Annotated in this window: 49 protein-coding genes, 1 pseudogene and 1 CRISPR repeat array (1 of these 51 cut by a window edge); of the genes and pseudogenes, 19 read left to right on the top strand and 31 right to left on the bottom strand. The window is 69.6% G+C overall.

From position 1 onward, the window contains the following. From cas7e to cas2e, 5 genes are all read left to right on the top strand, one after another. Nucleotides 1-1054, top strand: partial view of a type I-E CRISPR-associated protein Cas7/Cse4/CasC gene (gene cas7e, locus ACV7NM_RS33040; protein ID WP_463413744.1) — the 3' portion only. It extends 89 nt beyond the left edge of the window; the window shows 1054 of its 1143 coding nt (coding positions 90-1143); its start codon lies off the left edge, out of view; the stop codon is at nt 1052-1054. Next, the gene (gene cas5e / locus ACV7NM_RS33045) at nt 1051-1875 is read left to right on the top strand and encodes a type I-E CRISPR-associated protein Cas5/CasD (protein WP_463413745.1); all 825 of its coding nucleotides are present in this window, start codon (nt 1051-1053) and stop codon (nt 1873-1875) included. The genes cas7e and cas5e overlap by 4 nt, the downstream gene beginning before the upstream one ends. Beyond that, nucleotides 1872-2528, top strand: a complete 657-nt coding sequence (gene cas6e / locus ACV7NM_RS33050) for a type I-E CRISPR-associated protein Cas6/Cse3/CasE (protein WP_463413746.1) — start codon at nt 1872-1874, stop codon at nt 2526-2528. The genes cas5e and cas6e overlap by 4 nt, the downstream gene beginning before the upstream one ends. Before the next feature lie 62 nt (nt 2529-2590). Beyond that, nucleotides 2591-3517, top strand: coding sequence for a type I-E CRISPR-associated endonuclease Cas1e (gene cas1e, locus ACV7NM_RS33055; RefSeq protein ID WP_463414149.1), 927 nt, complete (start codon nt 2591-2593; stop codon nt 3515-3517). Between the two features lies 1 nt (nt 3518). After that, a complete protein-coding gene (gene cas2e / locus ACV7NM_RS33060) occupies nt 3519-3842 on the top strand; it encodes a type I-E CRISPR-associated endoribonuclease Cas2e (protein WP_463413747.1) in 324 nt (107 codons plus the stop codon). Between the two features lie 20 nt (nt 3843-3862). Then, a CRISPR array of direct repeats spans nt 3863-5174; the repeat unit is 29 nt; unit sequence GTGCTCCCCGCCGACGCGGGGGTGGTCCG. Nucleotides 5175-5648: 474 nt separating this feature from the next. Here cas2e and ACV7NM_RS33065 read toward each other — a convergent pair. The 4 genes from ACV7NM_RS33065 to ACV7NM_RS33080 all read right to left on the bottom strand — a co-directional run bounded on the left by ACV7NM_RS33065 (nt 5649) and on the right by ACV7NM_RS33080 (nt 9477). Next, entirely contained in the window at nt 5649-6866 is a 1218-nt protein-coding gene (locus ACV7NM_RS33065; protein ID WP_463414150.1) for an IS110 family RNA-guided transposase, read from the bottom strand. A 515-nt stretch (nt 6867-7381) separates the two neighbouring features. After that, on the bottom strand, nt 7382-7825 hold the full coding sequence (locus ACV7NM_RS33070) for a hypothetical protein (protein ID WP_463413748.1): 444 nt from the start codon (nt 7823-7825) through the stop codon (nt 7382-7384). Nucleotides 7826-7878: 53 nt separating this feature from the next. After that, nucleotides 7879-8313, bottom strand: a complete 435-nt coding sequence (locus ACV7NM_RS33075) for a hypothetical protein (protein WP_463413749.1) — start codon at nt 8311-8313, stop codon at nt 7879-7881. Nucleotides 8314-9000: 687 nt separating this feature from the next. Continuing rightward, nucleotides 9001-9477: an ATP-binding protein gene (locus ACV7NM_RS33080; RefSeq protein ID WP_463413750.1), complete on the bottom strand. Its 477-nt coding sequence runs from the start codon at nt 9475-9477 to the stop codon at nt 9001-9003. Between the two features lie 209 nt (nt 9478-9686). On the opposite strand from ACV7NM_RS33080, the gene ACV7NM_RS33085 reads away from it, so the two are divergent. Both ACV7NM_RS33085 and ACV7NM_RS33090 read left to right on the top strand, forming a co-directional pair. Continuing rightward, the gene (locus tag ACV7NM_RS33085; RefSeq protein WP_463413751.1) at nt 9687-11084 is read left to right on the top strand and encodes a Tat pathway signal protein; all 1398 of its coding nucleotides are present in this window, start codon (nt 9687-9689) and stop codon (nt 11082-11084) included. A gap of 74 nt (nt 11085-11158) precedes the next feature. Then, nucleotides 11159-11650, top strand: coding sequence for an SAM-dependent methyltransferase (locus tag ACV7NM_RS33090; protein WP_463413752.1), 492 nt, complete (start codon nt 11159-11161; stop codon nt 11648-11650). Nucleotides 11651-12065: 415 nt separating this feature from the next. Here ACV7NM_RS33090 and ACV7NM_RS33095 read toward each other — a convergent pair whose 3' ends face one another. The 22 genes from ACV7NM_RS33095 to ACV7NM_RS33200 form a co-directional block, all read right to left on the bottom strand. Beyond that, nucleotides 12066-12401 carry a hypothetical protein gene (locus ACV7NM_RS33095; protein ID WP_463413753.1) on the bottom strand — a complete coding sequence of 112 codons (336 nt, stop codon included), beginning with the start codon at nt 12399-12401 and terminating at the stop codon, nt 12066-12068. Nucleotides 12402-14410: 2009 nt separating this feature from the next. Continuing rightward, nucleotides 14411-17740, bottom strand: coding sequence for a LysM peptidoglycan-binding domain-containing protein (locus ACV7NM_RS33100; RefSeq protein ID WP_463413754.1), 3330 nt, complete (start codon nt 17738-17740; stop codon nt 14411-14413). A 27-nt stretch (nt 17741-17767) separates the two neighbouring features. Continuing rightward, a complete protein-coding gene (locus tag ACV7NM_RS33105) occupies nt 17768-18265 on the bottom strand; it encodes a pilus assembly protein TadG-related protein (RefSeq protein WP_463413755.1) in 498 nt (165 codons plus the stop codon). Between the two features lie 4 nt (nt 18266-18269). Then, entirely contained in the window at nt 18270-18734 is a 465-nt protein-coding gene (locus ACV7NM_RS33110; protein WP_463413756.1) for a TadE/TadG family type IV pilus assembly protein, read from the bottom strand. Continuing rightward, entirely contained in the window at nt 18731-19120 is a 390-nt protein-coding gene (locus tag ACV7NM_RS33115; protein WP_463414151.1) for a TadE/TadG family type IV pilus assembly protein, read from the bottom strand. Before ACV7NM_RS33115 ends, ACV7NM_RS33110 begins: the two co-directional genes overlap by 4 nt. Nucleotides 19121-19230: 110 nt before the next feature. Continuing rightward, nucleotides 19231-19431 (bottom strand): hypothetical protein, encoded by a 201-nt coding sequence (locus ACV7NM_RS33120; RefSeq protein ID WP_463413757.1) that lies wholly within the window; start codon nt 19429-19431, stop codon nt 19231-19233. A 24-nt stretch (nt 19432-19455) separates the two neighbouring features. Next, on the bottom strand, nt 19456-20349 hold the full coding sequence (locus tag ACV7NM_RS33125) for a type II secretion system F family protein (protein ID WP_463413758.1): 894 nt from the start codon (nt 20347-20349) through the stop codon (nt 19456-19458). Further along, entirely contained in the window at nt 20346-21275 is a 930-nt protein-coding gene (locus ACV7NM_RS33130; RefSeq protein ID WP_463414152.1) for a type II secretion system F family protein, read from the bottom strand. The genes ACV7NM_RS33125 and ACV7NM_RS33130 overlap by 4 nt, the downstream gene beginning before the upstream one ends. 11 nt (nt 21276-21286) lie before the next feature. Next, complete coding sequence (locus tag ACV7NM_RS33135) at nt 21287-22843, bottom strand: CpaF family protein (protein ID WP_463413759.1); 1557 nt, start codon at nt 22841-22843, stop codon at nt 21287-21289. Further along, nucleotides 22833-23654: a hypothetical protein gene (locus ACV7NM_RS33140; protein ID WP_463413760.1), complete on the bottom strand. Its 822-nt coding sequence runs from the start codon at nt 23652-23654 to the stop codon at nt 22833-22835. Before ACV7NM_RS33140 ends, ACV7NM_RS33135 begins: the two co-directional genes overlap by 11 nt. Continuing rightward, a complete protein-coding gene (locus tag ACV7NM_RS33145) occupies nt 23654-24373 on the bottom strand; it encodes an SAF domain-containing protein (protein WP_463413761.1) in 720 nt (239 codons plus the stop codon). Before ACV7NM_RS33145 ends, ACV7NM_RS33140 begins: the two co-directional genes overlap by 1 nt. 940 nt (nt 24374-25313) lie before the next feature. Further along, entirely contained in the window at nt 25314-25634 is a 321-nt protein-coding gene (locus ACV7NM_RS33150; RefSeq protein ID WP_463413762.1) for a hypothetical protein, read from the bottom strand. Between the two features lie 828 nt (nt 25635-26462). After that, nucleotides 26463-27368 carry a replication-relaxation family protein gene (locus ACV7NM_RS33155; protein ID WP_463413763.1) on the bottom strand — a complete coding sequence of 302 codons (906 nt, stop codon included), beginning with the start codon at nt 27366-27368 and terminating at the stop codon, nt 26463-26465. Then, the gene (locus tag ACV7NM_RS33160; protein ID WP_463413764.1) at nt 27365-29959 is read right to left on the bottom strand and encodes an ATP/GTP-binding protein; all 2595 of its coding nucleotides are present in this window, start codon (nt 29957-29959) and stop codon (nt 27365-27367) included. Before ACV7NM_RS33160 ends, ACV7NM_RS33155 begins: the two co-directional genes overlap by 4 nt. Next, on the bottom strand, nt 29956-30618 hold the full coding sequence (locus ACV7NM_RS33165; RefSeq protein ID WP_463413765.1) for a hypothetical protein: 663 nt from the start codon (nt 30616-30618) through the stop codon (nt 29956-29958). The genes ACV7NM_RS33160 and ACV7NM_RS33165 overlap by 4 nt, the downstream gene beginning before the upstream one ends. After that, nucleotides 30615-31727: a C40 family peptidase gene (locus ACV7NM_RS33170; protein WP_463413766.1), complete on the bottom strand. Its 1113-nt coding sequence runs from the start codon at nt 31725-31727 to the stop codon at nt 30615-30617. The genes ACV7NM_RS33165 and ACV7NM_RS33170 overlap by 4 nt, the downstream gene beginning before the upstream one ends. Continuing rightward, nucleotides 31724-34375, bottom strand: coding sequence for a hypothetical protein (locus ACV7NM_RS33175; RefSeq protein ID WP_463413767.1), 2652 nt, complete (start codon nt 34373-34375; stop codon nt 31724-31726). The genes ACV7NM_RS33170 and ACV7NM_RS33175 overlap by 4 nt, the downstream gene beginning before the upstream one ends. Beyond that, nucleotides 34375-34719, bottom strand: a complete 345-nt coding sequence (locus ACV7NM_RS33180; RefSeq protein WP_463413768.1) for a hypothetical protein — start codon at nt 34717-34719, stop codon at nt 34375-34377. The genes ACV7NM_RS33175 and ACV7NM_RS33180 overlap by 1 nt, the downstream gene beginning before the upstream one ends. Next, nucleotides 34716-37289 (bottom strand): ATP-binding protein, encoded by a 2574-nt coding sequence (locus tag ACV7NM_RS33185; protein WP_463413769.1) that lies wholly within the window; start codon nt 37287-37289, stop codon nt 34716-34718. The genes ACV7NM_RS33180 and ACV7NM_RS33185 overlap by 4 nt, the downstream gene beginning before the upstream one ends. Beyond that, nucleotides 37289-37831 carry a hypothetical protein gene (locus ACV7NM_RS33190; protein WP_463413770.1) on the bottom strand — a complete coding sequence of 181 codons (543 nt, stop codon included), beginning with the start codon at nt 37829-37831 and terminating at the stop codon, nt 37289-37291. The genes ACV7NM_RS33185 and ACV7NM_RS33190 overlap by 1 nt, the downstream gene beginning before the upstream one ends. Then, a complete protein-coding gene (locus ACV7NM_RS33195) occupies nt 37828-38136 on the bottom strand; it encodes a hypothetical protein (protein ID WP_463413771.1) in 309 nt (102 codons plus the stop codon). Before ACV7NM_RS33195 ends, ACV7NM_RS33190 begins: the two co-directional genes overlap by 4 nt. After that, entirely contained in the window at nt 38133-39233 is a 1101-nt protein-coding gene (locus ACV7NM_RS33200; protein WP_463413772.1) for a conjugal transfer protein, read from the bottom strand. The genes ACV7NM_RS33195 and ACV7NM_RS33200 overlap by 4 nt, the downstream gene beginning before the upstream one ends. 367 nt (nt 39234-39600) lie before the next feature. Between ACV7NM_RS33200 and ACV7NM_RS33205 the strand changes: the two genes are divergently transcribed. Then, nucleotides 39601-40137 (top strand): hypothetical protein, encoded by a 537-nt coding sequence (locus ACV7NM_RS33205; RefSeq protein WP_463413773.1) that lies wholly within the window; start codon nt 39601-39603, stop codon nt 40135-40137. A 138-nt stretch (nt 40138-40275) separates the two neighbouring features. Here the strand turns inward: ACV7NM_RS33205 and ACV7NM_RS33210 are convergent, their stop codons facing one another. Together ACV7NM_RS33210 and ACV7NM_RS33215 are read right to left on the bottom strand one after the other, a co-directional pair. Then, nucleotides 40276-40437, bottom strand: coding sequence for an NAD(P)H-dependent glycerol-3-phosphate dehydrogenase (locus ACV7NM_RS33210; protein WP_463413774.1), 162 nt, complete (start codon nt 40435-40437; stop codon nt 40276-40278). Between the two features lie 54 nt (nt 40438-40491). After that, nucleotides 40492-41877, bottom strand: coding sequence for a sporulation protein (locus tag ACV7NM_RS33215; RefSeq protein WP_463413775.1), 1386 nt, complete (start codon nt 41875-41877; stop codon nt 40492-40494). 204 nt (nt 41878-42081) lie between these two features. Between ACV7NM_RS33215 and ACV7NM_RS33220 the strand changes: the two genes are divergently transcribed. The 6 genes from ACV7NM_RS33220 to ACV7NM_RS33245 all read left to right on the top strand — a co-directional run bounded on the left by ACV7NM_RS33220 (nt 42082) and on the right by ACV7NM_RS33245 (nt 49889). Then, nucleotides 42082-43614 (top strand): glycoside hydrolase family 3 N-terminal domain-containing protein, encoded by a 1533-nt coding sequence (locus tag ACV7NM_RS33220; protein WP_463413776.1) that lies wholly within the window; start codon nt 42082-42084, stop codon nt 43612-43614. Further along, nucleotides 43611-44663, top strand: a complete 1053-nt coding sequence (locus ACV7NM_RS33225; RefSeq protein ID WP_463413777.1) for an Ldh family oxidoreductase — start codon at nt 43611-43613, stop codon at nt 44661-44663. Before ACV7NM_RS33220 ends, ACV7NM_RS33225 begins: the two co-directional genes overlap by 4 nt. Further along, entirely contained in the window at nt 44660-46243 is a 1584-nt protein-coding gene (locus ACV7NM_RS33230; protein WP_463413778.1) for a radical SAM family protein, read from the top strand. Before ACV7NM_RS33225 ends, ACV7NM_RS33230 begins: the two co-directional genes overlap by 4 nt. After that, on the top strand, nt 46240-48351 hold the full coding sequence (locus ACV7NM_RS33235) for a hypothetical protein (RefSeq protein ID WP_463413779.1): 2112 nt from the start codon (nt 46240-46242) through the stop codon (nt 48349-48351). Before ACV7NM_RS33230 ends, ACV7NM_RS33235 begins: the two co-directional genes overlap by 4 nt. A 168-nt stretch (nt 48352-48519) precedes the next feature. Continuing rightward, the gene (locus ACV7NM_RS33240; RefSeq protein ID WP_463413780.1) at nt 48520-49365 is read left to right on the top strand and encodes a sugar phosphate nucleotidyltransferase; all 846 of its coding nucleotides are present in this window, start codon (nt 48520-48522) and stop codon (nt 49363-49365) included. Continuing rightward, entirely contained in the window at nt 49362-49889 is a 528-nt protein-coding gene (locus ACV7NM_RS33245; RefSeq protein WP_463413781.1) for an NUDIX domain-containing protein, read from the top strand. Before ACV7NM_RS33240 ends, ACV7NM_RS33245 begins: the two co-directional genes overlap by 4 nt. A 223-nt stretch (nt 49890-50112) precedes the next feature. Here ACV7NM_RS33245 and ACV7NM_RS33250 read toward each other — a convergent pair whose 3' ends face one another. Continuing rightward, nucleotides 50113-50256, bottom strand: a complete 144-nt coding sequence (locus ACV7NM_RS33250; protein WP_463413782.1) for a hypothetical protein — start codon at nt 50254-50256, stop codon at nt 50113-50115. Nucleotides 50257-50342: 86 nt separating this feature from the next. Between ACV7NM_RS33250 and ACV7NM_RS33255 the strand changes: the two genes are divergently transcribed. From ACV7NM_RS33255 to ACV7NM_RS33265, 3 genes and pseudogenes are all read left to right on the top strand, one after another. Continuing rightward, the gene (locus ACV7NM_RS33255; RefSeq protein ID WP_463413783.1) at nt 50343-50891 is read left to right on the top strand and encodes a GNAT family N-acetyltransferase; all 549 of its coding nucleotides are present in this window, start codon (nt 50343-50345) and stop codon (nt 50889-50891) included. Nucleotides 50892-51043: 152 nt separating this feature from the next. Further along, entirely contained in the window at nt 51044-51946 is a 903-nt protein-coding gene (locus ACV7NM_RS33260) for a transposase (RefSeq protein WP_463413784.1), read from the top strand. Nucleotides 51947-52169: 223 nt separating this feature from the next. Further along, nucleotides 52170-53047: pseudogene (locus tag ACV7NM_RS33265) on the top strand (glycosyltransferase family 2 protein). Nucleotides 53048-53313: 266 nt separating this feature from the next. Here ACV7NM_RS33265 and ACV7NM_RS33270 read toward each other — a convergent pair. Continuing rightward, entirely contained in the window at nt 53314-54300 is a 987-nt protein-coding gene (locus tag ACV7NM_RS33270) for a phosphotransferase family protein (RefSeq protein WP_463413785.1), read from the bottom strand. A 72-nt stretch (nt 54301-54372) separates the two neighbouring features. Further along, a complete protein-coding gene (locus ACV7NM_RS33275) occupies nt 54373-54525 on the bottom strand; it encodes a hypothetical protein (protein ID WP_463413786.1) in 153 nt (50 codons plus the stop codon). Nucleotides 54526-55334: 809 nt separating this feature from the next. On the opposite strand from ACV7NM_RS33275, the gene ACV7NM_RS33280 reads away from it, so the two are divergent. Both ACV7NM_RS33280 and ACV7NM_RS33285 read left to right on the top strand, forming a co-directional pair. After that, on the top strand, nt 55335-56006 hold the full coding sequence (locus ACV7NM_RS33280) for a hypothetical protein (protein WP_463413787.1): 672 nt from the start codon (nt 55335-55337) through the stop codon (nt 56004-56006). A gap of 560 nt (nt 56007-56566) precedes the next feature. After that, complete coding sequence (locus ACV7NM_RS33285; RefSeq protein ID WP_463413788.1) at nt 56567-57022, top strand: hypothetical protein; 456 nt, start codon at nt 56567-56569, stop codon at nt 57020-57022. Nucleotides 57023-57671 lie beyond the last annotated feature (649 nt).

Raw genomic sequence — 57671 nt, forward strand, 5'->3', positions numbered from 1 at the left:
CCGGTACGGCAACGTGAACAGGATCCGCGTCTCCAGCCAGTCCTGGAAGCGCACAATGCGCCACGGAGTGGAGCAAGACCTCGGCGAGAAGGCCGCCAGGACCCGCATGGTCCCGATCAAGGTGAAGGAAGCCCTCACACGATCGGGCTGGCCTGAGGACTTGGCCGCGTTCGCCGGCGCGCAAGTCGCCGCGAGCGCGGGCAAGAAGGGCCTGGGCACCGAGAAAGCCGGACACACCTCAGTGCTGCTGTTCCTGCCCGAGGCCGGCATCGCCGACCTCACCGCCGTCTGCACCGAGTACCGCGCCGAACTCGAAGCAGGCCTGGGTAAAGCCAAGCCCGGGGCGCTGCTGCCGGCAGACCGAATCGAGGCCATCCTCAAAACCCGCACGGCCTCGATCAGTCTCCTGGGACGGATGCTGGCAGAGCTCCCCGGCGCCAACGTCGACGGAGCGGCACAGGTCGCGCACGCCTTCACCACCCATGCCAGTGAGCCGCAGCGCGACTACTTCACGGCCGTCGACGACTGGCTGGGAGAGTCGGAGACGGGCAGCGGCCACCTGGACACCGCCGAGTTCAGCGCCGGCGTCTTCTACCGGTTCGCCTCGGTGAACATCACCGATCTCGTGACCAACCTCGAAGACGATGCCAAGGCCGCACGCACCGTCCTCGCCTCCTTCGCGGACCACTTCCTGATGTCTCTCCCGCAGGCGAAAAGGAACAGCACAGCCCCCCACACCATCCCCGACCTCGCCTACCTCGCGGTGCGTTCCCACCGGCCCCTTTCGCTGGCTGCGGCCTTCGAAACCCCGGTCACCGCAGACCGCGCCGGCGGGTTCTCCGGCCCGTCCCGCGACGCCCTGGCACAATACGCGGGCCAAGTGCACAGGCTCACCGGCGGACGGCACCTCACCTTCCACGGGCACGCCGGTATCAGCACACAGCCATACGAGCAGTTGGGCAACGCCCACAACTCCTTCGCCGAACTCATCGACGCGGCCGTGGAAGCGGCCCTGCCCGAGGCCACTTCCGACGATCAGGGCGATTCCCAGTGACCGGTCTGCTGCTCCGGCTCGCCGGTCCCCTGCAGTCCTGGGGAGAACGCTCGGCCTTCACCGCCGTCCGTGACACAGCCGGCTTCCCCACACGATCGGGCCTGATCGGAATCCTCGCTGCAGCCCAGGGACTTGCCCGCGGCGCATCCCTCACCCGCTACGAGGCCTTGGAGATCACCGTCCGTATCGATCGGCCCGGCGTAGTGCTGACCGACTACCACACCGTCGGAGGAGGGATGCCCCCTCACCTGACCGCCGCGACCAGCGGTGGAAAAAACAAAGGCGCAGCCGTCATCACCCGGCGCCAATACCTGGCCGATGCAGTGTTCGTCGCTGCGGTCGCAGGCCCTGGCGGACAGATCGGGGAACTCGCCGAAGCACTGCGCCACCCCCACTGGGCTCCCTACCTCGGCCGGCGCTCTTGCCCCCCCGACGAGCCGTTCCTCCTGCGTTCCGACGTCGACGATCCGGTGGCCGAACTTCTTACATCCGTTCCGCTGAGCCGCCCCCACACCGACGAGCGCCGCGGCCCGACGCCCACCCCACACCCAGACCACATCAGCGTCGACGTTCTGTGGGAGCACCCGCCCTCCGGCACCTCCACACCCGCGATCCCCCTCACCATCCAAGACCGCCCCCTCACCTTCGCCCAGCACGGCCGAAGCCACGGCAAACGCCGGCTGTACCGAACCACCGAGCAGCTGCCCGCCAGCCTGCTCCACCACGAGGAACGCACCTTGCACCAACGCCTGGTCGACTATGCCGCCCGGGACGCCACAGCAGACACACGGCAGGTGCAGAGCACGGAGCACACAGCATGACCCCGAACCCGACCGCGGTCCTCGCCCGAATCCGCCTGAACCCGCGCAACCGCGCCGTCGCACGCGACCTCCGCGACGCCACCCAAATGCACCGCACCCTGATGAGACTCGTCCCCGACCACCTTGGTGACAGCCCCCGACTCCGCACCGGCCTCCTCTACCGGATCGACACCGCTCACGACACCACAACCGTCCTCCTCCAAACCACGGCCCCCCTGAATGACAATGCCCTGCCCCCCGAATACGGCCACATCGACATCAAAGACCTCTCAACGATGTTCGCCGCACTGCGCCCCGGCCTGGCCGTCCGCTACCGCATCACCGTCAACCCATCCCGGCGCGAACGCCTGCCCCTGGAACAGAAAAACCACCGGGGCAAAATCATCCCCCTCTCGGGCGCCGATGCGGACCAGTGGTGGACACGCCGGGCCGAGGAAGCCGGACTCCGACTCAAAACCCTCCTCCCCACGCCCGTCGAAGCCGCCCGCCGACGCGGCAACCCCTCAGCCCCCCTACGCCACAACCTCATCCGGTACGACGGCACCGCCAGCGTGACCGATCCAGCAACCCTCACCAACGCCCTGCTGACCGGCATCGGTCGCGGAAAGCCCTACGGCGCAGGTCTCTTGACCCTGGCCCCGGCCGGCACATGACCGGTCAAAACCAGCACCGGGGCGGCCAGGCACGACGCCGACTGTCCGCCCCCACCCTCGCCATGCTTCCCCGCATCGCCGATTCACTGTCCTTCCTCTACCTGGACATGGTCCGCGTCGTACAGGACGACACCGGCGTATGCGCGCAGATCCGCGTCGACGACCAGCGCACCGACACCGTCTACATCCCCACAGCAGCCCTGTCCTGCCTCCTCTTGGGCCCCGGAGTCTCCATCACCACCCGAGCCATGACCACGCTTGCCCGCCACGGCACCAGCGTGGTCATCACAGGATCGGGCGGAGTACGCGCATACGCCGCCGTCCTGCCCGACTCCCTCACCACCGCCTGGCTCGAACACCAAGTCCGCGCCTACTCCGACCCCGAACGACGACTCGCGAACGCCGTACGCATGTACCAGATGCGCTTCGGACAAGAAGTCCCCCCGAATGCGACCCTCGACACGCTCAGAGGCATGGAAGGCCAACGCATGAAAGCCTTCTACCAGTTACTCGCCAAACAACACGGCATCGGGCGCTTCCGCCGCAACTACGACCCCAAGCAATGGCACGAACAAGACCCCGTCAACCTCGCCCTGTCCGCGGCCAACACCTGCCTGTACGGCATCGTGCACGCGGCACTCCTAGCCCTGGGCTGCTCGCCTGCCCTCGGCTTCGTTCACACAGGGAAGCAACACTCGTTCGTCTACGACGTCGCTGACCTGTACAAAACCGAGACCACCCTTCCGATCGCATTCTCCCTCCACGACTCCACCGACCCGGAACGAGAAGCACGGCGCAAATTCAGAGACGGCCTACGACTCCTCAAACTGCTGCCGCGCATCGTCAAGGACGTCCAAGCACTACTCGACCCTGAAACCGATTGCGTCCAGGACGGCTCTGACCGGCAGGCCGTGAACCTGGTTCACCTATGGGACCCCCACGCAGGCATCCTGCCCGCCGGACGCAACTACGGTAGTAAGGAGACCTGACGTGGCCTCCATGGCCGTCATCGCTACCACCGCAGTCCCTGACCACCTCCGAGGTGCGCTCAGCCGGTGGACGACAGAAGTAGTCCCCGGAATCTTCGTCGGAACGCTCTCCACCCGGGTCCGTGACGAACTATGGAAGGCCGTCTCCGACACCGTTGCAGACGGCCAAGCCGTCCTTATCCACCCAGCCCCCAACGAACAGGGATACGCCTTGCGCACAGCAGGCACACGACGCCGCCTGCCCATGGACTTCGACGGCCTCACCCTCATCCGAATGACAGGCATCGCTCCACCGCAGACGGTAATGAAAGTGCAAAGCCCCTAGAAAGAGTCAGTTCAGAAAGTGTGCTCCCCGCCGACGCGGGGGTGGTCCGGGTGATCACCGGATGGTCCCGCCGCTCACGCGGTGCTCCCCGCCGACGCGGGGGTGGTCCGCAGGCTCGGGCGTCGTTCACCTCGTCGTCGGTGTGCTCCCCGCCGACGCGGGGGTGGTCCGGTCAGGGCGGGGGCCGCCGCCCGGATGGGGGCGTGCTCCCCGCCGACGCGGGGGTGGTCCGCAGGCCCAGTTCTCCATCGGCTACCGGGTCCCGTGCTCCCCGCCGACGCGGGGGTGGTCCGTGACGGAAGGCGCGCACGGCGAGCCACGCGAAGTGCTCCCCGCCGACGCGGGGGTGGTCCGGACATCGACGCGGAACTCGCCGACTCGATCCGGTGCTCCCCGCCGACGCGGGGGTGGTCCGCTGGTCCTCGTCCAGGTCCCCGACGCGGATTCGTGCTCCCCGCCGACGCGGGGGTGGTCCGCCCGCGTTCGTTTTTTGCTTGGGAGGGTTCTGGTGCTCCCCGCCGACGCGGGGGTGGTCCGTAGCCATCGACGCAAACATGCGAGAGCGCGTTGTGCTCCCCGCCGACGCGGGGGTGGTCCGGTCTCTGGCAGCGCCCCCGCGGCCTCCGGGATGTGCTCCCCGCCGACGCGGGGGTGGTCCGTTGGGAGCTGTCATGCCTGATGAGCGGCTTGAGTGCTCCCCGCCGACGCGGGGGTGGTCCGGGGAACCCGGGCGGGTTCCCCTTACGGAATGAGTGCTCCCCGCCGACGCGGGGGTGGTCCGGACGAGCTGTACCTGGAGCGCTGGCCCGGCGAGTGCTCCCCGCCGACGCGGGGGTGGTCCGTCGGCGTCGGCGAGCGCGTCCTGGACCAGGTCGTGCTCCCCGCCGACGCGGGGGTGGTCCGTTGGGGTCCTGGTAGGCCAGCACCTGAGCAGTGTGCTCCCCGCCGACGCGGGGGTGGTCCGGAGACCACCTTCGGCACCGCGGTGGCCGCGACGTGCTCCCCGCCGACGCGGGGGTGGTCCGGACTGGTCCGCTACGGCCCTCCTCGCCGAGGCGTGCTCCCCGCCGACGCGGGGGTGGTCCGGTCATCAGTGAGGAGCGGTACGCCTCGGTCGTGTGCTCCCCGCCGACGCGGGGGTGGTCCGGACTACCAGAACAAGGTGCCTGCGGCCTAGCGGTGCTCCCCGCCGACGCGGGGGTGGTCCGGGCACAGCGGTCTCACCGCTCGCGTTGGCCAGGTGCTCCCCGCGCCGACGCGGGGGTGGTCCGCTGCCGGAGGTCGGGGCGGGCTGCGAGGGCGGGTGCTCCCCGCCGACGCGGGGGTGGTCTGGCGGAGGCGTTGACCCACTTGGCGCGGCGCTGGTGCTCCCCAACGGCATCCATGTGGCGTGACGTCCCCTTCGGCCGCACACGTCCGCCGCGGGTCAGAAGGAGGCGGCGCGTCCCGCATGCCGTCGACCTCGGTGCAGCTCAGCGCCCCGGCGGGGAGGGCCGTCGGGGCCGACCAGCAGACGGCGATGATCGACTCATCTGGAGCTAACCGGCAGTACGGCGCGACGTGCATTACTGCGTCGGCCTTGGTGCGAACAAGCCCGCTGAGGCGTCGGTGATACGGAGGGGCCCTGGTGGCTGCCTGCGCCCCAGAGCCCGTCCTCAGGGGCCGCTCCGCTTTTACGCCGTCCATCCGGTGTGCGTGGTCGTGGCTGTGGCCCGAGCGTGCGGGCTGCGCTTCGACGGGGGGGTGCCTCTATGTCTTTTGTCAACCCGGTCGTGCCGGGTTTGAGGTGATTGGCTGGAGTGGGGTTCATGCAGCGAGGGCGGGGGTCTTGGGCTCGCGGGGTTCGTAGAAGGTGCCGTCGCGGAGCATGGCGAACAGGACGCTGATGCGTTGGCGGGCGAGGCGGAGCAGTGCCTGGGTGTGGGTTTTGCCACGGGCGCGTTGCTTGTCGTAGTAGGTGCGGGAGGCGGGATCGGCGTTCATGCAGGCGAAGGCGGAGAGGAACATGGCGCGTTTGAGCTGCCGGTTTCCGCCGCGTGGTGCGTGTTCTCCGTGGATCGAGGTCCCGGATTGCCTGGTGGTGGGGGCGAGGCCGGCGTAGGAGGCGAGGTGGGCGGCGGTGGGGAAGCTGGTGCCGTCGCCGACGGTGGTCAGCAGGACTGCGGCGGTCCTGACGCCGGCGCCTGGCATCGAGGTCAGGACCGGGGAAAGAGGGTGGGCCTCCAGCAGGGTGTTGATCTGCGCTTCCAGGGCTCGGCGCTGTTCGTGGACGGCGGCGAGCGAGCGGGCCAGGGACGGGATCACGATGTCGAGGGTTGCGGTCCCGGGAACGACCACGGTCTGTTCGTCGAGGGCGTCGAAGACGTCGTCGATCAGGCGGGCGGCCATGCGCGGGGCCTTGGGCCGGATGAGCTCGGCGAGTCTGCGGCGTCCGGCTTTGCGCAGTGCGGCCGGGGATCCGTGGCGTTCCAGCAGCCAGGTGACGGCCTGGTGGTCCAGGCGGGGTCCCAGAACGCGCTCCAGCGAGGGGTGGAACTGTGTGAGCAGGCCGCGTATCCGGTTGCTGGTGCGGGTGGCCTCGGCGGCGAGGTCCTGGTCGAAGCCAGTGAGCACGGTCAGCTCGGCGGTGATCTCGTCGGTCAGTTCCAGGGTGCGCAGGGTGTGGGGCATGGTGCGGGCGGCGTCCGCGATGACCGCGGCGTCCTTGGCGTCGGTCTTGGCCTCGCCCGGGTAGAGGTCGGCGATCCGGCGCATGGCGAGTCCTGGCAGGTAGGCGACCTTGCAGCCCGCGTCGCGGGCGACGGTCAGGGGGAGGGCGCCGATGGAAGCGGGCTGGTCCACGATCACCAGGACGGTGCCGAACTTGGCGGACAGCTTGTCGAACACCGCCCGCAGTTTCGGCTCGCTGTTGGGCAGGGGCTTGTCGAAGACCTTCTTTCCGGCAGGGGTGAGGCCGTGACCGTGGTGGGCGGTCTTGCCGACGTCCAGGCCGAGGAAGACGCCCACGTCATCGGTGTCGAACATCGCACCCTTCCCAGGGGAGTTGACGGTGCCGGCCTCGGCGTCGGTGTCGTACGCGCGCATCCACGTTATGCAGACCTGCCGCCCGCGAGCTGTCCGGCATTGCGCCGGACCGGACGGTGGTCGGACCTCTCATCAGCGTCTCCGACGGCACCTCCCGGGCCCGGTGACACCACCCCCCAGGTCATGTCTTCGACAGGGGGCAACAGTCATACCGTGCCCGGAGGCCAGCGGCCCTCTTGCAGGACCGCGAAAAAGATAACGGGGGGAGATGGGTGGGCGGCAGGAGTGAGCCGTGCCCGAGACGGGGGTGGCGTCGGTTCTGTGGCTGGACGCCCGCATTGATACCAGCGCCAGACTGAGCAGGTCGGCAGAGGACAGCGCCTGTCCCGCGATGCCACGGCCTGGGTTGGGTAGCGAGGGGCCATCTTTTACGGTTTGTACTGCGTCAGGACTTTTCGATTTCGGGTGCGAACGCAAGCGTCCTCTCGTTCAGGGCGAGGCATAAATGGATGGCGTTACCGCTCTCGGAGGCCGATCTGCAGGGCGTTCAGCACTTCTGGGCCGAAGGTCGGGTCTTCCCAGTTTTCGAGGCAGAGTTCGGCGGACCGGTTGCTGAGGAGGGGGCGTATCCGGTGGGCGTCGCCGTGGCCGCGGTCGGCGGCTCCTTCGATGAGGTAGTGGAGGTAGGCGTTGGCGCCGTCGCCGCCGAACAGTCGGTATCCGCGACGGCATACGAGAGCGGCACACCGGAACCACGCGCCGGGATGGTGGGCTTTCATCGCCACGGTCAGCCAGCCTTCGGCGGTCCTCAGGTCTCCTTGTGCCAGGGCCAGGGATCCGATGCGGTAGCAGAAGTTCGCATTGCGACGCTGCTGGAGAGTCTCTGGGGTGCCGAGCGGTCCCTCATCCCAGTCACCGTCGGGCCGGTCCCAGAAATCGGCGAGTCCCTGCAGCCTCATCAGGTGTTCCTCCACTGTGCTCTCTCCTCTCCACAACTGGTGGGGGTTGCCTTTCATCGTGCTTGCTGCCACTGGTGGGGAGTGCGCTGTCTCAGGGCGAGGCGGCCGGTCAGGATGCGTCCCTGGTGGGCAGGGCGCGGCTGGTGTTCGAGGCTGACCGCGATGAGGGCACCGCGGCCGGCTCGTACCGCGTGTGGCCACAGGGGGCCTGGCGTGAAGTGGAGGACGTCGCGGGGGTGGCCGTAGTCCAAGGCCCAGATGCCGTGGATGTCGTACACGTACTGACCGGTCAGCGGGAAGCGGTGCCCGTAGTCGAGTCGGAGCTGCGTCGCAATGGCCAGCATCGCGGTCGCGGCTGCGTCATCTGGCGGGTGTGCGTGGGGATGGAAGAGGGTCACGATCGGCCGACCGGAGGTGGTGAAGCCGGTGTCGACGCGGATGCCGGGGAGGAAGGCGGGGTCCGGCGGGCACAACGTGGAAGGACTCATCGCATGCCCGCCGGCCCGAACGCGGAGGACAAGGCGGTGAAGGGGGCAGTAACCGCAGGATGCAGTGTGACCACCTGGCCGCCCGCCGGCAGCCTGCAGGTGTCCTCCTGTTCCGGATGACGGCCAAGAGAGCAAGAGGCTGTCCGATCGACGGTGTTCGCCGAGGGGAATGGGGTCTGATGCCGGCACATGGTGGCGTTCCTTCGTGGATCTTTGGCCGGTCGCCGGGGGAGGGGATGCCGGACGGCCGGTGGAAGAGGGCTGCCCCTCGCGCGGCCGCCTATGGCGTCCGCCGGCGGCAAGGCGCGGGCAGTGGAAGAGAGGCTTGGCGGGGTGAAGTCCTCTGGGATGTCTTCAGCGGCATCGGGACGGTTGTACGGCCCGATGGCCCGAGACTCATGAGGATTTGAGGTGAGGCCGGAGGACATGAGAGGTGGTGGCGGCGGACTCGGGCGCGACGCTGGGACTGGCGGTCACAGTGGCTCCACGCCGACGCACAGCCGATTCGTGAGCAGGTGCGCCTCGGTGTTCGTCGGGCACCGGCTCAGATCGAAGACCTGATGGGGTCCTCGCAGATGGGTCCGGCATGTTCGGTTGAACCGGCGGCTGCAATGTGCCCTAATCCCTTCCCGCGGCAGGAGCTGAGGAGGACGTCGCAGCCGCGGAGGGCCAGGAGGATGTCAGTTGTCATCGCGGGTTCCCCGGCCGAGTGATGGGGAGGGTGCACCACATACCGGTGCCGTCCGCGCTGACGGCCCAGGCGTCCGCGATCCGGGAAACCAGGAACAGGCCACGACCGCTCTCGTCGCGGTCCGTAGCGACTTTGATCTGTGCGGCACCTGTGTTTCCGCTTCGGACCTCGATGCACAGGTGATCCTGCGTCAGGTAGAGACGGATGCTGACCGTCCCGCCGGTGCCGTGGTGGAAGGCGTTGGTGACCAGCTCGGACACCAGGAGGGTGGCGTCGTCCACGAAGTCACATAGGTGCCATGCCCGCATGGTGGCGGTGACGAGGCGGCGTGCTTGCCTCGGGTGACGCGCGTCTGCATCGAGTCGCCCGGTCCGCTCGAAGACGGTCTCCGCTCGATGGGTGACTCGTAACGGGTTGGGCAGTCCGATGAGGCGAAGCACGTCGGAGTCGAGCGGTGGTGCGGCGATGGACATGGCTCAGTCCTCCGTATGGACGGGGAGCGGGCAGGGTTGCAGCGCGGCAGTCCATTCGGGTCAATGCCATGGATTGACCTTCGTGCGGCGGCCGTTGACGTTTAGCTTTCTGATGAGGAAACCGCCTTTTGTCGGCGGCGGGTATCCCCGTTCCGCCGGCGAAGCCGCTAACGCTGCTAAAGATCATTTTTCTGGGATGGGAGCGGACAATGCCGCGGATCCGCAACAGCGCCTTGGCCGAGGTCATCAGGGAAGCAGGATGGTCCCAGGAGCAGACGGCCGCACATGTCCGCATGGTGGCAGCGGAAGCCGGTCAGGCCGACTTGATCCGGATTGCGCGCACGAACGTCTCGCAGTGGGTTCTCGGGTCGCGCCCCGATGCCAAGGTGGCGTCTATCTTGTGTGAGGCGCTCTCGCGGCGGCTCGGGCGGGTCGTGACCGCGGCTCAGATCGGGATGCCCGGTCCGTCGGAGAGCGCACACGTCCCGCTTTCGGGTTGGGAGATGGCGACAACGACGGCTCTGGCCGATCTGGCACAAGACGGGGGACGCGGTGTGGACATGACTCGCCGACAGATTCTTGCCGACTCGGCGTACTCTGCGGCCGGCACCGCACTCCCTCCCGACAGTTGGTGGAGCAGGGCTTTCGAAGAAGCCCAGACCCGGCCTCCCCTGACTCGTCTGACGGTGACTGCGGCACATGTGGAGGCACTGCGCGATGCCATGGTGTACTTCTCGCGCCAGGACCAACGCCTCGGCGGCCGCACAGGCCGCACCGCGCTTACGTCGTTCCTCACCACTGACGTGGCGGCTTTCGTCTCCGCCCGCATCCCCACCGAGCACCTGCGTACCGATCTTCTGTCGGCCGCCGCCGAGCTGGTCTACCTCGCGGGCTGGATGGCCTTCGACTCCGGCGACCACGCCATCGCCCAACGCCACTTCGATATTGCGCTGCGCCTTGCCGCCGAAGCGGCCAATGGCCCGCTTGCCGGTCACATCTTGCGCGCCGCCGCCCACCAGGCCGTCGATCTTCACCATCCGGTTCGCGCCCTGGAACTCGCCGAAGGCTCCCTCGCGCAGCGTCGCTACGCTCAGGCCGCCCCCCGCGAGCGCGCACTCCTCGGCGTCGTCCACGCCCGCGCCCTCGCCGTCGCAGGGCAGACGAAGGAAGCACGAGCTGCCCTCCACCGGGCCGAACACGACCTCGAACAGGCCGACGGCGCTGAAGCCCCGGCACGAGTCGGCTTCTTCTCCGAGGCGGCCCTCGCCCACGAAACCGCGGCGGCATTGCGCGACATGGGTGACCTGCCCGCAGCAGAGGCGGAATTCCGCCATAGTGTCCGCACCCGCGCCCTCCCCTACGCCCGTACTCACGCCGTGACTCTCGGTTACCTGGGCGCGGTCCAGGTGCGGAGAGGTCACGTCGACGCAGCCTGCGCAACCTGGAGCCAGGCGCTGGACGTTGTCGCCTCCGGCATCCAGTCCGGACGCGTCTACGAAACCGTCGTCCAAATGCGTCGGTCACTGTCCCCGGTCCTCGGCCGCGGTGGTCAAACAGCCTCCGAGGTGGACTCCCGGGCACGCGAACTCCTGAGCGCCGTAGGCTGAGGAAACGTATACCGATGACACGTGGCCGTCGCATGGTGAACCGTGCGTCGTCAAAGTGGAGGTTCGACGCGATCATGACCAAGACGTTGCAGATTGAGCGTATCGCTACGGTGGTTGGGGGCCACACGAGCGTCGTCGACGATTACCAGGCAGGCGTCGAATCCGTCATCCGCCTCGACGATCGGTTTCCGCTGGAGACGCTCCAGGGCCTCGACGAGTTCTCCCACCTGACCGTCCTTTGGCACTTCCACAAGGCGTCACCAGCGGACGTGCAGCTCCACGCCCGTAGCCCGCGTGGTGACACCCGCTGGCCGGCTACCGGGACGTTCGTGCACCGCAACCATCGACGTCCCAATCAGCTGGCGACGTCCTACCCGCGTCTGCTGAAAGTGGTCGGCCGCGACCTTCTCGTCACCGACCTGGATGCAGTGGATGGAACGCCGGTATACGACATTGCTCCGTTCTTCGAGCAAATGGGGCCTCGCGGGCAGGTATGCCAGCCGGCATGGCCGCGGGAGATGCTTGAGCCCAACTACTGGGCGGTGGCGGCAGATCGCACCGCGTGAAATGTGCGGGGGTGGAATGGTGCGGCGGCCTCCCTGTCATGAGAGCCGCTCGCTCACAACAAGGCTCGTGGGGAGTCGGCTGGCGCGCCTCGAAACGACGGTTTGGCGCGGTCCGCAGCAAGATGCGTCGCTCGCCGGTTCCCTCGACCTACTTCAAGCGGGTAGCGCTATACGCTGCGCCCAACGCTGTGTCGCCGCGGCCACGATGCTGCCGTGGGAATCCAACGGACTGTTCTATTCAGCGTTGCAACGCGACGTCCTCCGTAGGGTCTTCTTCCGGCCCTGCCGTCCCCAGGCTGTGTAGGTGCAACCTCGCCAAGGCCAAACTTATCCGGAAGGCGGTTCGGCGCGGCGTCGGTTGCCTGTCATTTTGTCGTGGCGCTCTGTGCTCGGGCGCCGTGTTGGTGGGGGTAGTTCAGGTTTGGGTGGGGTCTTCGAGGGGGTCTTTGATTTTGGTCTGGACTTGTTGGGGGTTGATGTTGTTGAGCCAGTCGCCTAGGCCGGCGGCCATGGTGAGGGGGTCGATGTCGAAGAGTCTGCCGATGTAGTACATGTCGCGTACGGCGTACTTGATTTGGCCGTCTTGGCGCTTGCTCACTTGGCTTTTTGATAGGCCGAGGTACCGGCCGAGCTGTTCGTAGGTGATCTCGGCGCGAACTCGTCCGTGTTCGACGGCCTCGATGAACCGTAGTTCCAGGTCGGTCACCGCTTCGCGCCCCGACTGCTTTGACACCCTCTCCATGTCGGTCATGGTAGCGGCTGCAGGGCGCCTGATGGCTCCGTGGTGGAAGGCGCCCCTCCTCTGTTGCGTTGAAGTCGACTGAGTTGCTCTGAGGGAAACGAGAGCGATATGGTGGCGCTATGAGTGACGGAGACTTCGGCGGTTCGTCCCAAGCCACCAAGCGCGGTTGTGCACCCGCCCACTCCTGGCGTTGGTTTTTGATCCGGGCTGCCAAGCATGTGCCGAAGGGCGGCAGGAGCACACCTCAGTGGAAGACGCTCGGTGCCTCCTTTTTCGCGATCCTCCAAGCCGTTGGACAGGCCGCCAACGAGGACGGCACCAACGCCTTCCTCGGTGTTGAGACGCTCATGGCCGTGGGCCGATGTAGTAAGGACACCGTTCAGAAGGTGCTGGTGGCGGCAGAGGCCATGGGTCTGCTTCGGAAGACGGCAAATGCTTGTGGCGGACGCCACCCCAAACCCGCGACTTACGCCTGCACTTTCCCTCTCGGGGCGGACGCCGCCACGGGGAAGGGTCTTGACTGGGAACTCGCACTTTCCGTGTTGTCGAGCTCCGAGTACGACCGTCGGCTCCGGCACAAGCGCGCCAAGGCCGCAGAGCATCACGTGACGCCCCCTGTACAAGCGGAAAATGACGGCCAGCAGGAGTCACGTGACGCTGCCTGGGAGGATTCGGCCCGCTTTCAGACGGAGTCACGTGACGAAACCAAAGGGCATCACGTGACGACTCAGACGGCGTCACGTGACGCCCCTACCAGGTTTCACCAGGGTCTTCACCATGAGAGGGCTGATGTTGTTCAACAACCTCAGGTAGATGACCGAGCTCCAGCCGAAGAGTCGGGCAGCCAGAGGCGCCGGGGTGGTGATACTCGCTCTTCCGCCGGCCTGTATGAGCGTCACCTTGCGAGTTGCGACCGCTGTTGTCGAGAGATCTGGTGCCCGGAAGGATCTCGCCTACGGCGGTATCTCACGCAAGAACAGACGCGTAAGCGGGCTCGTCACCTTTATGGCAGGGAGACGCCGTGATCCCTTCAGTGACGAAGTTGGCATCAGGAGGTCGGGTAGACCGGTCGCCTCTGCCGTCGGGCTGGTGCATCGGAGATTTTTTTGGGGGCACTGCACTGTGCGGCGTTGGGCGCGGTGAACGTCGTACCTCAAGCCGGTCCACGGCAGCATCAAGCCTTATGATGCGCGTCTCGTGGCCTGCGGTGGCGCGGCCTCGGTGACTGGTCACGGCTGCCTACCGAGGCGGTGAAACGCTTTCTGTCTCGCGAGCCGTCTCGTGACTGGTGACCGGTGAGGCTCGTTGCCTTGAGAGGGACCCGCTTGAGTGGTGCCTGACGGTGAGTCCGTGTTCGTTGTGGAACGGCCATCGTTCTGCCTGGTTGGTGACTGGCTCATCGCCACCGGCCTATCGGTCGTCCGATGGCTGTCGGCGGACAGTGACAGGCATTGCCACTTTCGGCGCTGGCCGCCACGGACTGGAGCGGGTTTCGATGGTTGGGAGATGTGGTGGCATTGGCGCTTCGGATTGAGACCGATGGTGCGACGGCTGTCTTGCCGTGGCCGGACGAACGTGACGGGCGACGCATGGTCGTCCGAGATGCGGTCGGTGGGGTGACGGATCGTGCGGTCTACCATCGTCGGGCGCACTTGCACGTTCACGGGAGCGGTCAGCCTGACGGACTGCTTCTGAACGTGACGGGGTGGGTGTTGGCCTCTCACTGGCGAGGAGTGGAGATCCCCTACGGTCTGTTCGGGCCGGTAGTGGTGACCGGGCCGGACCTTGCTGCTCTTGATGACGATATGGCCGTCGGGGTACTTGCGGTGTGTGCCGCGGTGGAAGGCGTCCGTCAGGAGTGGGTGACGCGGCCGCCGGTGGGGGAGACCCAGGCACGCGCGGAGCTGCTGGCCGCTGCGCGGCACTCGGTCACAGCCCCGGCTTGACGATGCGCGTGGCGCCTGCACGCAACGTGGGGCCTGCCGTCGGCAGGCCCCACGCGTTCTTTCGGGCGAAGTTCAGCCGCAGGTGACGTGCTGTGTGACGGGAGGGTTCTCGGAGAGCACTCGGTTGATGGTGTCCTCGGTGCGGTCGTCCAGCGAAATGTCGTAGGTGCGTGCCATCTGCTGGAGGCGGCCCACGGTCTTGCGGACCGCGCTCGTGTTGCCCGCGGTCCACTCGATGTGCAGCAGGTCCCGGTAGAGGACTTCTGAGGTTTCCTCGATGTCCAGGGCGTGCAGGACGGTTCGGCGGGCGGCGTCCAGGTCTGGGGAGTCGCCGTCGGCGTGCCAGCGGGCAAGGGTGTGGGCGGTGTCGGTGATCCTGGACAGCATTTCCTGGATCACGGGGTCGGCCCAGGGTACGGTTCGGCCGTCGAAGGGCTTGCCCCGCACCATGGCCAAGGCTGCTTCCAGGTCTGCGATACCGGTCGTCGGTCCCGCCGCCAGTCCGCGCGAGGCCAGAACCTTGAACTGTTCCCAGTCGGAGGTGACGCACCGGTGGAAGGCGTAGCCGGCTCCGGTCTTGGGGCGGGGCAGCAGTGGGTGGCCGTCCTTCGTGTGTCCCAGGACGCCGCGCAGCTCCGCGATCCGCGAGTGCAATGAGCGGGTACTCCATGGGGTGACGGGGTCCATGGCCTGGCACAGGTATTCGGCGCTGCGTCCGGGACGTAGGTGGATGAGTGCGGCGATGGCGGTGGTGCGTGGGCCGTGGGAGGCGCGTACTCCGCCGCTGATCCGCAGCGGCCCGAGCATTTCGATACGCACCTCGGCTTCGCCGTTCACCTCGCTGAGCGTTCGCTGCTCGGCCGGCGGGCTGTCGGAGCTCTGCGACGGCACGCTCGCGCGGTCTTCCACGGGTGCGCCCTGACCGCCCGCGATGCCGGCGTCGGCTGCCGGTGCGGAGTCCGGGGCGGGTGGTAGGGGCACTGCAGGAGCGAGGCCAGCGAGGAGCGCGGGAAACGGGTTACCGGGGTCCTGGGCGTCCTCACTGGTGACTCTGACCGTGAGGGGCTGTGCGCTCGCGGCGGGTTGTTCGTGGCTCTCCGCGAACCCCCACGCACCCGTGGCCGGGGCGGGCTCCTGCGCTGAGACCTGCAAGGCGTGAACGTACTGCCGATACTGCTCGTCGGTGACCCGCTGCAGCCTCACGGGAAGGTCGAGCAGTTCCAGGCGCGCTTCTTGGTCGCGGGTGGTGTCGAGGACCTCGGCGTAGGGGAAGGCGTGCCGGGTCGCTTCCGTGGCGGGGAGGACGACGGCGGTGGTCAGGTTTCGTGCGGCCGCGAGGGCGTCGGCGAGTTGGGCGACGTGTTCGGTGTCGTACTCACCGGCCCCGATCAGCAGCCAGGGGAGAACCTGCTCGCCGCTTTGGTGTGCTTCCAAGAGGAGCTCTCCGAGGTCGGCGGCGACCGCCGGGAGGTGGGGCATGCTGCGGATCCGGCCTTGAGGCAGGAGCTTGGCCAGGCGGGTGCCCAGCCCGGTGGTCAGGATTTCGCTGTAGTCGGTCCAGCCGCAGGTGCCCAGCTCCAGCGCGAGGGCGCGGGCGACTTCGAGGACTTCGTCCGGGGCGCCGTCCAAGAGGAGGACGCGGCAGGTTGTCAGATCGGCCAGGAGGAGACCTTCGTCGGTGGCGCCGAGGGTGACCAGCCCGGGGTACGGGGTCTGGACGTCTTTGAGATCCTGGACTGCCGGAAGCACTGCGAGGGGATCAAGGGCCCATGTTCGCGGGTGCGCGCTGGCAGAGAAAGGGATGATCGGGTCGGCAGGCTCGTCCAACAGGAGCGTGATCCCGCCCGCGTCGAGCTGGGCGCCGCGCAAGGCGGGCAGGTCGCGGCCGTCGGCTGTGGCGTGGTGGGCCAGAGTGCGCAGGACCTGGTCGAGGAGCTCGATGCCCTGCGGCTCGGCCACCGCCGCGAGGATCTGTTCCAGGTTGGTGGGGTCGTTGTCCTGGGCGATGGTTTCACCGGCGCGCCGCTGACGCTGCTGGAGGATCCGCCTGATCCCCAGCGCTCCGGCAAGGGACGCGGCCAGCAGGGTTCCCATACCGGCGACCAGCGCCCAGTTGATGCTGCTCTGGGCCTTGGGGGTGGCCGTTATCGGCGCGGCGGAGGCGCTCGGGGCCGCGGGCGCCGGAGTCGCCTGCTTCGGGAGGTGGCCAGGTGGTGTCGTGGTGGTTGCCTTGGACGGCGCAGATTGCGGAGTGTTGTTCCCGGTCCCGGTCCCGGACCCGGCTGCGGGGGTGGGGGTGGGGGTGGGGGAGGGCTGGGGGGCGGGTGCCGAGGTTGTAGGGGGCGCGGCAGGAGGGGTCGCCGGCTGGGGGAGGGTACCCAGGTCGGGTCGGGAGACGTCCGGCGTCGGCGTGAGGGATCCGGGTGTCTGGCCGGCGTTGTCTGCTGGGGGCAGCGTGAGGTGCTGCCCGGGGTAGATGAGATCAGGATCGGTGAACGAGTCCCCGTCGGGAAGCGGTTCGCCCTGATTCAGGGCGAAGATCTCTTGGTAGGCGTCAAGGTGCCCGAGTTGCTCGGCGGCGACCGATGAGAGGTTGTCACCCTCCCGCACCGTGTACGTCGCCGGCTGACCGATCCCGGCTGTGTGACCACCCTCGGCGCGGTTCCCTCCCGCCTCGGCGGGCGGCGTGGCGCCGGCGGGGAGATGAAGGACCCATCCGGGCCGGATCGGCTGCTCCGGGTCGAAAAGGGTTCCATCGGCCACGGCCCGGCCCTCGTTGGCGGCGGCGATATCCATCCACCGCTCACCGTCACCCAAAGTCCGTTCAGCGATCGACCACAGACTTTCGGCCGGCCGTACATCGCGCACGGTGTAGGTGACAGCGTCGGCACTGTGGTCGGTGGCTGGCACATGGACGGTTGTGCTGGTGCCCGGGGCGGCCGCTGCGCCGACGCTCACCGGTGACACGGGCGCCGGTGAGGCGGAAGCGGGGACGGCGAGGGCGGTCCCGGCGGGCAGCGCCAGGAGCACGGCACCGACCAGGGCGGCGGCGGCCCGCTGCCCCACCAGCCCCCTGAGGTGCGGGGCCGCCCGGCCGCGAAGCTGGGCCGGAATCTCCACCAGAACCGCGCACGCGAACAGCGCCCACCCCGCCCACCCGGCGACGGCCAAAGCCAGCAGGAACACCTGGCCCGAGTCGTCGGTGGACAACAGGTGTGAGAGCGCGGCAACACCTGGGGGTCCGACTTGGGCGGTCGCCCACCACAGCAGGATGGGAAGGCCGGCCAAGAGGGCGGCGAGGACGGTCAGGGAAAGCAGGCCGCGCACCAGGGCGGCCGCCGTGTGGGCGCCCCCGCGCCGTGGGCGGGGCCGCGGGGTGCGGTCGGGGGTGGGCTGGCTCATGGGCGGGTCCTTCGTGCGTGTGAAGGGCTATTGGGGTTGGGTGACGCCGTGGAGGAGGCGGGCGGTGCCATGGCCGGAGACGTTCATCGACCCGATTCCGACGATCGCGAGGAACTTGGTGTTGTACGTGTCGCGGACGGTCACGGTGAGGCGGGTTCCGTCCCCGGACAGTGCGGTGGTGCCCTGGGTGCCGGCGCGGGCGAGGTATGCCTGCGTGGCGGCTTGGGCGGCCGCGGGGTCGGCGCGGACCTGGCCGCCGGTGATGGCGGTGGCCGGGTCGATGGCCTGTCCGGCGGCGCGGGCGGCCTCCATCGCGACGGCGTCGGCGCGTTCGGTGGCGCGGAGCTTCCCGCTGCCGTCGATGGCCAGGCCGATGATGCCGAGCAGGGCCACGGTGACGATCGCGGTGTAGATCGCGATTCCGCCCTTGTCACCGCGCCCGCGGCTGCGATCTGATCCCGATTCCGACCGCGGCTCGGGATCGGTTTCCGGTGTCGTTTCCGGTGCTTGTGCTGGTGGGGGCATGTCCTTATCCCTCCCGGGAGCGGTAGGCGTCGACGACGGAAGTGAAGCGGCTGGTCAGCTTCTTGGATCCGGGGATGCCGGGGAGCAGAAGGTCGGCCATGGTCACGGTGCAGGAGATCGTCACGGTGACGGTGCCGACTTCTCCGAGGGGCACGGCCAGGCCTGTCGTGTCGACGCTGGTACTGGACGACCCGCACCGGATTCCCTGGTCGTCAAGGGAGCGGGCGGCCGCGGCGGCGGCTTCGGCCTGGGCGCCGGATCGGGTGCGGGAGATCGATGCGGCGCGAGCCGCGTCCTCGGCCGCCGCGTCGATCTTCGCGCCGGAGGTGACGATCCGCCCGCCGGCAATGGCCATGCACAGCAACATCAGCAGCAGGGGGATGACGATCGCGGCTGCGATGGTCTCGCTGCCCCGGTCCTCCCGCCAACGGTCTGTCCAACGACTGCTCAGGGGCTTGTTCTTGGTCATGGCGCCGTGGTCCACCGTTCGCGTGGGGCTCCGGCGGACTGGGAGATGCTAAGCCCTGAGAGGCCGGGGATCAGTGAGGGGGCGGTGCCGGTGACGGTCACCCGGACCTCGGTGGCGCTGCTGCCGGAGGTGCTCACCGTGCTCTGGTTGAGGCTGTCGCCGGCGATGCGGCCCAGGGTCTCGCGGGCGCGTGCCGCGCCTGCGTCCTCGGGGGCCTGGTAGACGCGGGCGGCGGCCACGCCTTCACGGGCGGCGGTGAGCGCGATGTTGCGGGCGAAGTACCACATGGCGGCCTGTACGACCGCGACGGTCACCAGGATGACGAACGGGAAGACGATCGCCATCTGAATGGACGCCTCCCCGCGGTCCCCGCGGCGTCGGCCGATCTCGGTCGACGCCCTCGTGGCTCCGGCATCGGCTGCAGGCTCGGGGCCTGCCGTGTCCGGCACCGCGTCTCCCTTCTGTTGTCTGCGTGCTGTCGTGCTGCTCGGGCAAGTCAGATGCCGGAGAGCTTGCCGTTGTACTTCGTGATGACGATGCCGATGGTTCCCGCGATGGCGAGGGCGCCGGCGACGGCGGCCACCCAGATGATGATGGTGGTGATCGAGATGTCTCCCCGGTCCTGGGAGCTGCGCTCCTTGATGGCCTCCCAGTGGGACTTCACGGCAAGCGACAGGCGCAGTGCGAGCTTGTTCATCAGGTTTCTCCCTTGCTGCGTGGGTCAGGTGTTGATCATGCGGAGGACGCCGGGGAACGCGATGAGGAGCATGACCAGCACGGCCATGAGCGCGCCTGGGGCGGTCATCTTCTCCGAGTTGGCGTTGGCGTCGGCGGCCTGTGCGGCGAGGAGTTCGGTGCGCAGGTTCCGTGCGCGGGAGCGGAGGGTGGAGTAGACGGAGGCGCCGTCGTCGGCGGACTGCCGCATGATCGCGGCGAGGTCGTCCAGGACGGGCAGGTCCAGTTCGGCGGTGAGGCGGGCCAGGGACTGCCAGTGGGCGACCTTGTCCACCCGGGACTGGGCCAGTGCGCCCCGGATCCGGTGGAAGGCCCAGCCTTCGCCGACTTGGGCGGCTTGTTCCATGGCCTGTTCGGCGGAGACGTTCCCGGCCCGGCGTAGGGCGACGAGGTCGAGGTAGGCGGCCATGGCGTGCGCGAACTCCGCCCGCGCCCGCTTCGCCTTGTCCCTGAGCGCCAGGTCGGGGGCGAACCACAGGACGACGGCGGCCAGCATTCCGACGATCGCCGGGAGGTACAGCGGCAGGCCCAGTAGCAGGAGCGGGATCGTGGAAAGGGGCGGCAGCAGCAGCCCCGCACCTGCCAACGCGACCTTCGTCAGCAGGAACCGGCCCGGGGTGGTACCGGTGAGGGCGAGATCCTTGTGGGGGATCCGCACGAAGGGCACGTCTGCGAGGCGTTCGACCAGCCATTGCCCCCACCGCTCATCGCGGTCGGCGCCCGCATCACCGGCAGCGGCGGCTGCGGGTGGGGGTGCGGGCTGGTTCAGGCGGCGCAACGCCGGCCCCAGCGCGGGCGCGGGCCGCAGGACCTCGCGGATCAGCAGGGCGGCGCCGCCTCCGATGGCGGCCCCGGACAAGATCGCGGCAACGGGAGTCATGCCGTCACCTCCACGATGTCGGCGCCGGCCCCGGTCTCTGTCACATCTGCGGGCGGGGTCGGCGTGATGGCGCTGCGCGGGTCCGCGACGAGGAAGCGGGGGACCGGCTTGCTGTCGGCGATCTGCCGCATCAGCGCGAGAACCGCGACGAAACCCGCCAACAGAACGGCCAGGACGAGTTGCCCGAGCGTGGTGCCGTAGGGGGCGGTGTAGGAGGGGACGAGGAACCCGGCGCCGATGACACCGAGGGTGATGATGGTCATCCACCGCATCGTCGTACGGGGCTTGGCCCGGTCTGCTTCGATGGCGCGCCTGCGGGCGACTTCCTCGTGCACCGACTCGGCGAGATCATCCAATGCCTGGGCGAGACCGGGGCCGCGGTCGGCTGCCGACAGTACGAGCGCGGCCACGACCTTGTCGGCCGTCACGTCATCGAGGGCGTCCCCGAACAGCCGCAGTGCGTCGGTGGGCCGCCATCCGACCTGGAGTCGGTCGACGAGGTCGGCGACCTCGCCGGCGATGTTCTCGGGGCAGCCCTTGCGGGAAATCTGCAATGCCTCGTCCAGCCCTCGCCCGAGCCGGAGCACGTTGGCCAGGCGCTGCGTCCAGTCGCCGAGCGCCTCGAGTTTCCCGATTCGTGCGGTGGCCGACTTCGTCGGCGCCAGTAGCCACGGCACCCCGATCACCGCCAGGAACACCATGGCACCGGCCACGAACATGCCCGTGACCAGCCACAACAGGACCCCGGCCACGGCGCCGAAGGCCAATCGGGTGCGGCGGGCCATCTGCTCGTCCCGGCCGGCCAGGGCCCGTCCAGCCCGCACCCGTGCCGCGATACCCGGCCCCTTGGGGGCGTTCGTGCCCGCGATCCCGGCGACCAGTCCCACCAGGCCGCCCGTGAGGGCAAGGCCGGCCAAGACCCACATCAGCAGTACGGTCACAGTGCGCCCTCCTTGACGAGCAGCGGCAGCGCGGCGCCCCAGGCGCCGCTCGGCTGTGAGAGCAGCGAGGCGTCGAATCCGGTCCGGCGCAGGTCGTTGATGCAGCGCGGCAGCATGAGCGGCACCGCCCGGTGCTCGTCCCACTCCGGTCGCGGCCCGAAAATCTGATTCGTTTCCGGGCGGCCGCCCTCGCCGATCCCGGTGATCTCCAGGACGTGGGAGACGAACCGGTGCCGGTGCCCGCCGATCTTCGTCTCGTCGATCTGGGCGACGAAGACGATGAAGTCAAGGCCGTTGGCGGCTTGTCGGTAGGCGAGGGCCTCGCTCATGTTGGCCTGCGCCAGCAGGTATAGCTCGGCGATCCGGTCGAAGACGACGGAGGGATGGATGGCGTGCAGGGTGCACAGGTTGCCGCCCGCGCCGTTCGTCATCGCCTGGAGCATCGCCACGATCTCCGGGCCGCGGACCTCGCCGACCACGATCCGCGTCAGCGTCATGCGCAACGCCCGATACATGAGGTCCATGAGGGTGATCTCGCCGGCGGCTTGGCCTGCGACCATCTCGCCGTTGGACTCGCGGGCTTCCATCGGGACGACTTGGCGGTGGTAGCCGTTCTCGTGGGCGAACAGCTCGTACTCGGTTTCGAGGGTGGCGAACCGCTCGTCGGGGTCGATTTCCCGCAGCAGCGCGCGCAGCAGCGTGGTCTTGCCCGCGGCCTGACCGCCGACGACCATGATGTTTTTCTCCGCCCGGACGCACGCGCGCAGGAACTGCTCCAGGGTGGTGTCGAGCATGCCGCGGCTCACGAGTTCGGGCAGGTCCGCGTGGCGCATGCTGTGCCGGCGGATCGTGACGTACGTGCCCGGGGTGACGTCGATGACCGCCTGGAGGCGTGAGCCGTCGGCCAGCCGCAGCGCGAGGAACGGGTCGGCTGTCGAGAGGCTCCGCTCCGCCTGGCCGGTGGTACGCCGCGCCAGATCACGCAAAAGCTCGCGCAGCTCCTCGTCGGAGTCGGCGACCGGCGCCACCTTCATGCGGCGCCCGTCGGTGAAGTCCAGCCACACGTCGGCGTACCCGTTGATGAAGATGTTCTCCACCAGGACGTTGTCCAGGTGCTGTTGGAGACGGCCAGCCCGGAACTGCAGGTCGAACACGGCCTGGGCGATCGCGGCGTCCTCCGACGCGCTCGTGGCCCGACCACGCTTGACGGCCTCGGCGTCCGACCACACCGCGACCTGCTCGTTGATCAGATGACGGCCCTGCTGCTCTTGAGCTGCCGAAGTCAGGCCCGGGCGGGCCCGCAACAGGTCGGTCAGCCGCTCCCCGACCTCCTTCTTGATCAGGCGCACCGCCGCGTAGTCCACGACGGGCACAGGCGCCGCCGCAGCGGCGGCTACCGGCAGGCCGGGAATCGCGGCGCGGGGGTCCATCGGACCCGTCCCGCCAGGCGTGCCCGGCGCGGGGACGGAAGGCATGGCACGCGGGCCGGCCAGACGGGCCTGCAACGAGGTGGCGGTGACCTGGGGATCGCTGTGCAGGGGGTTAGCGCGCACCGCTCACCACCCGTGCTTGCCCGCCACCGGACGGGGGCGGGGCGAGACGGGAGCGGCGGATCGCCACCAGCTCCTGCACCCGCACCGCGGCCGACCGCGCCGACCGCATCAGCTCCGCGGACTCGAACCGGCGGGGCTGTTCCGCCCCATCCGACAACACGGCCGCTTCTTTCGGCCGCCACGGCAAGACGGCCGTGACCGTGATGCCGAGATGCTTGCGAACCTCCTCCTTGGAAAACGGGCCCTCGTCCACCAGCAGCATGCCCAGCTCCGCGCTGCCATCGAGCTGCTCTCGTAGACCGGCCAGGCGCACCTGGGCACTCTGCAATCCACGCAGTGTGTTCCGCGCGACCAGCAATACCGCATCGGCCCGCTGGGCCAGCACCGCGGAAGCCCCGAACGCACCACGCCGGCCCAAGTCCACCAGGACGTCGTGGCCGTGCTCCTCGATCCCCGCGAACAGGACCGACAGCGGCCGCCACACCGGCTCCATCGCGGACGCGTGCACGGGGTCGTAGAGACCAGGAAGAATCAGGCGGTCCCGCGTCCCCGCGTCGGTCACGTCCACCAGCTGACGCCAAAACGCCTCACCCAACTGGCCCTGACGGGCCGCGACTGCCAGGTTCCGCAAGCCCCGGGAGTTGTCCAGCGTGCCCTGCAAGGCGCCCGGCAGGATCGCACCACCGTCGGGGTCGGCCTCGGCCAGCACCACCCGATGCCCTTCCACCATGGGCCAGGTCATCAGCAGCGCCATCGCGGTCGTGGTCACCCCCGGTGCGCCGAGTCCGCCCGCCAGCGCGATGACGGCCATCAGCTTCCCTCCTGCGGCGCCAGGATCAGCGCGACGGCGCCGGTCGCAACCCGGGCGGCCAGCGTCGGCCCATTCGCCGCGGGCACCGCCACATCCACCACCACAACCCCCGTCGCCGGCGCCGCCACACCCACCGCGACCACAGTCGCCGCCAGCGTCTTCGGCGCACCAGCCGGCTCACCCGGCTTCCCCGCGCTCGCTCCCGCCTGAGCAGGGTCCGGCGTCGAGACGATCAGCACCTTCTGACCAGGTGCCAGACGGCTCGCCGGTAGCTGCGACGGCTTGAGCGCCACACCCACCAGCTGCTCACCCGCCTTGACCAGTGACACGGACGTGACCTGTCCCGGCGACAGCAGCGAACCCGCCTTCAACGCCACCGCGGCCCGCTGCCCGACCATGCCCGGCTTCTTCGCCACCGGCACGGCCTTGACCGCCGGATCCAGCGCCAGCGACACGGGGGCCAGATCGGCCTCGGTGATCGCCGCGCCCACGGGCACATCCCGAGCCACTACCAGCACAGCCGAACGCTGACCGGACGCAGTGAACAACAGCGCCCCAGACAGGCCTCCTGCCGCGATCAGCGCGACGGACAAGGCGATCAATCCCGGGCGGCGGCGCCGCTGGCGCACGACCCGGGGCGTAGCCGCCGGACTATCGCCCGGGCCGCCGGGCCCGGGAACGGTGATGCGGCCCGGCGCGGGCGGGGTGGTGGTGCTCACGTGCTGTGCCTCCAGAACGAACAGAAAGGAACGAGCGGGGGAAGATGATGCGGGCTGCGAACGGGGCCCTACTGGCCGACGACCTGGAGCTCTCCGACCGACACCGTGAACGGTGTCTGGCGGACCTCGGTCAGCCGGCCGCTCTGTCCGCCGCCGGTCACCGCCCAGTTCACCGTCCACGTGGCGGTCGCTGTCCCCTGATACCGGGCGCCGGACTGGCCGGCCGACGTCGCGCTGTAGCGATGACCACAGTCCGGTGAAGGCGCCATCCCGCGGGCTGGTGTGTACGGAGTCCCCGGACCGGAGCAGGTCACGGTCGTTCCGTCACCCATATTCCAGGCAACCGAAGAGACTGTGGCCGTGGCTGTCACGGTGATGCCACCTGCGGACGCCGATGCCGTGTTCGGCCCCCACGTCGTCGGGCTCTGACTCACCCACATCCACATCGGCACCCCGACCGTGTACCGGCCCGCAGCCGTCGGACTGGCGATCGCCGGCCCCGCCAAAAGCATGCTGTCGACGGCTCGCCGCGCGAGGATGGCAGGGTCGACCGCAGCGGTTGGAGGGGTAGCCGACCACTGTGTGGTGGTGATGATGTAGCCGTCCGCGGACTGCGTTGACACGCACTCTTTGCGGTAGACCGCACCGTCTCCCGGCTGATGCCCCTCCCACGCCGCGTTCCCTGCAGGAGGCTGAGGGTCCAGGGGACTCAGGCTGCAGATGAACAGCGGCGGGCGACCGTCGCCGTTACTAGTGCTGTCGCCGCCCTTGCTTCCCTCGCCATGGCTCGTGGGACCGTAGCCATCGTGGCCTGACGCTTCCGCACAGACGCTCACCCAGCCGGACGCGCCTTCACACACACCCCCGTCGGCGTGGACCGAAGCAGCAGAAGCCAAGGCGATTGCAGCCGGCACCAGGGAAAGTGGTAGCAGGAGTCGTCTCAGCATTTTTGATCGCCACGCCGTACGAACTTGGTCAGCACCCACTGCCCGCCTTGGAGTTCGGCGTCGAATTCGGTGATGTAGCGCATGGGCTGTTGAGTGGGGAACGGCTTCACCTGATCGGTCGCACGATCGATGAGTTTCCACGTCGACAGATCGAAACAGTCAGAGATCTTGGCCGTCGGGGGCTGGCCAGTCAGGTTCAGTGATGTCACCTCGGCGCGGTGCCCGGGAGTGCCCTTCATCGCGGTACCGGCGCGCTGCATGTTCGCGATGTCCGTCAGCGTTTGGTTCAACGCATCCTTCGATGCGTAGTTCACGAGCTTTGTATTCTTCTCAGACCCTGCCTCATATGCCTTGACGGACTCGGACCAGAAGGAGTCGAAGGTGGCGAGGATCTTGGCCCTCTCGGCTGCTTGTGGGTCGGCGGATGAGGACCGGGAGGCCGGGGGGCTAGGTCGGGGCGCCTGCTCGGGGACCTTGTGATCCTTGGTGCAGCCAGCCGTGAGGACCGCGGCGGCGGCGGTGACGGCGGCCGCCCCGACTAGCCGGCGGTGCGCGGTGCGGGTGTGGTGCAGTCGTGCCGTTGTCACGAGAAACCCCCGGTGGTCACTGGTCGGGCGGGTGCGGTACCGCTTCCCCTGAGCCGCGTAATCGCTGATGCAACGGCACTGGGCGCTGTCGCCCTGCGTTATGCGGGGCACCATACGATGTCAACGTCCGGAGTTTCATGCGGTTCTTGGGGTGTAGGAGATCGAACGTTTTTGCCTCGTGTGTCAGCCAGTTGAGGGCCGGCAGGGCGTTGAAGTGCGGTTCTTCATATCGCAGGTCTTCCATGCCGGGGGCGGAGGTGAAGCGCCTGGGCGTTTTGGCTGGAACTTTTCCTAGTGGCTTGTTCTTTGCTAGTGGCAATGCTTTCGTCCATTCCTTGATCGGTTCTCTCACTGGCAGGGGACGAGTCACGATCGGCGCACCAACCGACTCGCCGGCCTTCTCTCCGTGCGAAGTCTCGTGTTCCTAGGCCGCCCACCCGGGGCGGTCGATGGCGGCGGCCCGTACGAACTGCACGACACGCCCCACTGTTTGATCCTGCTTGGAGTCAGAATCTGGGCGATGGTCGCAGTGGCGGCCGGTCGAAGGCCGACGGATCACAGCTGTGTCCAGCCGCGGGGTTCGGCGTTGCCGGTGAGGGGTGTCCAGACAGGGCCTTGAGGGCCGTGGGCTTCCAGGTCGTCGAGGATGGCGGCGCCGAGGGGGACGTGGGCGGCGAGCTGACGGACCAGGTCGTGGCTGGCGGCCATGTGCCGCAGGTCGGTGATTCGGTGGGCGAGGGTGGGGCGTGGGGCTCCGGTGAGGATGAACAGGATGCGTGGGAAGCGGGGGTAGGTGCGTTGCCAGGCCAGCATGGCGGCTTGGTCGGCGAGGGTTCCGCGCCGGCCGATCGGTTGTGGGGTGTAGTCGTGGAAGCGGGCGTAGGTGATGAGTTTGCGGGCGAGGCGTTCGCTGCTCATGGTGGCTCGGTCGATTTCCACGAAGGCCCGGTATTGCAGGCGGCGGGGCCGCGTGGCGGTGTAGTGGAGTACGGCGTCGGCGATGAGGCGGTCTTCGCCTCCGGTGTCGGGGAGGCGGTGGGTGACTTCGGGCACCCAGTCCAGGGGGTGGTACTCGTCTCCCCGGGCGCGGGCTTCGGTGAGGAAGGCGAGGTGGGCGCGGATCCCGGTGAGTGTGTGGGCTGCGCGCAGTGAGGCGGCGGCCGGTGACTGGATCGGGGCGGGGGCTCGTCCGCGCAGTTCGGGCCAGTCACTGACCGTCTGGTGACCGGCGGGGGTGAGGAAGTGGGCCTGTAGGCCGCTCTTGCCCAGGGCCGTCTGGTCTGTGAGTCCTTGCTCGCGCAGCGGCACCAGCACTTTGTGGATCTTGCGTGGTGGGGTGTCGGGGGTGAGCATGTGGTGGATCTGGGTGGTGGTCAGCAGCCGGTGCTGGGCGATCAGGGCGAGGGCCTGGTGGGCGTGGGTGTCCTCGGTGGGGGGCTGGAGCATCGAAGCGGTGGTCATGCGTACTGCTCTCCTTCGGGGGCGGCAGCGTGGGCGGACGTCGTTGCTTGGGTGCTGCTGGTGGTCAGGAACCGGCGGACCTGTTCCTCTTGGGCCAGGGCCACGGTGGTCCGCTCTGCAAGGGGCAGGGCGCCGGCGTTGGCATGGGCCGTCTTGCGCAGCGCACCGATTTTCTTGGGCTCGGCGCGATGCCCGAAGACCTCGCTGAGTTCGGGGCCCCGGATCGGCAGGGGGCCGATGCGCTTGCCGTCGACGGTGAAGGAGGCGTAGTGCCGCCAGCGCTCCAGACCTGCGATGTCGCGTGGGGTGATGGTGTCGGGCCACTGGCTGGTGATCTGGGCGATGGCTTCGACCGATCCGGCCGTGGTGGACAGGCAGGAGGCGTTTTGTATGAGGGCGGCACGGGTCGCGGGACTGAGGCGGTGCAGGAGCTGGGTCATGCCGTGCAGGCGGCATCCGAACTTGCGTAGCTGTTCGGTGATTTCCGCGAGCACGGTGGAGGACTGTTGGTCCAGGGAGATCAGCTCGTCGAGGTAGAAGCGGAAGGAGCGCCGCTGCGGTTCGGGGAGGTCGCGCCGGGAGAGGCCGGCGCGCAGGAAGTCGTGGACGATCATGGAGGTGAGCAGCCGGTCGGTGGGTCCCGTGCCGGATGGGCAGATCCACACCACGTGGCCTTTGTCCATGGCGCGGCGGATGTTGTAGCCGCTGACGGGGCAGCCCAGGAAGGCGCGCAGGACCGGTGAGGAGCCGAGGCGTTCCAGCGGGTTGAGGACGGTGGGCAGTGCGTCGCGGGGCAGGTCGGGGAAGCTGCCCTTCCACCACTGTTGTGCTTCGGTGTCCAGGGTGGCGACGGCGAGGTGGCGGAAGACGGTGTCGGTGAGCAGGGCCCGCACCTGGAAGATCGTGGCCTGCTGCTCGGGTACCTGCGCTGCGATGGCTTGGGTGTTGACGGCCACGAGGGCCTCGACGGCTTTGGTGAAGATGGTCAGCGCACGCGGTGCGGTGATGTCATTCCATCCCAGGGCGCCGGCGAAGGCCTCGACGACCGCGGCGGTCACCTCGTGCCGGGGCTGGCCGTCGCTCATGTCCAGCACGTTCCAGCAGCCGAGCATGTCCTGGTCGTCGCGGACGGTGAGGTCGAACAGAGCGACGCGGTCGATGATGCCCGAGTGGGCGAGGTAGCGGGCGACGTCGTCGAAGGAGTCACCGTGCGGGTCCACGAATGCCAGCCCCCGCCCGTTGTGGGCGCTGGCGACGGCGTGGACCTGGGCGCGCATGGTCTTGCCCCACCCGGCTTTCCCGGACTGCACTTCGAACAGGGTGTCGTCCTCGCGGGTTGCCAGCAGTCGTTCCCGGCCGTCCGCTTCCCGATACCAGCCCTGCGGCAGCAGATCCTTGCCCAGCGCGTAGGTGGGCATGTCGGCCTCCTGCACCGGCACACGGGCCGCGGCGGTGGGCGGCTTGAGCAGTCCGGCCAGCTCCTCGATGTGCGCCCACCCTCCCCGGGCCGGGCGCATCACACCACTCGACCACTGCTCATCGAACCGGGCCCGCCACGGCCGCCAGTCAGGCCCGAAACGGACAGGCCCCACAGCGAAGCCGAGTGACGACAGACGGGAAGCGCCCGCGTAGACGTCCAGGGCCGCGCCCATCCGCGTCAGCCGGCTCTCCGCCCGTCCTTCCTTATCGGAGGCGCAGCGCACCAGGACCTGAACCCGCACCAGCCCCGGCGTGTGCGCGAGCTTGCCCAGCACCGCATCCCGCTCCACGCGGCGCGGCTGTGGGGACATCACCATCTGACCGCGGGGACTGCTGCTCCATTCGGCCGGATCCAGCAACCGGCCCAGGGCGACCGGAACGCTGTCGGCTGATTCTCGGGTCAGCCATCGGGCCTCCTGCCGCGCTTCACGCCGGGCCTGCTCCCGGGCCCGCTGCATCGCCTGGAACCGGCGCATGGCCAGGTGCCAGCGGGAGGCGGGGGAGAGGTCCACGCACACCTCGGCGAGATCCCCCAGTTCGGAGCGCAGATCGGCGACGGCGTCGATCAGCGGCTGCAAGGGGTCTGGATCCAGGGGCACCTCGCGCAGCTTCGAGCCGGGCTTGCCGTGCAGGGTGAACACGGCGCGCACCACGTGCTTCCGGCGTTTGTCGGCCACCGCAGGGACAGGCGTGGCCTGCACACGGTGACCGTAGGGCGTCTGCTTGAGCAGGTCGTACGCCGTCTGCGGCGCCTCGATCCGGTAGGTCAGCGGTCGGATCCCGTCCGCGCGAAGCCGCACCCGCACAGAGCGGGCACGGCGCGGGGTCCACCACGGGCCCGAGCCGGCCGCCCGGACCAGCTGCATGCCCTGCCGCCAGATCTGTTCCGGGCTTGCCTCGAACTCGGGCGTGGGAACCAGCTCCAGGTAGGTGCGCCGCGACAGGGCTTCAGCGGCCAGCCGACGCTGCACCACCTCGCACCCGGCGAACAGCGCGCCGCCGATCAGGGCCAGCCACCACGCGTTGACCCAGGCCCATCCCGCGCATGCGGTGACCGCCTGAACGAAATCGGCGGCGAGGGAGAACGTCTGCTCCGCGTCCGACGCGCTCATGTGCGATTCCATGTTCCGTCTCCGTTCTGGATGAAGTGGACAGCTGCGGGGCGACCGTCGAGGAAGCTCCCGGCCCGATCGGCCCCGGCCCACACGAGCCGCACCACAGCCCGAAGGGGCTGCTGCGCGTGAGAGTCCGTGCCGGAGCCGGCAGCCGGGGTGGGGTCGCGGCGGGCGGTGGCGGCCTGGATACGGACCTGGCTGTAACCGGCGATCTCGCCGAGCCAGGCCGTACGTCCCAGGTCCAGCAACCGCCGTTCCTCGTCGGCCGGTAGGTCCCGGGGGCTGGCCTGGTCGAGGGCCTGCTGGATGAGCGGGTCGGCGGCGGGCCCGGATCCCGGCGGAGGCAGTTCCTGCCGCTCCGGCTCGCCGGCGGACGGAGCCTGTGGGGGAGCCGACTGGGGCGGGATTGCGGTCATCCTCGCGGGCGGCGTGGACTCGGGCCCGTCGTTCTCGGGATGCGAGGTGGCCGCGGCCGGGGAGGTTGGCATCGGGGTGCCGCTCGGCTTCGCGGTCCGCGCTGGTGCCGTTGCGGCCGAGGTCAGACCGGCGGACGCTGGCGTGTCGACCTGGTGGAGTCCCGCGTATGTCAGGAAGACACCGGTGGCGCCCAGCAGGGCGGCGGCACCGATGACGCGGCTACCTGTCCATCCGTTCACAGGAGCCTCGTTCCGCCCGCGTAGTCCGGCATGGCGGTGACAGGGTCAATCTGAACCGCTTTGCCGGGGCGTGGCGCGTTGATCATTTTTCCGTCGCCGAGGTAGATACCGACGTGGTGGATGGTCGAATCGGATGTGGGGTCGTAGCCGTAGAAGATGAGGTCACCGGGGGCCAGGGCCGCAAATCCGGCGGACGCGGGGATCCGCCGCCCCACACCGGCCTGCGCGGATGCGGTGCGCGGCAGGGTGATCCCGGCGGTGGCGTAGGCGTACTGGGTCAGGCCCGAGCAGTCGAAGCCGACCACGGTGCGGCCGTCCTGCCCGCCGGGGGAGCAGCAGATCCCGCTGCTGGGGCCCTGGGGTCCGCCGCCGCCCCAGGAGTAGGGGACGCCTTGCTGGGCGAGCGCGGCTTGGACGACGGCGCCGACGTTGCCGGAGGGGAGGGCGGGAAGCCGGCCGAGGGCGTCGTACCGGTCGATGCCCGACATCACGTCGTCCACGTACGCCCACGACAGGTTGTAGGTGTGGATGGCGGCGCGCAGCTGCTCGCGGTCGGCGAGGTTACGGCCGCTGCCGCATAGGTAGACGGCCGCCGCCGTAGCGGCGTCGTCCGCGTTGTGCGGACTGATCACCCCGTCCTTGTTGCCGTCCTTGCCGTAGGCGCGGAAGGTGTCGGGCAGGAACTGAAAAGGACCCACCGCCCGCTCGTATGCGGTGTCACCGTCCCACTGGCCGCCGTCGGTGTCCGTGATGGCGGTGGTGTTGCCGCCCGCGCCTGATCCGTCGAGGCGCGGCCCGACGATGGGTGGGGTGATGTCCCCGCCCGTTGAGATCGTGTGGCCGGAGGCGTGGTCGGATTCCACGCGGGCGATCCCGGCGAGGATCTGCCAGCGCATCCCCTTGCAACCGCTCACGTACGAGGTCGCCTGCGCGGCGCCGGTCAGGTAGGCGCTGAGCATCCGCTGAGGGATTCCGGCCGCCGCCGCGTTGACCGCACCACCGCCCTTGTGGTCACCGGCAGCGGCGGACAGCAGCACCGGCCCGGTGCAGCACGCGGCCGCCACGAGCAGCAGCACACCCAGGCATCCCAGCTTCTTCCACCGTTTCACTGCTCACCGCCTTCGCGCCGGCGGCGCTCGGCGGCGCGGGAGTCGAACTTCGCGCGCAGCCGTGCCGCGTTCGCCTCCGCCTGGGCGTCGCTCGGAGTCCGGGACCCCGGCCCGGATTCCGATCCCGATCCGGGTGCTGTTTCGGAGCGGCGCGGGCGGGCGGGTGCCGGTGAGGTCGGCGCCGTTGAGGCGGGAGGTGACGGCGGGCGCGGCCGGGTGGAGCGGCCGGATTCGACCCGAGGGGCCGAAATGCCGGTGCGGGTTGTGGACGTACGGGCGCCGGATGCGAGGGGGGCGGTGGCGATGGCGGCGGCCAGGGCGGTGTCGCGCACGGACCGCATGGGGTCGTGGACCTGCCAGGCGGTCGCGAGGGCCTGCCCGGTGCGATCGACGCCGTTGCGCAGGGCACGGCCGCCGTCGGCCCAGCGTCCGGCGTCCTCGCGTACCCCGTTGGCCGCGACGCGCAGTTGGGCGTGGGCGTCGTCGGTGAACTGGGAGCCCGCCTCTCGGGCACGTCCCAGATTGCGGGGCAGGCCCAGGGTCGCGCCGTAGGCGGTGCGGGCGGTACCGGCGGCGACGCGGTAGCCGCGCAGTCGCGATGCCCGCGCGTGCAGCCGTGATCCCAGCAGCGGCCGGTCGGTTTCAGGATCGTGCAGGACCTCACCGGTCCACTGGTCCACCACCATCTCCCCGGATCCGCGCCGCCCCATGGCCGTCCCGCCGTTGGCGGCCGCGTGGAACCGGGCGGCCGCGGGGTGCTGCTGAGGCTTGGGGCCAATCAGTGCGGCGTGCGCGCCACGCAGGGCCACGGCCAGTGGTGCGATACCGCGCCGCCCTTCGGCCAGCGCGTCACCGAGCAGCCGGCCGGGGGACATCGGCATCCCGCTGCCGTCACTCAGCGCGGCAAAACTCCCCAACGACCGGAGCCGGGCGCCGAACGCACCGTGCGCAGCGGACATTCCCCCGCCCATGCCGCCGAACCCGAGACGGCCGGCCCCTGAGGGGCCGTGCATGGCAAGGGCCGCGCCCAGTTCGGAGTTGTCACCGGTCAGGTGGCTGCCGCCGATCTTCTTGAACCGCATGCGGGTGGCCATGCGCTGCCCGAACCCGGCCGTCGCGGCCAGGATGCGGCGGTGCATGATCAGGAACGCGACGGCGAGGGCGTCGACCAGCAGCAGCCGTTCCACCATCACGTCGGGGCCGCTGTCCGACAGCAGTGCGGCCACGGCGATGCCGAAGAGTGGCAGGGCCATCGCGGCCATGAACGAGACCAGGGCGGAGACGATGAAGACGCCCAGCCACCGCCACAACAACATCCGGGACGGACCGGGCAGCATCGCCCACACCCAGGCGATCGGGCCGCCCGCCGCGGCGGCGGCGTCCGCGCCCTGGGCGCCGAACATCACCACCGCCATCGAAACGATCATCAGAGCCACGACGATCACCGCGATCAGCAGGGCGACGACCGACCAGACCCGGTCCCAGGTCGGCTGCTTCGCGTAGGCGGCGCAGGCCTTACCGACCGGACCGGCCTTGTCCAGCTCGTCGAGGAGTTTCGCGAAACCGGCGTCCTTGGACCGCGCGGGTACGTCCCGGTTGCAGTACTCCTTCGCCGGACCGAACAGAAGCCGACAAGGATCTTCCGCCTTCTTGCCAACCCGGCGCTCGCAGGACTCCTTCAGCGGCCCGACGACTCCCTTGCACTGGTTGGGGTCGACCGGCTTCGCAGTGTCGGGCCGGCTGCTGTTGATCCACTTCACATGGGCCTTGTAGGCGGCGGCGTCGTCGGGGTTCTTGGGGTCGAGGATGCGGCCGTACTGGAGCAGCATGTAGGGCTTGACCACCAGGGCGTCGGTGAGCGCCTTCTGGATGGGTTCGACCACCGTTTCCGCGCTCGCCTGCTCGTGGACGCAGTTCGGGGCCGAGGGCCCGGCCGCGCTGGCGCAGTCGCGGCTGGTGCGGCCGGGGGTGCTGAAGTAGGAGCTGGTGGTGATCGATGCGACTTCCAGGGCGGCCTGGTGCGTCTGGTCGAGCGGTCCGTCCTTGCCCAGCAGGTAATCGGGACGGATGAAGGCGCTGGCCGCGAGGGCGGCGATGACCAAGGTCAGCGTGATCTCGCCCAGGCCCGTGCCGACTTTCCCGCGGACGAAAAGGATCAGCCCGAACACGAACGCCCAGGAAAGCAGCAGCCCTTCCAGCCCCAAGGCGCCGACGACGTTGTGCTTGTAGGCGTCGGCGAGGTGCTGCGCGGGCCCGGTCAGCAACGTGAGGAGCGGGAACTTGAAGACGAATCCGATCAGCCAGCAGCACAGTCCCACCAGCAGCCGCACCAGGGTGAACAGGCCGCTCATCACAAGGCGCTGGGTGTGCCCGACGATATCGATGGGAGGTGCGCCGGTCGTGAGTGTGTCGACGGCGCTCATGGCGGGGATGGTGTCCGGTGCGGCGACCACTGCCTCCAGCTGGTAGCCGCTGAGTGGCGTGTCCTCGCCGGTCATGACGTCCAGGGGGCCGAGCAGGCCACCGCCGTCGGCGCTGCCGTCAGCGGCGGCCGCGACCGCCGTGTTCGTCACCAGGAACACGACGGTGAGCAGGGTGACGAATCCGGCGGAGCGCAGCGTGCCCCGGTCTATGTCGAAGCGGGCCATCACAGACGCCGCTCTGCCGTGGTCACCAGGGCGATGGCGGCCGCGATGGCGACGGTGGAGAACAACAGCAGCATGGTCCTGCCGTCCGGCGGCGGGGATGAGAGAGCTGCCGCTGCCGAGGGGCCAGGCGTTGCGACGGGATCGCCGGGCGCGGACCGGCACAGATCACGAGCGGGACCGGCGACCATGTCACAGCCGTCCCCGACGACCGCAACCGCGGCCGCCTGCTCAGTGGAGACCGCCGGCCGGGTGTGGGGCATGGCCCATGCGGCGACGGTGCAGGTGAGCAACATGAGAGTGACTGCGGCGGTGAGTAGCAGCCGCGCATTGGTGATGCGGGTCATGAGGTCCCCCCGGCGGCCGCGCGGGTGGCGCGGCCGGGTGTGGTGAAGATCTTTTCTCTGATGCGGGGCACGGGCGGCACGACGATCTTGATTCGGCCGACCTGCATGCGCGGGTCGCGCAGGAACATCTCGCCTTCCCGGCCGCTTTGGCCGACGGGGGAGAGGCCGGTGGTGACCATCCGTACGAGGTCTTCGTTGTCGCCGTCCAGGCCGATGAAGCGCAGGCCCTTGGCGGCGCGGACGCTGTCGGTGGTGCGGGCCAGGAAGCGGTAGGCGATCAGAGCGGCGTCGTTGCCGAGTTCGGCTTCGTCGTGGGCGCCGAGGAAGCATCCGGCGCCGTGTTTGCGGCCGTCGTGGAGGATCTCGTGGACCAGCGCGGATCCCTCCGCCGAGGAGGTCAGCCAGTACACCTCGTCCATCGAGACCAGACAGAACCGGGCCGGGTCGGTGAACGCGGCCTGCCGGGCGATTGCCGCGATCAGATACAGGACGGCCCGCCCGATCAGCGCCTCCAAGGGTTGCTGGCGCAGCACTTCGGCGTCGGCGAAGGCCTCCTTCGGCGGCAGGGTGAGTCCGGTGGTGGTGACCACCACCAGGTCGGCGCCCAAGTCCCCGTCCAGGGTGACCGGCGGCAGATCCGGGTCGAACACCATCGCCGCGAGGGGGTTGCCGCGCACGATCCGCAGCAGGTCCGCCATGGTGGCGGCCGCATCCGCACGCGTGGTCGCGCTGCCCACCTTGGCCAGGTCGTCGAGGACGTCCAAGACCTTGCCCATGGACGGGCTGGGGCCTGCGCACACCTCCTGGACCGCGTGGTGGAGCACCGCTCCGGCGGCGGTCATCGCACCCACACCCAGCTGCAAGGTGAGGTAGGACAGCGCGTAGTGGGCGCCGACCGGGCCGCCGAACACGCGCAGCGGGTCGATGGACACCTCGGCGCGGGCGGCGTCGATGACCTCGCACCGGTCGCCCATCGCGGCCCGCCCGAAGGTGGCCCATTCCCGGATCGGGGTCCGGTCGATGACGATCGCCCGCCCGCCTTGGTCCACCACCGCCGCCGTGACGAGCTTCTCCAGCACGCTCTTGCCGGCGCCGAGGTCGCCGACCACGGCCAACGACGCGGAGGCGTTGACCTGCGGGGCGTCGGCCGGATTCAGCAGCACGGGGCGGATGGTGCCGGAGTCCAGGTCGTGACCGACCATCATTCCGGCCGGGTCCCCGACCCTCGACAGGGTGAACGCGCCTGCCGCGGCCCAGTCCTCCGACAGCTGGTGCTGCGTGAACTGGCCCAGTTTCGGAGCCCGCACCGTACCCGGCAGGCCCAGAGCGAACAGCTCCTGCTGCATGCCGTAGGGGCGCTCTACCCGGTAGTCGCCCCCCGAAAGGGCCGCGGACAACTCCCGCGCCCGCGCGTCACAGGTGTCGGCATCCGGCCCCCACACCGTCAACACGGTCACCGACTGGACCTCGACCTCCACCGACGTCCGCGCCATCCGGGCGTCCTGCTCGGCGAGATCCCCGGCCGCCTCGGGAAGCGAATGCGGCATCCCGGTCGGCTGCGCCCCGTACTGGCCGGCCTGGTCGAGGAGTTCGCGCTTCTTGCGCTGGACCTGGGCGCGGGCCTTCTTCGCGGGCACGATCCGCAGGTCCACCGCCACGTCGATCGGGAACGGCAGGTGCTCCAGCTGCGCGAGGACGTCGGCGTGGTCCACGGCCATCGCGGGCGGGAGTTCGGCGAGCACCAGGTGGGACTGGTAGCCGGTCCCGGCCTCGGATTCGACCTGCAGCCACCGCCGGCCCAGCGGCGAGAGGGTTCCGGCCTTGCGCCACCACGGCCGCTCGGCAGCCTTCGCCTTGCCCCGGACGTCCGTGTCCTGGCCGCCTTCGGACAGACGGATCTGCCCCAGGTCCGCATAGGAGGGGGAAGTGAGCCGGCCGTCGTGGACACGACTGCCGTACAGCGGGCTGTGCTCGGCGTCCGACAACAGCGGCTCCCGGTCAAGACCGCGGTGCACGGCGTGCTGCACCATCCACACGATCTCCGCCGCAGACGCCGGGCGCAGCCCCAGCCCACCACCGAGGGCGCTCTGGATACGCTCGGCCTCCGCGAACGCCGACCTCACCTCCGCCTCCGGCACCGGCACCGCAGGAAGGTCCAGCGCTGCGGACAACTCCCCATACAGCGCGCCCAGAGACGCGGTCGTGGCCCCGACCCGGCTACCCGAGAGAGGCACGGCCAGCCACAGCGTCCGCTCGTGCATCTCCTCGCCGGTCAGCAACTCCACGGCGGCCGCGCAGGTCTGCGACCACGCGGGCAAGCGCTCCCAGTCCAGACCGGCCACCATCCGCTCGGCGATCTCACCCGGATCGGTACGCGCCGCCAAAACGAACAAACGGGGTTCCATGGCGGGCATCGACCGCACCAGGGCAGTGACCCGGTCGAGAAGGTCCTGACGAACCTGCGCCGGCAGATATCCCCCGGGCAGCGGCGTCACCCGCCACACCGCCCACACCCGGGCGGAAGCCGACCACAGCAAATGACCGGCAATGTGCCGAAACGGGGTACGCATCACGCCGCCCTCCTCTCGGAATCCGCGAGCAAGGAGGCCAGGCCCGACCCGGCAGCCACCCGCCCCGACACGGCAGGCAGCCGCACCACGGCCCCGTCCCCTCCACGGGCGGAGTCCCCACCTGCCGAGAGGGCAGCGGGCAGCGCGGAGTCGGGCAGGGGGGCGCCCTGGATGACGAACCGGCCGCACAGGTGGGAGGGACGGCGGTCGCGGGCGATCCGGCCGCCGATCCGACCCGCCGGATGCCGCAACAACAGCGAGACCACCCCGGCCGCGGCAGTGAACGGGTTCTGACCGGCGATCTGCGCCCCGCGCGCCGCCCACACCGCCACCAGCCACGACACGACCGGCACCGGACCGGCCCACGACCACCAGGCGTAGCCCTTGATCAACGCGAACGCCCCACCACCGAGGATCACCAACTGCGCCGGGGTGTACGGGCCGAACCAGATGACCCAGTCCCCGAGCTTGCCCAGCACCCACGGATGACGGCGCGCACCGGTGTAGACGCGCGCGATGCGGGGCCGCGCCGTCGCGCTCACAGGATCTTCCCGTCCGCACGGCGCTGCGGGGCCTGCGGATCCAGCGGTGCGGAACCGGTCGACGGGTTCTTGATCTTGTCGGAGAAGAAGCCGGCCAGGGTGTCGCGTGAGCTGTAGATGCCGAGCGCGATGGCCATCGCGAGCAACGCGCCGATACCGGCCTTGAGGGAGAACTGGCGGCAGATGGTGACCAGGACGATCACCACGAGAGCGACCTTGAGACCCCGGTCGGCCCACTTGCCCAACATGTCGAAGAGGCCGTCGCCGAGGGTGTCCAGCTGGCTCGCGAGGAGCATCGTGTTCATCGGGCACCTCCGTCGGTGGCGGTGGGCGTGGTGGAGGGGGACGCGAGACCGGCAGGCGTCTGGGTGGGGGATCCGGTGTCCAGGGCGCTGATCTCCCAGCGTCCGGCGCGGGCGGTCACGGTCAGGTGGTACTCCAGCGGCCAGCGGGTACCGGCCCGGTCCTCACCCTCGACACGGACCCGGACCCGCGCCTTCGTCCCGTCGGCCGGAACGTCCTTCCCGGCTGCGGCCTCGACGTCGGCGGCGACGTCCTTGACGTCGACCCGCGCGTAGGACGCGGCCGCCGGCGCCGTCAGGCGCACCCCCGGCGACAGGTACCGCTCCAAGCCCGCACCCTGCCCACCCGCCCCGGCGAGGTAGGTCCGCAGGAACTCCCCGAGGGAGACGGCCAGGGGGCCCGTGGAGGGAACGGGGTGGCCGAACGCCGAGGTGCCGGCTTGGGCCGCCTCGGGGGCGGCGACCTCCGCGGGCGACCCGGTGATCACCAGCGGCCCGCCCTCCTTGCCGCCGGTGCCGCTGACGGCGAAGTACCGAACCGCAGGGTGGAGGTCGCCATGGTCCGTGCTGGTGCTGGTGCTGGTGCTGGTGCTCGGCGCGGGCTCGCGCCGCTCGTCGGCGACGGCGGCGACGGTCACTGTCCACCCACCGCCTGGCAGGTGGGCGGTCCGCAGCGCGGTCACCCGCACCGCCACCGGAGCCCCGGCCTCTCGGGACCGGGAAGGGAGTTCGCTCTGCGGTGCCATCGCCCGCACCGCCGCCCCCACCGGGCTGTCGGACGCGGAGGCGTCGGCGCGCAGCCACAGCTCCACGAAGTGCGCAGCCGTCCCGGCCGGATCGACCTGCGGACGCGCGACGCTCGGTGTCGGGGCGGGGGCCGCCTGCGCGGCGGTCCCGGACGGCGCGGCCAGCGCGACGGCCAGAGCGAGCGGGCCGGCCGCGAGTGCCGTCCAGATGCCGATGCGGGCCAGTCGAGGACTTTGGGAGACGGGACGGCCGGCGGGGACGGTCTCAGGCCGCGACGCGCGCAGTGGCGTCGAGGACGTGATCCGACCGGCCGGACGTTCTCGGCCGGGAGGGAGGGTGCGACGGCGTGCCATGGGGCTGCCTTTCCTGGGAGCGGGGTTGCTTGCTCCCACACAACGGCGCCCACCTCACCGGCCTGCTCACCACGACCACCCCCGTGCCATCACGGCTGGGACACGGCTGTGGTGGTGAGTCACCGGTGACTCACCACCACATCCCCACCGCAGGTCACAGCCCTGCCGCCCAGAAACTCACCGGGCTCGTGTGACGTCACCACCGCCAAGTCACCACCTGGCGGGCACTCACCGACGGCGGTGGTGAGTTACCGCTCTGGCCGGTGAGCGGCTCGACGGCCCGGACAGTTGTCGGGGAACATCCCTCGTGCGGGGCGCCTTCCGGGCGGGCCCGTGTCGTCCGGGCCGTGGACGGCCTTGACCGGGCATGAACACCACCAAGTACCCGCTCCTGGCCGCCGCGGCCGTGCTCGCCGTTCTCTTCGGGACGGTCTCCGCCGCCACTGCGACTCCGACCGCCGCACTCGGCTACCGCTGCTCGACCAGCACCCAGACGATCGACGACGCCGGATACTCCGGCCCCGCCCCCGACAACTGGGATATCAAGATCCAAACGTGCGCCGCCCGATCCGGCTCCACCGTGTACGCGTACGCGGACATCCGCTGGGACGGACCGTTCTACACCAACCAGAATGCGACGATCTTCGACGGGGCCAAGGTCCGACTGCAGATCATGGTCTCTCGGGAGGGCACCGACCCCGTGGTCACAGAGCGCGACTTTCAGCTCAAGGACCGGCTGGAGACGGCCACGTCCAGTGGTGACAGGGACGGCCACTATCGCACCCCGACGATCAGCCACCGGGCAGGCAGCGGAGCGTACGCGAACGCGGTCCTGTATCTGGACTGGCACAAGGACGGCCGTGGATACCGAAGCCACGACTACAAGGGATCACCGACCGTCTGACGGCTCAGGTGTCCTCTGCCGAGGGGCTCGGTGGGGACAAGCTTCCTATCGTTCCTGTTTGGGGCGCGTCCCAAGAGCACGTGGCGGCATGGTCCACGGTGGCCATATAAGGACCTTGACACGGCGCCGACCTCCCCATCACCGACATCGTCGGCGGTGGGCGAGCCCAAGCACTGACTCGGCGGACTCGACGCCCTCGGCCGTCTGTCCGGTGGCCGCAGCGGCCTGGTCGACGGTCAGACCCAGCCCGAGGTGCTCGCCGAAGGTGCGGTTTCGGGGAGGAGGTGCGCTCTTGCTCACGGGATTCCCGTCTGGTGGCTGCCGCTCCTTTCGGCATCGGCGGCGCCGAAAGGATCACGCTTGTACGAGGGCCGTCGTGCTGTGGTGGATGAACTCCTGGACCCTGGTCTCCGCACGCCATGGCTCCAGCGTTGCGGCGAGCTTGCGGAGGTAGTCATGGGCGCGCGTGGAGCGGACGCGGGCCAGGATTTCGACTGACCGTTCCCCCATGTCGAGCCCCTGATCGAGGTGGCCTGCCTGGATGTGGGCTGAGCCCATGACCGCGAGGCGGATCCCGACAGCTCGGGTGTACACGCCGGCGGGCATGGCGTCGGCCTGCCGGCTCCAGCGCTGTGCCGCTTTCAGGTTGCTCAGGTCACGGTAGATCTCCGTGGCGTCGGTGCTGATCCGGGCGTGGGTGAGGTAACTGAGCCATTCGGGGTCCCGGGTGCCGGGACGGATGGAGGAGAGTAGGTCCTCGGAGGCCGCCAGGGCGCGGGCAGCCGACTTGGCGTCGCCGGCGCGGCCGTGCGCGCGGGCCTCGGCGAGTCGTGCGAATGCCAGAACCCGTGGGGCGGCGGAGTGCTTGGCGCGTTCGTAGGCGCCTTCGGCCATGTCGATGGCTTCCGACAGGTGCCCGCGGAGGTAGGCGTGCAGGCTCATCGTCGCCAGCACGTAGGAGCCGGCCTGGACGTCTCCCGCACTGCGCGCCAGGCGCAGCGCCTGGATGAAGTGCTGCTGTGCTACGTCGTGGTGGCCCATGTCCACGGCTGCCCACGCGGCGATCCTGGCCAGTTCGGCGGTGGCGGTGAAGAGTTCCGCGCCGATCGTCTCGGTGAAGGTGCCGCTTAGCAGGGGTGCGGCCCGGTTCTGCAGGCATTCCCCGACGGAAGAGGCCATCACGTTTCCGCCGCCGAACTTGGAGTCCCACCGACGGGCGTCCTCGGCCGCCAGCCACAGCTCGTCCAGATCAGCGCGGCCGACGCGTTGGTCGCCTTGGCGGGGGAGTGGGGGGTCGGTTGGGTTGGCGAGCCACCGGTTGACGGGTGTTTGGTAGGCGGCGATGGCCAGTGGGCCACCGGTCAGGAGAGTGCGGCGGTGCATGCTGCTCCAGTATTCGATGGACAGACGCAGGGCGTCATCGGGATCTCGCGGGAAATCCAAGCCCATATCTGCCCCCTTCTCCCGTAGCTTGCCCATGCCGATCTCGTCCAGCCCCACCCGTCGGCCGAGGCGTTCTCCCAGCACAGCGGCGATGAGGTCGGGTACCGGCGGGCGGGGCACCATGCCACGGTCGATCCAGTTCGAGACACTCGTATGGGTGTATCCCCGCCCCTTCTCGCCCTGCCGGCTGAGTTGGTTGACGCGGCGGGCCAGCCCTTCCCTGCTCACCCCGCTGGCTTCGAGAACCCTCTTGAGATCGAGGTTGGGTGGCTTGGTCCGACGGTGAGTCGCGGTCACGGCACACGCCTTTCCGTGATGCTGCCTTGCCCGGTCGGCTTCCGCCGATCCGAACTTCCGAGCGTATGCCCAGGGGCTGACAACTGCGCGCGGTCTGCGATCTGTTGGCCCCCTTGTGTGCCTCCTGCCGGAGTCATGTCCGGCGGTTTCCTTGGACTACCGCCGGTCGCGGCGGAATCACCAAGGTGTTGAGGAGGGCGAGGCATGCCACGACATCCAGCCTCCGAGCAGGAATCGGACGTACGGGAGCAGGTCGAGCTTCTGGTGCGGCCCGGTCGGCCGCTGGCAGGGGTACCCGGCGGGTGGGCCCGGATCGGGAAGGACCAGGCCACCAGCGCTCAGCGGATGAGGGAAATCATCGAAGGCGCGGCTGACAGTGAGCGGTCTGTGCTGATCAGCGTCAATCAGGAGGGCGGCCGGCTCAATGCCCTGGACTGGGCGCAGACCGTCCAGTTCCCGGGAAATGCGGCGCTTGGGGCAGCCGGTTCGGCCGAGCTGGCCCAGCTCGCGGGCGCTGCGATGGGCCGCCAGCTGCGCGCGGTAGGGCTGTGCTGGAATCTGGCCCCAGTCTGCGACCTGGGCACGACACCGTCGACTTCCGCGGTAGGCACCCGGGCCTTCTCCGCAGATCCGGTGATGGCGGGGCGCCTCGCGGCCGGATTCGTCCGGGGCCTGCAGGGCGCACGGGTCGCCGCTACCGCCAAGCACTTCCCGGGGCTGGGCGGGGTGGCGGCGGATCCGCACCACACCGTGCCGGTCGTGGAACGACTGGCGCCCGGAGCCCTGGTGCCGTTCGAAGCCGCCGTTCAGGCCGGAGTGGCCTGCGTCATGGTGGGCAGCCACGTGGTGCGTGAACTCGATACTGAGCCGGCGCTCGCCTCGGCCCGGGTGATCGGGCTTCTGCGCGACGGTCTCGGCTTCGGCGGGGTCATCGTCAGCGAGAACTTGTCCCTTCCCGCCGTCCACGGACCGCTGGGCGGGCTGGTGGAGGCCGCCGTAGCGGCAGTGGCCGCAGGGGTCGACGTGGTCATGCTGGACTCGGAGATCTCTCGCGGTCACCACGGCCCGCAGACAACGGCAGATGGGAAACGGCGCTCGGCCGTCGTAGACGGACTCACCGAAGCTTTCTTTCAAGGCCGCATCGATCCGGCCCGGATCACCGTGTCCGCAGCGCGGGTCCGGGAGCTGGAGGACCGCTTCGGGTACACACCGCCGGCCTCATTGCCCATGTGGCAGACCGCGAACTCTGACGCAGCAGGAGTCGCCGATCAGGTCGCGGCCCGGTCGGTCACGGTGATGCGAGGGGAGGGCCTGCTGCCGCTGCCGAAGGGCGCCCGGCCGATCGCCTTGTTCCGTGTGCCCGATCAAGGGGAGCGCCGTGCCGACAGTGCCCGCCACGCGCCGGATGTCTTCCCCGGGATCTTCGGTGAACGCCGAACGGCGCTCGCTGTGGAGGCGGGCGGTGACATCCCCGCCGAGGCATGCGCTGTGGTGGTGTACGGCTACGACACAGGTCGCGGGCCGGGGCAGATCAGCGGAGCTGCGGCCGAGTCCAACAGACTGGCCGGTCATGCCGTGCCCGTCGTGCAGGTTGCCTTCGGTGACGTCGAGGACCTGGCGGGCTCCGGTGCCGACGTGCTGATCGCCGCCTACAGCCCGCACTGTGCGAGCGCCGAGGTCGCGGCCAAGATCCTTTTCCGCGCCGGCGGCCGGCTCCCGCGAGGGGAGTTGTGGTGATCCAGATTCCGGTCATCGAGCTCACCACTTACCTCCAGCAGCTCTACCGGGCTGCCGGGATGACCCGGCAGGGCGGCCGCACCATGGCCCAGGCCCACGTAGAGGCGGATCTGCGCGGGATCACGGGACATGGCTCCCGGCTCGCGCCCGGCTATCTCTCCAAGCTCCGCTCCGACCGCCTCAACCCCCGCCCGAAGATCACCCTGCGCGGCGACAGCCCGGCCTGTCTTGCCCTGGACGGGGACCTGGCACCCGGCCCGGTCGCGGCCCGGCACGTTGTTGGCGTCTGCGCCGTGCGCGCCCGCCGGAGTGGGGCGGCTGTGGCGACCGTGCGTAATACCGGCCACGCCGGGGCGCTCGGCGTGTACGTGACCTGGGCCGCCCGTCACGGGCTGATCGTGCTCCTTGCGGCCCAGACCTCGTCCGCGAGCGTGGCCTTGCACGGCGGCACCGGGCAACCGGTGCTGGGCAACACGGCCCTGGCCATTGCGATCCCTGGACCGGATCCGCAGGAACCAGTGCTGCTCGACATGGCAGCCGGCGCGATGTCCTGGGGGGCCTTGCACCGGCGGGCGGCCACCGGCCGCCCCCTTCCACCGGGCAGCGCCGTGGATGCCGAGGGCCGCCCGGTCCTCGATCCGGCCGATGCGGCCGCGCTCCTGCCTTCCGGTGAGCGCGGACAAGCCCTGGCCATCCTGCTGGAGCTGCTGGTGGGTTCACTGACCGCCAGCAGTCCCCTGCCTGTCGGTTCGGAGGGCCGCGGGTTGCTGTGCCTGGCGGTGGACCCCCGCCGGTTCGGCGCAGCCGCTCACCTGGCTGCCGGGGTCGAAGCGGTCGCCGCCCAGGTCCGCGCCGACGGGGCCCGGATGCCCGGCGACCGGGCCTGGGTCAGCCGCACCCGCTCCAAGACCACTGGTATCAGCCTCGACGAGGACGACGTGCTGGCCCTCATCGCCGCTGGCGAGGGGCACGTTGAGGCACCCACCGGCTGGACCACACCCCACCTGATCCGTACGCCTGCACCGGCCGGAGAGGACACCCGATCATGACCACCGCACCGCCCACCACCCTTGAGGACCTCGCCGCCGACGGACCCGGCCTGCTCCTGGACCGCGCTGCCCGGCCACGGGCCGGGCGCGTCCTGCAGAGCCTGCTCGACCTGGCCGACCCCTACCCCGTCCTGACCGCCGCCAGCAGGCTGTGCGTTGGCCAGCTTCATCAGGCGCTCGGCGCCGCCGCCGACCAGCGGATGCTGACCGAACGGACCGGACGACGCGTCCCCCTGCAGGAACTGCCCACTCGTGTCCTGGCCCCCCTGACCGGCGCACACGGGCTCGCCCCGGCGGAGAGGGACGCCCTGCACTTCGTCCTGCGGTGTGCCTACGCGTTCCCGGGGCCGGTAGGCACCCCGTGGGCGCCGCTGGCGTTCAAGGAGGAGCTCCCGCCCGGGTTCGTGCCGTTCGCGTCGTCGGAGCAGATCGCCGCCTGGCAGTCCGAGGCGGGCCCGGACGGGCTGAACACCCGCTACCTGGTGTCCCAGATGAAGGGCGGTGTCTCCGTCGACTTCGGAATCGGTTGCCCGCTCGGCTGCGCCTACTGCTACCGGCGCGAGGGCGACACCGTGTACGGATACGTCAATGCCTGGGAGCCGGACGGCTTCATCGGCGCCGAAGAAGCCGTCCGGCGGCTCCTTGCGCACCCCTGGTTCACCCCGCACATCACCCCGATCGGCCTGCACATGTCCACCAGCGAAGCCTTCCTGCCCAAGTTGTGGGACCGCACCTGGGGCACGCTCAAGCTCCTAGACGACCTGGGGCTGACCAACCGGGTGTCGTGCATCACCAAGCACGCCCTGCCGGAGGAGAAGATTCGGGCGCTGGAGTCCCTGGTTCACGTCGACCTCGACATCAACGTCTGCTACTCGGCGATGCCCGAATCCGTCGAGCCGCCGAACCGTCAGCGCCGTATCGACTTCCTGGCCAGGATCCTGCAGTCGGACAGGCTCAACGTGCTCGCCTACTACCGTCCGATCGCGGAGGGCTTGAACACCAGCGACGCGCACCTGCGGCACGTGTGGGAAGTGTTCAAGGAGGCTGGGGCCCGCACCGTGGTCCTGGGCGGCCTGAAGTTCGCCGACGATCACGCCCGCTCCTTCATGGAGTACGGGCTGCCGCTGCCCCAGGGCAGCTTCACCGCCGGCAAGAAGCTCCTCACCTCAGCGACCGAGACCCGCATCATGGCCATGTTCGACGAGGTCTTCTCGGACATCCCCTCAGGCGAGCGGCCCGCGGTGCTCAAGCGCTCTTCCTGCGGCCGCTCCGTCGAACGCGGAAGCCACCTGCCGGACTACAACGGCCACTACGACCTGCCGGCCACCAACTGCCGACTGCGCTGCCCCGCCGCCCAGCACCAGGCCTGCGCCGCCGCCACCATGCCCACCGCCGAACAGGTCGGGCAGCTGCTGGAGCGCATCGGCCGCACCGGCAGCCGGGTGGACATCAACCCCGTCACCACGATCGTCCACGCGAAGCTCAGCCAGTTCGAGCGCACCTTCCTGCGCCAGAACCTGCTGTCCCCCGTCCACACGGCCCGACAGGCCGCCGACCTCGTCGCCGGGAAGCTCTCATGACCCACACCTTCGCCCGTATGTTCCTGCCGCTCGCCGACAGTCCGCTCACCCAGCGGCCCACCGAGCCGGACGCCGAGGTCGCGGTGCTCCTGGCGGCCACGGCCGACCCTGACCCGGCCGTCCTGGCCGCACTACTTTCCATCACCGAACCCGCGACCGCCGACCGGATCACCGCCGCCCTCGACGCCCGCGCCGACCTGCCCCCCGCCGCGCTCGCCCATCTCATCGTGGCGCGCCCGGACCTGAAGCAGCCCGCCGCCCGCCTCAAGACCGTCCTCTTCCCCGACGGCGACGGCTGCCACAAGTTCACCCGCGCCATGGCCGCCCTGGCCGTGCGCCCCGAGACCATTGACCACGCGGTCCTCGGCAGCCCCAAGTTCGCCGCGATGGCCGCCTCCGTCGACACCACCGCCCTGCACGACCTCCTCGCCCCGCTTCTGACCACCCCGGCCCTGGCCGGGCCCGCCGACGCCGCCCTCGCCATCCTCCTCGGCGCCCGCCGCGCCGCCAGCCCAGCCACCACACCGTTCGATCTCGCCGCCGACGCCGCGCTCCACCGCACCTGCCAGGGCCGCATGAACGCCGAACTCACCGCCCTACGCACCAAGACGATCGCCGAGATCGCCGCACACACCGGCGGCCTCACCCAGGCCGCCGACCTCTGGTACGACGCCCTCACCGCCGCCGCCACCACCCCCGAACTCGCCGGACAAGCCCTCGCCCTCGCCTACCTCGCCGGCACCGCGCTCGCCACCGGCACCGAACCCGATTGCCCCTGGCCCGCCGTCCACGCCCGCTGGCAGCAGGTCACCGCCGCCCAGCGCGCCGCCCGTACCCACACACCTCTGTGGGGCGCCGCGTGGGACGCCGCGGCCACCACCGCCGACGGCGCGTTGTGGGACCCCGTCCAGCGTGCCCTCGTCGCCGGATACGACCTCCTCACCACCCACGTCCGCACCATCTGCCCCAAGGGCAACGACACCCCGACCCCGGACCAGTGCTGGGCCACCGATGAGACCGGCCGCACCCTCATCCACACCATCGCCGACCACCTCACCGGCAACCGCGGCCACTCCCCGCTGACCCACTTCGACGACGCCCTGCTCATCTCCTTCGTCCGGGAACACGCCAAGCTCCGCCGCGACCGCATCCCCGGCGCCCTCCACATCCACGGCCTCATCGCAGCCATCAAGGCCGCCCGCTCCAAAGCCCACCTAACCGCCCACCCCACCGCGCCCCGCATCGGCATCGTCGTCCCCATGCGCGGCGAAGCCGCCCGCATCGCCGGTGGACAGGACGCACTGGTGGCGAAGACCGCCCAACTTGCCTGGCTCCTGGCCGCCCACCCCAACGCCCGCGCCGAGCTCCTCCTCGTCGACGAAGACCCCGACGCCGCCTCCTCCACCGCGGCCACAGCCGCCCTTCCGCCCGGACAGCTACAGATCCGGCACACCATCGCCCACCGCCCCGACCCGGCCAGCGCCAAGGGCGGAGCCGTCCTGTGGGGCCTGACCCAACTCGCCGAAGCCGGATACCCGCACCTCGCCTACACCGACCTCGACCTCACCTACCCCCTCGACCAACTCGGCCTGCTCCTCCACGCCCTCGCCACACCCGGCACCGGCTCAGCCATCGGCTCCCGCCGCCAGCCCGACTCCGCCGGCTACTACCCGCCCGCCGGCCCCCCGGCCACCGCCACCCTCTACCAGCAAGCCGTCGGCGAACTCCTCGCCCTCGACATCACCGACCCCCAAGCCGGATTCAAAGCCTTCAACACCACCGCCCTGCGTACCACCCTGGCGCGCGTGAGTGACCGGGAGCTGTCCTTCGACACCGACCTCCTCGCAGCCCTCCAGCTCTCCGGCCACACCATCGCCGAGACGGGCATCGCCACCCTCCACCGCTACGTGGACGGCCAGGTCGGCACCCCACGCGACTACGACGCCATGCTCACCGCCGTATACCGCCAGGCAGCGCGCCACGGACTCAATCCCGAAGCCCGCCCCACCCCCGCCCTCGACCGCATCACCGCCGCCAGCTCCCTCGCCGCAGCCGCCGACGTACGCCAGAGCGTCAGCCTGCCGATGCCCCGCACCACCGCATCCTGACCCACCACCCAAGGGCGGGGCAGTCCCACGCCGTTCGTCGTGGGACTGCCCCGCCCTTCGCCTGCGCCTTCACAGACTCACGGCTGCGCCTGCGTACACTGGGCCGCCCTGCCCCCAGCGGACCGGCCCCACCATCACTCAGGCCGGCCGCCCGTCGAAGGGTCGTGCGTGAAGGCCGTCATCGCCGTCGCAGGAATGGGAACGCGCTTCTTCCCCATCTCCAAGACGATCAACAAGTGCATGCTCCCGATCCTCGATCAGCCCGTCGTCGCGTACGCCGTCGCCGACTGCCTGGCCGCCGGAGCAGACCAGATCGCGATCGTTACCGGCTCAGGCGAGACCGGCCGACAGGTCCGCCACTACTTCACCGAAGACACCGGCCTCAAGGACTTCTTCACCGCCCGCGGCTGGCAGGACAAATACCAGTCCGTCGCGCATCTCCACGACCAGGCCCACTTCACCTTCATCGAGCAGCCTCGCGACGGCCGCTACGGAACCGCCCTGCCCGTCATGCTCGCCGCCGACTTCATCAACAGCGACGACTTCCTCCTCCTCGCAGGCGACGACCTCCTCCTGCGCGCCGACAGCGGCCACGACCTCGCCGACCTCACCACCGCCCGCACCACAGCCGGCACCCGCGGCGCCATCGCCGCCGCCACCGTTCCCGGCGCCACCGCACACCGCTACGGCATCCTCAGCCCCAAGACGAACACCCGCGGCCACCAGGTCCTCGACTCCCTTGTCGAAAAGCCCATCAATTACCAGGCGACCACCGCATTCATCAACATCTCCCGCGCGCTGCTCTCCGGCGAGGCCGTGCCCTACTTCGACAAGCTCCAGCCTGCGGCCTCCAATGGCGAGTATCGGGCCACTGACGCCATCGCCGCCTACGCGCGTGACCACGACGTCCTGATCCACCCCGTGACCGGGCAGTACCACGACTGCGGAAACACCGCCGGGTGGCTGGCGGCGAACAACGCGGCCGCGGTCGCTCGCGGCATTACCCTGACGTGAGCGTGCAGGCTCAGACCCGTACGGGCACGCCCGCCGTGCCCGTACGCACCAGCGCGGTCATCCTCGACGGCCGGCAGATGTGTCTCATCCACCGTCGCCGCCCTGCCGGAGACCAGTACTCCTTACCCGGCGGCCTCGTCAACGACATAGAAGAGATCCCGGCAGCACTCGCCCGAGAGCTCCACGAGGAACTGGACCTCGACCTCAACGAGGTCCCCGAGGCGCCGCAGCTTCGCTGGGTGCAGGACCAGATCACCAACCGACCGGGGGCAGACAAGCCGCTCCGACGGCTCCACCTAATCCACCTGATCCATCTACCTCCGCACGTCCGCCGTACCCTCGCCGACACCGAGCAGGACGCCGAGGACCACACCCGAGTCATCTGGGCGGACTACCGCGAGGCAGTGGACCTGCACCTCTACCCTGACATCCGAACGGCCTTGAACTGGCTACCCACAGTGCATAGGCCCACCGCTCCGGTGCTTTTGGAGCCGATGACCGACCGCACATACAAATGGCGGTAACAAGGCCATCTGCGCCGGCAAACCAGACACGGGCTGGCACGCCGGAGATCAATATCGGCCGCTTCGGCCGTGTCATCGTCACCGGCCGCGACCTCGGCTGTAGTGACCCGCGCCGAGCACCTTCTCGTCGGCATCGAGGTCAACGTCGAGCCCACACCGGATTACGGTCTCGGGGGAAATTGAGCTTCGGGCGTGCCGGCCTGGCGGCTCGGCTGGTGGGTGATCAGCGGGCGGTGTCGCGGACGAGGACGAGTTCGGTGCTCGTCCGGCGGTGGGTGGCCCGCTGCGCGGATCGGTCGGAGACGAGTGAGGCGATCGCGAGATGGGTCTCGGCGTAGGTATCGCGGCGTCCGTACGGTCCTTTCATGTCACGGCCCGACCGGAACGATCACCATGTCCGCCGAGGCCGTAAAGCAGTGGACAGCCCTCCAATGTTGGGCGAGCATCTCCGCGATGAATGACGAACCTCTCTCCACCCCCAAACGCGTCCGCTTCGTCGAGCTCAGCGCAAAGGCGCTGCGGGCGCTTGCCGACGGTGACCTCGCCAGCGGCAGCGCCGAGGCCGGAGTCGCCCTTGACGAACACTTCGTCGGTGACCGGGCCCGCTGGATCTTCGGCTACCGCGCCGACCAGCTCGCCGAAGACCCGTCTGCCGCGCCCTGGATCACGCGGGCAGCGGTGTCCGAGCCGGACGGGGTCGTCGTCGGCGACGCCGGGTTCCACGGGCCGCCGGACGAGGCCGGCATGGTCGAGGTCGGCTACACCGTCGTGCCCGGGTACCGCCGCCAGGGCTACGCCCGCGCCATGCTGAGGGCGCTGCTCGTCAGGGCTGCCGCCGACCCCGGTGTTAGGACCGTGCGCGCCAGGATCGGATCCGACAACACCGCCTCCCTGGCCTCCATCGAGGGCTTCGGCTTCACGCGCGTCGGAGAGCAGGGGAACGAGCGCGACGGACTCACGATCATCTTCGAGGTTCCGGCAGACGCGATTCAGGCCGGGTAACTTTACGACCTCGACGCACACGGTGATCGCCCCGGTCGGTCCGTGACATGAGAAGGGCCGCACGGGTTGGGTGAGTTGTGAAGCTAGCCTGGGCCCGTGCGGCCTGTTCCCATCCTGCCCTGTCCGGTGTCTCACGAGTACATTTCGGCGAGTTGCTCGCCGAGCTCGCCAGTGGGTGGGAGGCCGCGCGGCAGTCCGCGCTCCGCGAGGCCCGGGGCGGGGAGCGTCGGCGAGTGAAGGGGGCCGGCCGAAAGCCCAAGCTGGTTTTCCTCGATCGGTTGCTGGTCACCCTGGTCCATCTGCGCCATCAGTTGCCGCACGTAGTGCTCGCCGAACTCTTCGAGGTGGATCGCTCCACCGTCTCCACGGCCATCCGCCAGGTCCGCCCGTTGCTGGCGGCCCGTGGTTTCGCAGTGCCCGACCGGCCCGGCCTGCGACTGAAGACACTGGAGGACGTCTTCGCCTATGCCGAGGCGGAGGACGTTGAGCTGCGGCTCGACGGGGTCGAGACCCAGGTCCGCCGCCCGCAAGCCGACCGCCCCGGGCGCCGGGCGTTCGTTTCCGGCAAGCGCAAGCAAAACACCATCAAGACCACCACGTTCAGCGACGGCCAGGGCCGCCTGCTGCTGTCCGGCCTGGTCCGCCCGGGCCGGATGCACGACCAGACCGCCGTGCGCACCGAGGGCATCTCCGAGCAGTTCCGCATCCGTCCCGGCGTGAAGGCAAAGGTCGATTCCGGATACCTCGGGCTGGCCAAGGAGTTCTCTGGCCAGGTCAGCGCCCCGCCGAAGAAGCCCAAGGACGAGGCGTGCGACGGTGACAAGCACGCCTGGCACGAGACACGGCGGCGGCAGTCCTCGGCAAGGATCTGTGTGGAGCACACCAACGCCGAGCTCCGCCAGTGGGCACCTCTGCGGCGGTTCACCGGACGCCGCGATAGCTACGCCGAGACCCATCTCGCGATCGCCTCACTCGTCTCCGACCGATCCGCGCAGCGGGCCACCCACCGCCGGACGAGCACCGAACTCGTCCTCGTCCGCGACACCGCCCGCTGATCACCCACCAGCCGAGCCACCAGGCCGGCACGCCCGAAGCTCAATTTCCCCCGAGACCGTTAGATCCCGTGATCCCATCAACTCCCGGGCAGGCAGTGGTGCAGCTCATCGAAACGCGCCCTGCATGTTGTCCTGGCGGCCGCGGTGCGGCCTGCTTCGTGTCGTCGGGCCCCGGTGCCACTAGGGTTAAAAACTTCATGAGGCCGAGGCGGAAGGCACTTCTGTGAGCAGTGGCGCATCTCGTCCAACGGTCGGCGCCGTCGTCCTTACGATGAACGACCGCCCCGAAGACTTCCCCCGGGCGATGGCCTCGCTTCTTGCACAAAAGGGCATCGACCTGGATGTCGTTGTGGTCGGCAACGGCTGCGTCCCCGAACAGGTACCCGCAGGCGTGCGCACCATCGCCCTCGCGGAGAACGTCGGCATCCCCGAGGGACGCAACATCGGCGCCACCGAGGTCAAGGGCGACTACCTGTTCTTCTTCGACAACGACGCACAGCTCCCCGCCACCGACACCCTGGCGCGACTCGTCGCAGAGTTTCCCCGCGACCCCCAACTCGCGTACGCGCACCGCGCATTTGCGACCCCGTCACCGGCGTGACCCTGCGGCGCTGGGTACCGCGCCTTCGCGCATCCGACCCGACGCGCCCCGGCGTCGTCACCGTCATGGCCGAAGGCGTCGTCATGGTCCGCCGCAACGCCTACGACCGCGCCGGCGGCTGGCCGGGCCACTTCTTCCTCTTCCACGAGGGAGTCGAGCTGGCCTGGAGGCTCTGGGACCTCGGCTGCCACGGCCGGTACGTGCCCGACATCGTCGTCCACCATCCTGCGACCGACCCCGACCGGCATGACACTTTCTACCGGCTCAACGCCCGCAACCGCGTCTGGGTCGCCCTCCGCAACCTTCCTCGCCCCCTCATCCCGCTCAACCTCGCCACCTGGGCCGTGATCACCCTGTGGCGTACACGCGACCGCGAGGCCTTGCGCGTCACCATCGCCGGATTCCGCGAGGGCATCTCCGGTGGCCAAGGCCGTCGACGCCCCATGTCCTGGAAAACCGTTGCCCGACTTACCTTGGCGGGCCGGCCGCCGAGCTTCTGACGGCTGGGACCGAAGCTTGTCCGCGGAACAGTCGGCCCGCACGGGACGCCCCCGTGGTCCGCTTCCGCGCGCCCCGGTGACCTGGTGGGCCCGGCCAACGCCCGCGGAGGCCGCCCCGGCGTCGTCGTCACCCCGTGCACCGACCAGGCTGAGGTCGAAGCACGGGCCGATCACCCTGACGGCCCTATTCGCATCGGCATTGAACGACAGAACGCACCAGGGGTACCACGCACTCGCGCGGTACCCCTGCTCGTGTCCGTACAGGCTCAGGCCAGGCGGGCCAAGATGGCGGTCATGTCTTCGTAGCCGGCTTGGACGCCGGTGGCGTTGCCCAGGCGGTGGCGTTCCAGCAGGATCGCGCCGAGGTGGAGGGCCTCGTAGACGTGTCGGCGGAACTCGGCCGCGGGGGTGGAGACCTGGGTGCCGTAGGTGTCGAAGAAGGCGAGGCGCTCGTCCGGTTTCGCTCTGGCCATGCGCAGGGTCCAGTCCGCGTCCGGGTCTCCCCACCAGGTGCGGTCCATGTCGAGGATTCCGGTGAGGGTCGGGACCGGGGCGGCCGCCGCGAGCATGGTGTTGACCGTCCACAGGTCCCCGGTCAGCAGCCGGGGCACCGTGATCTCGTCCAGGATGCGCGCCCCGGCCTGGGCGGCCTGGGCGGCCTTGCGTAGGTCGGCCGCGTCCAGGCCGCAGCCCTCGATGTCCTCGGCGATCAGGTGCAGGGACGCGGCGACGGCCTCGCTCCAACGAGTGTGACCGGGACCGTTGACCGGGCCGAAGTGGGGGCCGGACACCCCGTGCACCGCCGCCGTGATCTCCCCCATCTGCCGGAAGAACGCCCCGTGCGTCTCCTTCGGGTACGAGCCGAGCAGCTCCGGCGCCGGGGTGCCGGGCAGGAAAGACTGGATCATCCAGTCCCGGCCGATGACGGACTGGGTGAAGTCGGCCGCCAGGACCCGCGGCATCAGATCGGCGATCGGCGCGAGCCACGGCACCGACGTGTACTCGGAGCGCATGAGCTCCCTTTCGGAGCGGAACTGCCGGTCCGGCTCCGGCGCCACCCGCAGTACGACCGGCTCTTCGCGGTCGGCCAGGTCGAGGCGGTAGGTGCTGTTGTACATGCCCCCGCCCAGTTCGGTTGCCGCCACGACCTCGGTGCTGGGCCCGAATGCGCGCTGGGCGACCGCCAGGATCTGGCGATCGGTGAGGCCCATCTGAAATGCATTAGCGGAGCGTTCGATGACTTGAAGTTTCATGGGACTTCCTTCCGTGCCGTGAGGAACTGCTGGGAACTGGACTGATCGCTTGGCGGGGTTGCTACCGCAGGTTCAGCCCCTCCGGCTGCGGGGCCGGCCGTTGTGCTCCAGAACGATGCCGAGCTGCCAGGGCTGCGTCGCGGCGGCGATGCCGATGGCCCGGCGGTTGGCGTGAGGGCTGGTGGCGTCGGCCGCCGCGACGTGATGCTCGCGGGACAGCGTCAAGAGCGTGATGAGCTGACTCAGCAGGGGAGGAGGTCGTCACCATGCGACGACAACGCCGCGACGTGACCGCCGGTCACACTGGTACGGCCTCGTCGGCGCTTCGCCGGCGTCCTTGTGGTCGGTTCGGCGCTGCCGCCCTTACGCCGGTAGTCGTGGGGGAAGCCTAGGGGGAAGCCTGGGGGGAAAGGTGGGGGGAAGCCTGGGGGGAAGCCTAGGGGGAAGCGGTATTGTCGGTGGTTTTGCATTTTGCCTGGCCAGGGGCGGTTTTCTGAGTGGTGAGTGGGCGGACTTATATGTCTGGAGGGGTGGGGTGGTGTGCTGACGCGAGTGTCTGGATGGCCTTCGGCCGAGTAGTCGGGGGAGGGCTTGTGCTGCTGCGGCTGGTCTCGAGGGTCATCGGTAGCAGGAACACGTCGCACATGGCGTTGGGCTGCTTTGCGTGTGCCGGTTGCTCGGAGGGCGGCCGGTTCGCATGGGGGTGGGGGAGCGTAAAGGGAGTTGCTCGGGCCGGACGCGAGGAGCGGAGAGACGCGAGGCGTGGCGAGATGAGTGTGGCCGACGCCCACTTCCGCTGGAGAGCGGGTGGCAAGGGCGCCGGCCGACCGAGGAACACACCACGAGAGAACCCGCTGGCGTCATCAGGGCGAGCATAGCGCTCCGGCGGCGTGTAGCCGGGAACGGAAGTGCACTTTTAGTGCGGTACATTTTTCGTGTTCGTGGGCCCGTCCTGAGGCGGACCCCATGCACTGGCGCGCCGGCGCGCCGCTTATCGGGAGGTCGGGATCGTGATTCGCGCTGGACGAGTCGCCGTGGGACGGCAGGAGCTTGCCGACGCGTTGGGGATGAAGTGGGCTGCCTTCCGACGGGCCAAGCCCTACAGCGCGGAGGACTTTCCCGCGCCGGTCAGCTCTGCGGAAGGGAAGGTGCTGCTGTGGGACCTGGAGCAGGTCGAGGCATACCGTGACGGCAGGCCACAACCGGCGATCCCGTCGGGCGAGGATGACCGCGACCTGCTCGACCGCCGCGAGGCTGCAGACCTGTTGAATGTGCAGCCGCGCAGCTTCGACACCTACAAGACCGACCCCCGCCTCGCGGACCACGTCGTCGTGGTCGGCGGCGCCGAACACTGGCCCCGCGCTGTCCTGCGCGCCTATGACGCAGCCCGCGGCACCGTGACAGGCCCCCGGGGCCGGCCGAAGGGATCAGGCGACATGGTCCCCCGAGACCTGCTCCCCGGCCGTATCGCCGAACTCCTCGACGCCAACCCCGCCGTGACCGCCGCCCATGCCGTCGACGTCCTCGGCATCTCGACCCCGGCCGCGCAAAAGCACCTGCAACAGGAGCGGGCGGTGCGCATCGCCGCGCTGATGCGCACCGAACCCGGTCTCGACGCCGAAGAAGCCGCGGATCGCCTCGGCTACCCGCCGGCACTCCGCCGCACCGCCCTGAAAACCGCTCAGCAGCTCTACGACACCCCCTGACACCCAACTTCCCCTGAGGGGGGTCACAGCCGCCCGGCCGTGACCCCCCTCAAAGCGTTTTCTGCCCTGTGGGGGCGGGCGTCGTGGGTCCGGTGCCGGCGGGGTGGGTGGCTCCGCTTCGCTGCGCCACCCACCCCTTCCTGCGGCCTGACGCGCGCTCCGCAGCGCGTCAGGACCGAGCGCTCCGCGCTCTCCGCAGGCGCCGCGTGCCGGTCTCCGCTGCGCTGCGCCCGGACCGAGCGCTGCGCGCTCTCACGCGCTGCGGGGCCGTGGCAGTCGGGCGCCCTGGTCCGCTTCGCTCCCAGGGTGCCCTCGCTTCGCGCTGCCTCGCCCCTTGCCCTCGGCGCTTCGCGCTGAGGGGCGGCCGGCCTCACCCCCACTGCCCGCCCCCACAGGGCAGAAAACAGCCTGTGACCTGCGGATACATCACTCTTTCGGGCAGGCCGGGCAGGCCGTTTCAGCTACTCATTGCGCATTAAATCCAGTAGAATTCTCTTGTCGGTAGGGGAAGCAGCAAAGTCCCCCTGCCGAAGAACCTCACCCCCGTTCAAAGGAGAACCATGTCTTTCGTGCATGCGGCTGCTCCGTATGCGGTGACGATCCGGCCCGACGGCTGGTTCGTACTGGCTGATTGGACCTCCACCGCGTCGGCGGCAGCCGGCGCCCTGAACTGCCGGCTCGCCCGCCCTGTCGCGGTGAGCGCTCAGCTGACGATGTGGGTGGACGAGGACGCCGTATCGCACGGCCTTCCGTTCAACAGTGGGGCCGCGAAGGTACTTCGCGTGCTTGGCGCCGTCGTCGCGGCGTTGTCGTCGCATGGTGACGACCTCCTCCTGCTGAGTCAGCTCATCACGCTCTTGACGCTGTCCCGCGAGCATCACGTCGCGGCGGCCGACGCCACGGCCCTCACGCCAACCGCCGGGCCATCGGCATCGCCGCCGCGACGCAGCCCTGGCAGCTCGGCATCGTTCTGGAGCACAACGGCCGGCCCCGCGGAGGGGCTGAACCTGCGGTAGCAACCCCGCCGAGCGATCAGTCCAGTTCCCAGCAGTTCCTCACGGCACGGAAGGAAGTCCCATGAAACTTCAAGTCATCGAACGCTCCGCTAATGCATTTCAGATGGGCCTCACCGATCGCCAGATCCTGGCGGTCGCCCAGCGCGCATTCGGGCCCAGCACCGAGGTCGTGGCGGCAGGACCGAACTGGGCGGGGGCATGTACAACAGCACCTACCGGCCTCGACCTGGCCGACCGCGAAGAGCCGGTCGTACTGCGGGTGGCGCCGGAGCCGGACCGGCAGTTCCGCTCCGAAAGGGAGCTCATGCGCTCCCGAGTACACGTCGGTGCCGTGGCTCGCGCCGATCGCCGATCTGATGCCGCGGGTCCTGGCGGCCGACTTCACCCAGTCCGTCATCGGCCGGGACTGGATGATCCAGTCTTTCCTGCCCGGCACCCCGGCGCCGGAGCTGCTCGGCTCGTACCCGAAGGAGACGCACGGGGCGTTCTTCCGGCAGATGGGGGAGTCACGGCGGCGGTGCGCGGGGTGTCCGGCCCCCACTTCGGCCCGGTCAACGGTCCCGGTCACACTCGTTGGAGCGAGGCCGTCGCCGCGTCCCTGCACCTGATCGCCGAGGACATCGAGGGCTGCGGCCTGGACGCGGCCGAC

Source organism: Streptomyces sp. Tek67B01 (assembly GCF_055231995.1).

What these genes read in the sequence shown, in the direction of transcription:
- ACV7NM_RS33235 (WP_463413779.1), top strand. Translation starts at nt 46,240, where the DNA reads ATGACCCACACCTTCGCCCGTATGTTCCTGCCGCTCGCCGACAGTCCG.
- ACV7NM_RS33285 (WP_463413788.1), top strand. Translation starts at nt 56,567, where the DNA reads ATGTCTTTCGTGCATGCGGCTGCTCCGTATGCGGTGACGATCCGGCCC.
- ACV7NM_RS33100 (WP_463413754.1), bottom strand. Translation starts at nt 17,740, where the DNA reads ATGAGCCAGCCCACCCCCGACCGCACCCCGCGGCCCCGCCCACGGCGC.
- ACV7NM_RS33140 (WP_463413760.1), bottom strand. Translation starts at nt 23,654, where the DNA reads ATGGCCGTCATCGCGCTGGCGGGCGGACTCGGCGCACCGGGGGTGACC.
- ACV7NM_RS33255 (WP_463413783.1), top strand. Translation starts at nt 50,343, where the DNA reads ATGAATGACGAACCTCTCTCCACCCCCAAACGCGTCCGCTTCGTCGAG.
- ACV7NM_RS33090 (WP_463413752.1), top strand. Translation starts at nt 11,159, where the DNA reads ATGACCAAGACGTTGCAGATTGAGCGTATCGCTACGGTGGTTGGGGGC.
- ACV7NM_RS33270 (WP_463413785.1), bottom strand. Translation starts at nt 54,300, where the DNA reads ATGAAACTTCAAGTCATCGAACGCTCCGCTAATGCATTTCAGATGGGC.
- ACV7NM_RS33195 (WP_463413771.1), bottom strand. Translation starts at nt 38,136, where the DNA reads ATGAACACGATGCTCCTCGCGAGCCAGCTGGACACCCTCGGCGACGGC.
- ACV7NM_RS33180 (WP_463413768.1), bottom strand. Translation starts at nt 34,719, where the DNA reads ATGACCCGCATCACCAATGCGCGGCTGCTACTCACCGCCGCAGTCACT.
- ACV7NM_RS33200 (WP_463413772.1), bottom strand. Translation starts at nt 39,233, where the DNA reads ATGGCACGCCGTCGCACCCTCCCTCCCGGCCGAGAACGTCCGGCCGGT.
- ACV7NM_RS33095 (WP_463413753.1), bottom strand. Translation starts at nt 12,401, where the DNA reads ATGACCGACATGGAGAGGGTGTCAAAGCAGTCGGGGCGCGAAGCGGTG.
- ACV7NM_RS33070 (WP_463413748.1), bottom strand. Translation starts at nt 7,825, where the DNA reads ATGAGGCTGCAGGGACTCGCCGATTTCTGGGACCGGCCCGACGGTGAC.
- ACV7NM_RS33130 (WP_463414152.1), bottom strand. Translation starts at nt 21,275, where the DNA reads ATGTGGGTCTTGGCCGGCCTTGCCCTCACGGGCGGCCTGGTGGGACTG.
- ACV7NM_RS33080 (WP_463413750.1), bottom strand. Translation starts at nt 9,477, where the DNA reads ATGTCCATCGCCGCACCACCGCTCGACTCCGACGTGCTTCGCCTCATC.
- ACV7NM_RS33110 (WP_463413756.1), bottom strand. Translation starts at nt 18,734, where the DNA reads ATGACCAAGAACAAGCCCCTGAGCAGTCGTTGGACAGACCGTTGGCGG.
- ACV7NM_RS33220 (WP_463413776.1), top strand. Translation starts at nt 42,082, where the DNA reads ATGCCACGACATCCAGCCTCCGAGCAGGAATCGGACGTACGGGAGCAG.
- ACV7NM_RS33125 (WP_463413758.1), bottom strand. Translation starts at nt 20,349, where the DNA reads ATGACTCCCGTTGCCGCGATCTTGTCCGGGGCCGCCATCGGAGGCGGC.
- ACV7NM_RS33065 (WP_463414150.1), bottom strand. Translation starts at nt 6,866, where the DNA reads ATGTTCGACACCGATGACGTGGGCGTCTTCCTCGGCCTGGACGTCGGC.
- cas6e (WP_463413746.1), top strand. Translation starts at nt 1,872, where the DNA reads ATGACCCCGAACCCGACCGCGGTCCTCGCCCGAATCCGCCTGAACCCG.
- ACV7NM_RS33185 (WP_463413769.1), bottom strand. Translation starts at nt 37,289, where the DNA reads ATGCGTACCCCGTTTCGGCACATTGCCGGTCATTTGCTGTGGTCGGCT.
- ACV7NM_RS33175 (WP_463413767.1), bottom strand. Translation starts at nt 34,375, where the DNA reads ATGGCCCGCTTCGACATAGACCGGGGCACGCTGCGCTCCGCCGGATTC.
- ACV7NM_RS33250 (WP_463413782.1), bottom strand. Translation starts at nt 50,256, where the DNA reads ATGAAAGGACCGTACGGACGCCGCGATACCTACGCCGAGACCCATCTC.
- ACV7NM_RS33155 (WP_463413763.1), bottom strand. Translation starts at nt 27,368, where the DNA reads ATGACCACCGCTTCGATGCTCCAGCCCCCCACCGAGGACACCCACGCC.
- ACV7NM_RS33105 (WP_463413755.1), bottom strand. Translation starts at nt 18,265, where the DNA reads ATGCCCCCACCAGCACAAGCACCGGAAACGACACCGGAAACCGATCCC.
- ACV7NM_RS33160 (WP_463413764.1), bottom strand. Translation starts at nt 29,959, where the DNA reads ATGAGCGCGTCGGACGCGGAGCAGACGTTCTCCCTCGCCGCCGATTTC.
- ACV7NM_RS33205 (WP_463413773.1), top strand. Translation starts at nt 39,601, where the DNA reads ATGAACACCACCAAGTACCCGCTCCTGGCCGCCGCGGCCGTGCTCGCC.
- ACV7NM_RS33085 (WP_463413751.1), top strand. Translation starts at nt 9,687, where the DNA reads ATGCCGCGGATCCGCAACAGCGCCTTGGCCGAGGTCATCAGGGAAGCA.
- ACV7NM_RS33230 (WP_463413778.1), top strand. Translation starts at nt 44,660, where the DNA reads ATGACCACCGCACCGCCCACCACCCTTGAGGACCTCGCCGCCGACGGA.
- ACV7NM_RS33120 (WP_463413757.1), bottom strand. Translation starts at nt 19,431, where the DNA reads ATGAACAAGCTCGCACTGCGCCTGTCGCTTGCCGTGAAGTCCCACTGG.
- cas1e (WP_463414149.1), top strand. Translation starts at nt 2,591, where the DNA reads ATGCTTCCCCGCATCGCCGATTCACTGTCCTTCCTCTACCTGGACATG.
- ACV7NM_RS33075 (WP_463413749.1), bottom strand. Translation starts at nt 8,313, where the DNA reads ATGAGTCCTTCCACGTTGTGCCCGCCGGACCCCGCCTTCCTCCCCGGC.